The following is a 55,842-nucleotide window of genomic DNA, read 5'->3' on the forward strand; positions in this document are numbered from 1 at the left end:
CCTGCCGCACCGCGCGCTCCCAGCTGGCCATCAGCTCCTCGGCGCGCTCGCGCGGCAAGGTCGGGTGGAAGGTGCGCTCGGCCTGCCAGTTGTGGGCCACGTCGCCGGTGCCGGCGTAGAGGCCGCTGCCGATGCCGGCCAGGTAGGCGGCGCCCAGCGCGGTGGTCTCGATGACCTTGGGGCGCACGACCGGGATGCCCAGCAGGTCGGCCTGGAACTGCATCAGCAGGTTGTTGACGCAGGCGCCGCCGTCCACGCGCAGCTCATGCACCGGCGAGCCGCCGGCGGCGACCGCGTCACGGCTCATCGCCTGCAGCAGCGCGGCGCTCTGGAAGGCGATCGATTCGAGCGCGGCGCGGGCGATGTGGGCCATCGTCGTGCCGCGGGTGAGGCCGGTGATGGTGCCGCGGGCGTCGGCATTCCAGTAGGGCGCGCCGAGGCCGGTGAAGGCTGGCACGAAGACGACGCCGCCGGCATCGGGCACGCTCTCGGCGAGGCCCTGCACGTCGCTGCTGGCGGGGAATGCGCGCAGCCCGTCGCGCAGCCACTGCACGACGGCGCCGCCGATGAACACGCCGCCCTCGAAGGCGTACGCGGGCTTCGCCGATTCCTGCGCGGCGCTGGTGGTCAACAGGCCGTTGCTCGAGACCTGCGCCCGCGCGCCGGTGTGCATCAGCATGAAGCAGCCGGTGCCGTAGGTGTTCTTGGCCATGCCGGCGCTGAAGCAGGCCTGGCCGAAGAGCGCGGCCTGCTGGTCGCCGGCGATGCCGCCGATCATCAGCGCGGCGCCGAGGTGTTCGGGCGCGGCGCGGCCGAAATCGTGCGCACTGGGGTGGACGGCCGGCAGCAGTTCGCGCGGGATGTCCAGCAGGTGCAGCAGCTCGTCGTCCCAGTCGTTGGCATGGATGTCGAACAGCATCGTGCGCGAGGCGTTGCTGACGTCGGTGGCGTGGACCTCACCGTTGGTGAGCTGCCAGACCAGCCATGAATCGATCGTGCCGAAGGCCAGCTCGCCGCGCGCGGCCTGCTCGCGTGCGTCGGGCACGTGGTCGAGCAGCCACTTGAGCTTGGTGCCGGAGAAGTAGGCGTCGATGACGAGGCCGGTCTTGCGCTGCACCAGCTCGCTCAGGCCCTGCTCGCGCATCGCCGCGCAGGTGGGCTCGGCGCGGCGGTCCTGCCAGACGATGGCGTTGTGGATCGGGCGCCCGGTCTTGCGGTTCCACACCAGGGTCGTCTCGCGCTGATTGGTGATGCCCAGCGCCCTGATGTCCGCGGCCTTCAGGCCCGCCGTGTCCAGCGCCTCGCGGGCGGTGGCGAGCTGCGAGCTCCAGATCTCGTCGGCATCGTGCTCGACCCAGCCCGGCTGCGGGTAGATCTGCCGGAACTCGCGCTGCGCCATCGCGACGATGCGGCCGCGCGCATCGAACACGATCGAGCGCGAGCTGGAAGTGCCCTGGTCGAGGGCGAGCAGGAAATCGGACATGTCAGTGGAGTCTCCTTGTTATGTCCCTGCCACGACCAGTTCGACGCCGGCCTCTGTGAGCAATGCAGGGAAGGGTTCCGGCGGCGTTGCGTCGGTGAACAACAGATCCAGATGCTGCAGGCGACCCACCTCGGCCATCGCCGGGCGCTTGAACTTGCTGTGGTCGGTGGCGAGCCACACCTCGCGCGAGTGCTCGATGATCGTGCGGGCCACCATCACCTCGCGGTAGTCGAAGTCGCGCAGCGAGCCGTCTTCCTCGATGCCGGAGATGCCGATCAGGCCGATGTCCACCTTGAACTGGCGGATGAAATCGACCGCGGCCTCGCCGATCACGCCGCGATCGCGCGGGCGCACCATGCCGCCCACCATCACCAGCTCGCAGTCGGCGTTGTCGGACAGGATCATCGCCACGTTCAGGTTGTTGGTGATCACGCGCAGGCCGCGGTGGTGCAGCAGCTCGCGGGCCACGGCCTCGGTGGTGGTGCCGATGTTGAGGATCAGCGAGCAGCCGTGCGGAATGCGGGCCGCCACCGCGCGGGCGATGCGCGCCTTGCCTTCTGCGCCGATGGCCTGGCGCTGGCGGTAGGCGATGTTCTCGGTGGTGGAGGCCGGCACCCGCACGCCGCCGTGGAAGCGCGTGATCAGCCCGGCCTCGGCGAGGCGCTGCACGTCGCGCCGCACCGTCTGCAGGGTGACGCCGAAGCGCTCGGCCAGCGCCTCCACGCTGATGGAGCCGCGGGCGCGCACTTCGTTCAGCAGGTCGTTCTGGCGTGGATTCATGTGGGTTGGAATTTAAAACGAACGAAAACGAAACAACAACGGGATAACCCTGGATGAAATCGCGCCGATTGGAGATACAAAAGAAAAGAGAAGAAAACAAACGCGCACAAAAGCAAGCGCGCCCTTCGTTCCCGCAGGAGACAACAGCCGGTGAATGCTGCTGAGGTGGAGATGATGTCCATGAATGCTGACGAGGAAGCCTTCGACGTGCTCGTCGTCGGCGGCGGCATCAATGGCGCCGGCATTGCGCGCGACCTGGCCGGCCGCGGCTGGCGCGTGATGCTGGCCGAGCGGGATGACCTGGCCGCGCACACCTCCTCCTCGTCCACCAAGCTGATCCACGGCGGGCTGCGCTACCTGGAGTACTACGAGTTCTCGCTGGTGCGCAAGGCGCTGCAGGAACGCGAGGTGCTGCTGCGCAGCGCGCCGCACATCATCCGCCCACTGCGCTTTGTGATGCCGCATGACGCGGCGATGCGCCCGGCCTGGATGGTGCGCATGGGCCTGTTCCTCTACGACCATCTCGCGCGCCGCGAGGTGCTGCCCGGCTCGGCCGGCCTGGATCTGCGCCGCTCGCCCTTCGGTGCGCCGCTGAAGAGCCGCTACACGCGCGGCTTCGTCTACTCGGACGGCTGGGTGGACGATGCTCGCCTGGTCGTGCTGAATGCGCTGGACGCGCGTGACAAGGGCGCCGAGGTGCTGACCCGCAGCACCGTCACCGCCGCGCAGCGCGGGCCGGACGGCTGGACCGCCACGGTGGATACGCCGCGTGGCCCGCGCCGGGTGCGCGCCCGGGCGCTGGTCAACGCCGCAGGCCCCTGGGCCGAGGCCTTCCTGCGCGGCGTGGCTCGCCCGGCCGGGCACGAGACGTTGGCGACCAAGAGCCTGCGCCTGGTCAAGGGCAGCCACATTGTCGTGCGGCAGTGCTTCACCCACGACCACGCCTACATCTTCCAGAACCCCGACAAGCGCATCATCTTCGCCATCCCCTTCGAGGGCGAGTTCACCCTGATCGGCACGACCGACATGGAGCTGCCCGCCGCCGCGGCCATGGAGCATGCGCGGCACATCGACGAGGCGGAGGTCGACTACCTCTGCGAGCAGGCCAGCCGCTATTTCGAGAAGCCGGTGACCCGCTCCGACGTGGTGTGGAGCTATGCCGGCGTGCGGCCGCTGCTGGACGATGCGGCGGGCGACCCCTCCGCCGTCACCCGCGACTACCTGCTGGAAACCCACGCCGACGGTGGCGCGCCGCTGCTCTCGGTATGGGGCGGCAAGATCACCACCTTCCGCAAGCTGTCTGAGGACGCGGCCGACCTGATCGGCCAGATGCTCGGCGAGCAGCGCCCGGCCTGGACGGAGAAGGCCGCCATGCCCGGCGGCGACCTGCGCGAATGGATCGGCGCGCCGCGCCGGCCCGATGCGGATTTCGAGCGCCTGGTGCAGGCGATCGGCCAGCGCCACGCCTGGCTGCCCGCCGCGTTGGCACGGCGCCTGGCGCGCGCCTACGGCAGTCGGGTCGGCCGGGTGATCGGCGGCGCGGATTCACTGGCCGGGCTGGGGCAGGAAGTGGCGCCCGGCCTGCACGAGGCCGAGCTGCGCTACCTCGTGCGCGAGGAATGGGCCTGCGCCGCGGAGGACGCGCTCTGGCGCCGATCGAAGCTGGGCCTGCACTACAGCGAGGCCCAGCGGCAGGCGGTGCATGACTGGTTCACCAAGCAGGAAGAGACGACGCAATGCAGTTGACGATGGAAGGCCTCAGCTACCGGGTCGGCGCTGCCGATTACCTGTACCCGCTGGACCTGCGGCTGGTGCCGGGCGCGGTGACGGTGCTGCTGGGCGCCACGCAGGCCGGCAAGACCAGCCTGATGCGCCTGATGGCCGGCCTGGACAAGCCCAGCGGCGGCCGCGTGAGCGTGGACGGCATCGACGTCACCGGTGTGCCGGTGCGCCAGCGCAAGGTCTCGATGGTCTACCAGCAGTTCATCAACTATCCATCGATGAGCGTGTTCGACAACATCGCCTCGCCGCTGAAGCTGCGCGGCGGTTTGGATGCGGCGGCCATCCGCGCGCAGGTGCAGGCGCTGGCCGAGCGGCTGCACATCGAGATGCACCTCACCAAGCTGCCCGCCCAGCTCAGCGGCGGCCAACAGCAGCGCGTGGCGCTGGCCCGCGCGCTCGCCAAAGCGGCGCCGCTGATGCTGCTGGACGAGCCGCTGGTGAACCTGGACTACAAGCTGCGCGAGGAACTGCGCGAGGAGCTGACCCAGCTCTTCGCCGCGGGCGAGTCAACCGTGGTCTACGCCACCACCGAGCCTGCCGAGGCGCTACTGCTGGGCGGCCATACCGCCGTGCTCGATGCTGGCGAGCTGCTGCAGTACGGCCCCACGGCCGAGGTCTTCCACCGCCCCGCCTCGCTGCGTGTGGCGCGGGCCTTCAGCGATCCGCCGATGAACCTGCTGACCGGCCAATCGAGCGGCGAGCGGATCGATCTGGGGTCGGGTCTTGCGCTGGCGCTGCGTGCGCCGGCCGGCTCGGTCACCGTGGGCGTGCGAGCGAACGCGCTGCGCCTGCAGCAGCGGCCCGGCGACGTCGCGCTGGCCGGACAGGTGGAGCTGGCCGAGATCTCGGGCTCGGACACCTTCGTGCACGTGAAGAGCGCGGTCGGCCCGCTGGTGGCCCAGCTGGGCGGCGTTCACTACTTCGAGCTGGGCACGCCGCTGACGCTCTACCTGGACGGCGCACAGACCCACGTGTTCGACGCCCAAGGCCTGCTCCTGCTGGCCCCCGATCGGGGAGCACGCTGATGGCCCGCATCGACCTCGACCTGGCCCACAGCTACCGGCCGAACCCGCAGCAGGACAGCGACTACGCGCTGCTGCCGCTGAAGATGACCTTCGAGGACGGCGGCGCCTATGCGCTGCTGGGCCCCTCGGGCTGCGGCAAGACGACGATGCTGAACATCATCTCGGGGCTGGTGCAGCCCTCGCAGGGGACGGTCAGCTTCGACGGGCGCGATGTGACGGCGCTCTCGCCCCAGCAGCGCAATATCGCGCAGGTGTTCCAGTTCCCGGTCATCTACGACACGATGACGGTGGCCGAGAACCTCGCCTTCCCGCTGAAGAACCGCGGCGTGCCGGCCGATCGCATCAAGGCCCGCGTCGGCCGCATCGCCGAGATGCTGGAACTGAGCGGCCAACTGAACCAGCGCGCCGCAGGATTGGCGGCCGATGCCAAGCAGAAAATCTCGCTGGGCCGTGGCCTGGTGCGGGAGGACGTGTCGGCCGTGCTGTTCGACGAGCCGCTGACGGTGATCGACCCGCACCTGAAGTGGCAGCTGCGCCGCAAGCTCAAGCAGATCCACCACGAGCTGAAGCTCACGCTGATCTACGTGACGCACGACCAGGTGGAGGCGCTGACCTTCGCCGAACAGATCGTCGTGATGAGCCAGGGCCGCGCGGTGCAGGTGGGCTCGGCGGACCAGCTGTTCGAGCGGCCGCAGCACCAGTTCGTCGGCCACTTCATCGGCTCGCCGGGCATGAACTTCCTGCCGGCGCGCTGGCGGGCCGGCGTGCTGACGGTGGCGGGGCAGGACCTGGCGCTCGACGCGCCGGGACTGGCCGCCCATCCGACGCTGACACTGGGCGTGCGCCCCGAGTACGTCACGCTCGCCGCGCCCGGCGCCGCGAATGCACTGCGTGCCCGTGTGGCCCGCTTGCAGGACGTCGGCACCTATTGGCTTGTCACGGCTGCGCTGGGCGATCAGAGGGTGCGCCTGCGGCTGCCTGCCGAGGCCGTGCCGCCGGCAGAGGGCAGCGAGATCGGCCTGCAGCTGCTCGGCACCCACACCTGTTTCTATGGCGCGGACGAGCGCCTGATCGAGGAGGCTCGCGCATGAACGTCGCCAAGCCCGTGAACCAGAAAGCCTGGCTGATGATCCTGCCGGTGCTCATCTGCGTGGCCTTCTCGGCCATCCTGCCGCTGATGACGGTGGTGAACTACTCGGTGCAGGACATCATCTCGCCGGACCGCCGCGTCTTCGTCGGCACCGAATGGTTCGCGTCGGTGATGCGCGACCCGGAGCTGCACGAGGCGCTGCTGCGGCAGCTCGGCTTCTCGCTGGCGGTGCTGCTCGTCGAGCTGCCGCTGGGCGTGGCGCTGGCGCTGGCGATGCCGGCGCAGGGCTGGAAGGCCTCGGCCGTGCTGGTGATCGTGGCGCTGTCGTTGCTGATCCCGTGGAACGTGGTCGGCACGATCTGGCAGATCTTCGGCCGGGCCGACATTGGCCTGCTCGGCGCCGCGCTGCAGGGCATGGGCGTCAGCTACAACTACACCGGCGACGCCACCGACGCCTGGCTCACCGTGCTGGTGATGGACGTCTGGCACTGGACGCCGCTGGTGGCGCTGCTGGGCTATGCCGGCCTGCTCTCGATCCCCGATGCCTACTACCAGGCGGCGCAGATCGACGGCGCCAGCAAGTTCGCCGTGTTCCGCTACATCCAGCTGCCCAAGATGCGCGGCGTGCTGATGATCGCCGTGCTGCTGCGCTTCATGGACAGCTTCATGATCTACACCGAGCCCTTCGTGCTGACCGGCGGCGGGCCCGGCAACGCGACGACCTTCCTCAGCCAGTTCCTGACGCAGAAGGCAGTGGGCCAGTTCGACCTCGGCCCGGCCGCGGCCTTCTCGCTGATCTACTTCCTCATCATCCTGCTGCTGTGCTTCATCCTCTATAACGGGATGCAAGCGCTCGGTACCGCCGACAAGGAGCCGGGCCATGGCTGAGAACCGCTTCCACAAGCGCTCGATCTTCCTGATCCTCTACCTCGTCTTCGCCCTGCTGCCCATCTACTGGATGGTCAACATGAGCTTCAAGACGAACGAGGAGATCGTCGCTCACTTCAGCCTGCTGCCGCAGCACTTCACCTGGGCCAACTACCGCACGATCTTCACCGACGAGTCCTGGTACTCGGGCTACATCAACAGCCTGAGCTACGTGGCGATCAACGTGGTGATCTCGGTCACCGTGGCGCTGCCGGCGGCCTATGCCTTCAGCCGCTGGAGCTTCCTGGGCGACAAGCATGTGTTCTTCTGGCTGCTGACCAACCGCATGACGCCGCCGGCGGTCTTCCTGCTGCCCTTCTTCCAGCTCTACTCGACCGTCGGCCTGATGGACACCTACCTCGGCGTGGCCCTGGCCCACCTGGTGTTCAACGTGCCGCTGGCGGTGTGGATCCTGGAAGGCTTCATGAGCGGCATCCCGCGCGAGATCGACGAGACGGCCTACATCGACGGCTACTCCTTCCCGCGCTTCTTCCTGACCATCTTCCTGCCGCTGATCAAGGCCGGCGTCGGCGTGACGGCTTTCTTCTGCTTCATGTTCAGCTGGGTGGAGCTGCTGCTGGCGCGCACGCTGACCAGCGTCAATGCCAAGCCCATCGTCGCGACGATGACGCGCACCGTCAGCGCCGCCGGCATGGACTGGGCGACGCTCGCCGCCGCCGGCGTGCTGACGATCGTGCCGGGTGCCATCGTAATCTGGTTCGTGCGCCACTACATCGCAAAAGGATTTGCGATGGGGAGAGTCTGATGTTCGATTGGATGGTCTGGACCACCCCGGTGGCCGTGTTCTTCAGCTGCATCGTGCTGATGCTGGCCGTGATGACCGTGTGGGAGATGAAGTCGCCCACCACGCTGCGAAAGGGCTGGCTGCCGATGCAGACGACGCGCGGCGACCGGCTCTTCGTCGGCCTCTTGAGCGCCGCCTACATCAACCTCGCCTTCATCGGCCTCGCCGGGCAACTGCAGGAATGGCTGCACCTGGAGGAGGAGCCCAGCATCTGGTGGGGCACGGGGCTCTCGGCCCTCGTGCTGCTGCTGGTGATGCGCCGAGGCTGAGTCGAGTTTTTCGGGAATCCGGCCAGCGCTTCCCCGCGGCCGTGGTGAACCCTCAGTGAATGAGAAGCGGGGAAGCAAGCAAAGCAGTCACGCAGTCTGTTCAAGATCAACCCATCAGGAGACACGCAGATGAAGAAGATGCATGCAATCGCACTGGCCGCCGCCGCCTGCGCGATGGCCGGCCATGCCCAGGCCGGCGAGGCCGAGGCCAAGAAGTGGATCGACAGCGAGTTCCAGCCGTCCACGCTCAATAAAGACCAGCAGATGGCCGAGATGAAATGGTTCATCGAGGCGGCCCAGAAGCTGCAGGCCAAGGGCGTGAAGGAGATCACCGTCGTCTCCGAGACGCTGACCACGCACGAGTACGAGAGCAAGACGCTGGCCAAGGCCTTCACCGAGATCACCGGCATCAAGGTCAAGCACGACCTGCTGCAGGAAGGCGACGTGGTCGAGAAGCTGCAGACCTCGATGCAGTCCGGCAAGTCCATCTACGACGGCTGGATCAACGACTCCGACCACATCGGCACCCACTACCGCTACGGCACGGCGCTAGCGCTGACCGACCAGATGGCCGGCCCCTGGAAGGAGTACACCAACCCGGGCCTGGACCTGAAGGACTTCATCGGCACCAGCTTCACGACGGCGCCGGACGGCAAGATGTACCAGCTGCCCGACCAGCAGTTCGCCAACCTCTACTGGTTCCGCGCCGACCTGTTCGCGCGCAAGGACCTGCAGGACAAGTTCAAGGCCAAGTATGGCTACGAGCTGGGCGTGCCTCTGAACTGGAGCGCCTACGAGGACATCGCCGCCTTCTTCTCCGAAGACGTGAAGACGCTCGACGGCAAGCCCATCTACGGCCACATGGACTACGGCAAAAAGGACCCGTCGCTGGGTTGGCGCTTCACCGATGCGTGGCTGTCGATGGCCGGCGAGGCCGACATCGGCATCCCCAACGGCCTGCCGGTCGACGAGTGGGGCATCCGCGTGGCGGACGACAAGTGCACGCCGGTCGGTGCCTCGGTGGCCCGCGGCGGCGCCACCAATTCGCCGGCCGCCGTGTTCGCGCTGACCAAGTACATCGACTGGATGAAGAAGTACGCGCCCAAGGAAGCGATGGGCATGACCTTCGGCGAAAGCGGCCCGGTGCCGGCACAGGGTCAGATCGCGCAGCAGATCTTCTGGTACACCGCCTTCACCGCCGACATGATCAAGGCCGGCTTGCCGGTCGTGAATGCCGACGGCACGCCCAAGTGGCGCATGGCCCCGGGCCCCAACGGCCCGTACTGGAAGAACGGCATGCAGAACGGCTACCAGGACGTGGGTTCCTGGACCTTCCTGAAGTCCAACGAGGCCAATCGCACGGCCGCCGCCTGGCTCTACGCGCAGTTCGTGACGGCCAAGACCACCTCGCTGAAGAAGTCCATCACCGGCCTGACCTTCATCCGCGACAGCGACATCCGCAGCGACTACTTCACCAAGAACGCGTCCAAGTACGGCGGCCTGATCGAGTTCTACCGCAGCCCCGCGCGCGTGGCCTGGACGCCGACCGGCAACAACGTGCCCGACTATCCGAAGCTCGCGCAGCTCTGGTGGAAGAACGTGGCCGTGGCCGTGACCGGCGAGAAGACGCCGCAGCAGGCGATGGACAACCTGGCCAACGAGATGGACGACGTGATGTCCCGTCTGCAGCGCGCCGGCATGGCCCACTGCGCGCCCAAGCTCAACCCGAAGAGCGACCCGAGCAAGTGGCTCTCCGACAAGGGCGCGCCGTGGAAGAAGCTGGACAACGAGAAGCCGAAGGGCGAGACGATCAACTACGACAAGCTCGTAGGCGCGTGGAAGGAAGGCCGAGTGAGGTAACGGTGCCCCTCGCCCAGGCGCGCCTCGCTGGACGCGGGCGCGTCTGGTCGGTCCCCCAAGGGAACGGCGGCACTCGCGGCATCGAGCCGCGAGCATGCCGCCAGTGGGCCGGCTTGGGAGCGGCCCGGCGCTCGGCCCGGAATGCGACCTACGATGAGGCATGAAGATCACCTTCCGCTGCGACCCATCGTTGATCGAGCTGCTGCCGAGGCCGGTTCCGGCCAAGGCGGCGCTCCCCGCCTGGCTGCGCGAGATGGCGCCGCGCATGCCCTCGCCGGTGCACGGCCGGGCGATCCGCACCGTCAAGCAGTGCCCGCCCTTCGTCGACGCGATGACGCACGGCTTCATGATCCTGCTGCCCTGCGACGTGCGCGTGGCTCAGGGTCGCTTCGAATGGGACTGGCCGCTGCCGCCGCTGGCGCTCGACAACCATCCCCGCGCGCCGCTGAGCTTCCACGTGCCCGAACAGATCGCCGGCTCGCCGCTGGCGCAGGGCGGGCAGTCGGCGGTCAAGTTCAACAGCTTCTGGACCATCGAGCTGGAGCCCGGCTGGTCGCTGATGGCCGTGCATCCGGTCAACCGGCTGGACCTGCCGTTCCGCCTGCTCAGCGGCCTGGTCGATGCCGACCGCTTCCACGAGGTGGGCATCAACTTCCCGGCGCTGTGGACCGATGAAGGCTTCGAAGGCGTGCTGCCGCGCGGTACGCCGATCGCGCAGTGCTATCCGGTGCCGCGTGGCGGGGCGGATGAACTGATCTGCGAACCGATGTCTGATGAGCGGCAGCAGGGCTACGAGACGCTCGCCGCGAAGATCATGGCGGGGCCGGGCGTCTACCGCAAAGGCTTCCGACGCAAGTCAGGCTGAAGCGGCCGCCAGCGCCGCGCGCAGATCATCGAGCTTCAACCACATGCGCCCACTGCCGGGCGTGGCCAATGCATGGGCGATGCGGCCGAAGGTCTCTTCGGGGCGCAACCGCCAGGCGCGGCCGTAGGCCGTCATCGCTTCGTCGATGCGCCCCTGCTCCTGCATCGCGATGCCGAGGTTGACCTGGGCCTCGGCGCGCTGGGGCGCCCACTTCACCACCTGCTGCAGCGCCGCGATCTCGCCATCGCGGTCGCGTGCTTCATGGCGCTGCAGCGAGAGCTGGAAGAAGGCTTCGCCAGCGAGTTGCTGCGTGGGCGAATGGACGGGCCGCAGCGCGAGGCTGGCCTCGGCATTGCTCGCAGCCTCGGCAATCCGGCCTTCCTGCAGATCCAGCAGTGCTAGCAACTGCAGCACGGCCGGATGTGACGGAAATGAAGTCTGAGCTTGTTCGCAAAGACGCCGCGCCTGGCCGCGTTGACCGGCGTTGACCAAGGATATGGCTTGAGCCATCAGTGCTTCGGGGGTGAGAGCAGGCATAGGTCTGGACTCCAGCCGTCGGTGGGAGTTGCAAACGCGACGATGAAAACAAGCTGATTTACCCGGATCCCCCACGAACGGGCGGGCTCGAAAACGCTAGTTCGACCTGCAGTAGCAGCCGCTACATTCGGCGCCGGCTTTACGAAAGGCAACAGGTGAGTCATGAGTTCCTGGCGCATCTGGGTCGCTTGTTCGTCACTTCCGGGAGATCTATCACTATGAAACAAGCACACATCGTCGTGCGCGCCGCTATCGCGGTGACGCTCTTGTCGAGCCTAGCAGTTCCAGCGCTCGCCGTTACACAAGGAAGCCTGACGCTGTCCGGCTTCTCTTACACATTAAAGGACCTCAATGCGGCAGACGGTCTGGCGCCGACGCTGAATTGGACAGAATCGTATCTGTACGCAAGCGCTAGCGATTCGCGGCAGTCCGGCTGGACGTTGTCTGGTTCGGAGTTGAGCAGTGACTGGCAGTACAGCGGAGAAAACGTTCAGTACAGCCAGTCAGCATCCGTGAATGTGTCGTCGCCGCTGGGATTTGCTGGGGGCTCGGCTTCGGTAGATGGTCATGCGCCAAGCGTACTGTCCATCGGCACGGATTTGATGGCCGGGACCACCGGCTCTGCAGTTATCAATTCCACGCATGTATTCACGCTGACCGCCAATACCCAGGTGACACTCGGTTTCGACGTGAGCGGTGCGCTAGTAGGCAGTGGCAATACGAGCGGCTGGATGCCATCTCTATACGGCGCCTCGACGTATGAGCAGCAGTCTTCTCTGAACTACACCGCGCGACTTGGTGTGGACGGTGCTGGGGTCAACTTCATCGGCGACGCAAGTAGCTGGTGGACTGACGCCGCGAATCCATACGAAGTCATCCTTGATGGTCAGAGATTGCAGGTGACTTTCAGCAACAAAGGCACGACGACTCGGGAGTACACGCTGGACGTCAGCCTCCTCCTTTACGGGACCGACGTCGCGGCGCCCGTGCCAGAGCCAGCCACGTATGCGCTGATGATTCTTGGCCTCGTTGCTATCGGCGGCGCCGCGAAGCGACGCCGCGGCTGACGACCACCGCCTACTTCTCCAGCACGCCCAGCACCTCGTAGCACGCCCCCATCGTGTGGTAGTCCGTCTTCCCGGCCGGGCTCTTCTCGTCGCTGTACTTCGAGTTGTCGGCCCGCAGGATGCGGTACCAGGCGCCGTACTGGTGGTCGATCATGTGGGCCCAGCTGTAGCGCCACAGGCGGTCGTAGTCCTCCCAGTACTTCGGCTCGCCGGTGCGCACGGCCAGCACGCCGGCGGTGGCGAGGCTTTCGGCCTGGACCCAGAAGTACTTGTCGGCGTCGCAGATCGAGCGGTCGGGGGCGAAGCCGTAGTACAGACCGCCGTGCTCGGCGTCCCAGGCGGCTTCCATCGCCACATCGAACAGTGCGCGGGCGCGAGGCAGCAGCCAGTCTGAGCCGTGCTGCAGCTGGGCGGCGTGGCGCTCCATGATCAGCAGCAGCTTGGCCCATTCGGTCAGGTGGCCGGGCTGGTAACCCCAGGGGCGGAAGATGTTGGTCTTGTCGTCCTTGTTGTAGTCCCAGTCGACCGACCAGTCGCTCTTGTAGTGCTCCCAGATCAGGTCGCCGGCCAGCGCGGCCTGGCGCACGGTGATGTTGCGAGCCAAGGTCTCGGCGCGGTGCAGGTAGCGCGCTTCGCCGGTGGCCTCGAAGGCGGCGAGCAGGGCCTCGCAGGAATGCATGTTGGCGTTCTGGCCGCGATAGGGGTCAAGTCTTGCCCAGTCGGCGCTGGCTTCGTCGGCGTAGAGGCCGTGGGCCGGCTCCCAGAAGCGCTGCTCCATCAGCTCCCAGGTCTCGGCGATCCAGGCGCGGGCTTCTTCGACGCCGGCCATCAGCGCATGCGAGTAGGCGAGCAGCACGAAGGCCAGGCCGTAGCAGTGGTTGGTGCCGTCCAGCACCTGGGCCGAGCCGCCTTCCCACTTCAGCAGCCAGGCATAGCCGCCGGTGGCGGGATTGCGGTGCGCGCGGCGCAGGAAGTCCAGGCCGTGCAGCATCTTTTGGCGGTCATCGTCGCGGCCCCAGCGTCGCGCGGCCATCGCGAAGTTGAAGACGAAGCGGGTGCTGCTGACGAGGTGGCGGCTCGTCGCGTCGTAGATCGAGCCGTCGTCGCGGTAGAAGTGGAAGAAGCCGCCGGAGGCGTCGACGCAGCGCGGGCGATAGAAATCCATCGTGTGCTGGACATGGGCGTCCAGCGTGGCGGGCGAGCGGAAATCGGGGAAGGTGATGCTCATCGGGTCGGGCTCCTCGGGGAGCCCGAACTGTACCCGCCGACCGACGGCAAATGAGTGTCAGTCGTCCCAGCCGAAGCGCGTCGGGAACACCATGCTCTGGCTCAGCCGCAGCACCACGCCGTCCTTGAAGTGGACGTTGAAGCGCATCCGGTAGCTGCTGCCGGGATCGGGCTCGATGTTCCAGTCCCAGACCTCCTCGCCGCTGAAGCGGTAGGTCACGCGGGTACGCTCCTGGCCGAGCCGCCGGTTGACCTGCTCCGGCGTCATGCCGGGCGTGATCGAGAAGCGGCTGTCGTAGCTCAGCGTGTCCTCGACGCCGATCAAACGGCCCTGCGCGTCGAGCTTCACCATGTAGCAATGCGTGCCCAGCGGCTGGCTCGAATACTCGTAGGTGTGGCCGCCGCCGGCATCCTCCCAGATGCGGTGGGGTGCGCCGTAGTAACTCGTTATGTCAGCGGCAGTGCTGGTGCCGGGGACGAGCCGGGCATCGTGGCCGGGGTAGGCGCAGCCGCCGACGAGGACGGCGGCGAGCAGGGACAACAGCAAGATACGACTTCGCATGCGCCCGAGCTTACGCCGACGCTGTTTCCAGCGTGATGCTGAACACGGAGCCCTCGCCGACGACACTGCGCACCTCGATCCGCCCGCCCATCTGCTCCACCAGCAGTTTGACGATCGTGAGCCCCAGGCCCGTGCCGCGGCGGTGGGAGGCGCCGGGCAGGCGCTTGAAGGCCTGGAACAGCTGCTGCTGCTGCGCGTCGTCGAGCCCCGGGCCCTGGTCGTGGACCTCGATGCGTACATGGTGGCGGCCGCCTTCGTCGCTCGTGCGCCGAACCTCGACACGCACGCTGCCGCCGGGCCGGTTGTACTTGAAGCCGTTGCTGAGCAGGTTGGCCAGGACCTGGCCCAGCCGGCGGGCGTCGCTCCAGACGGCCAGGTCCGGCGGCAGATCGGGCAGTTCGAGTCGGACGCCGAATTCCTGCTGCTCGGGCGAGGTCAGCGCCGCCGCCGCGGCCAGCACCGGCGCCAGCGGGGTGGCGCTGCGCTCGACACTGAGGCGGCCGGAATCGATGCCGCTGATGTCCAGCACGTCGTCCACCAGGTGCAGCAAGTGCCGGCCGGCATCGGTGACCAACTGCACCCGCTGCAGCTGGCGCGGCGTCAGCGGTTCGCTGTTGTCCAGCACCAGCAGGTCGGCGAAGCCGAGCACGGCATTCAGCGGCGTGCGCAGCTCGTGGCTGAGGCGGGAGAGGAACTCCATCCGCGCGCCGGCCGTGCGTTCGGCGGTCGCGCGGTCCAGCTCGGCGCGCTCCTGGCGCACGCGCGCGCTGACGTCGCGGACGATGCCGATCATCCGCCGGTCGCCGGCCGCGATCGCGCCGCGCATCACCGAGGTGACCTCGACGTGGCGCGCCTCGCTTTCGGCGCCATGCGGCCGGATGCGGTAGCGGAGGTGGAAGCCGTGGCCCCGGTGGATGACGCGCTCCAGTTCGGCGCGCAGTGACGCGACGTCGGCCGGGTCGGTCAGCGCCCGCAGGCGCTCGCGCGGAACGGGTGGGGCGTTGGGGTCCGCGTCGAGGCCGTAGGCCGCGCGGGCGTTGGCATCCATGGCCACCAGGTCTTCGCGCAGGCGCCACTCGAACAGGCCGAGGCCATCGCCCTCGGCGGCCAGGTTCCAGCGCCGGTTCGCATCCTCCAGCGCGAGTTCGTAGCGGCGCTGCCGCACCAGACCCTGGCGCATGATCAGCAGGACCGCCAAGGTCAGCGCCACCCCCGCGAGCACGAGCAGCACCGACAGCACCCGGAAGGTCGAGCGCGAGGCCTCGCCCAGCGCGGCGCTGAACTGCTGCTCCAGCTTGCGCAGCTCGGGCTCCAGGGTGTCCAGCGAGCGCAGCGCCGCGTCGATCTGCGCTGTGCGCGCGGCCGCGTCGATCTGTTGTTGCGGCCCGTACAGCTGCTGCAGCTGCCGGCTCATGTCCTGCAGGACCAGCAGGCGGTCATCGGCCACCTGCCAGGCCCGCACCGCGTCGGCCATCAGCTCGCTGGTGGAGAAATTGCGGTAGAGCCGGATCATGCCGGGGATGTCGTCCGGCGAATTGCCGCCGCGCAGCAGGCCGCGAACGATTGCTTCTCGATCGGGCTCGCGCTTGTCCATCTCCAGCCGGGCTTCGTGGTCGCCCAGCGGGCCGTCGAGCGCCTGTTCGTAGGCGCGCAGCTGGGTGGCATCGCCGCTGCGAGCGTATTCGCGCAGGTGCTGGATCGCCTGCTCGCGCCCCTTGGACCACAGCGCCTGGCCGCCGACGTAGGCGCGCGTCGCCGACAGCACCTGGAAGGCCAGCAGGCACAGGATCAGCATCACCGCGTTGCCGATCAGCAGCGGCGACATCACCAGCGCCTTGTGCAGGCGCCGGCCGTCGGCATTCGCTGCTGCCGTGGCATCCGGACTCGGGCGCAGGTGCGCGTCGGCGGTGCTCATCCTTCTCCCCCGTGTTGTGCGCGCAGTATGCAGCGCGCGGGGTGCGCTCAGATAACTCGTTATGTGGCCGGATTACCGAACCAGCGCTTGAGCTGGACGCGCGGCTCCCGGAAACAGGTTCCGCATCGGCACCATAATTCCCGGATGCCCAACCGACGAGACAGCTTCCCCGCGCTCCTGGGGCTGGCGCTATTGCCGGCCTTCGGCGTGCGTGCGGCGGAACCGGGCGACCCCGCCAGTGCGCCGCTGACCGTGCTGCTGGAGCCGGTACGCCCCTACTCATTCCCCGACGCCGACGGCAAGCCGACCGGCTATGCGGTGGACCTGATGCAGGAGATGCTGCGCCGCTGCCATCTGAACGGCCAGCTCGAATTCAATTCCTGGGCGGGCATCTACCAGCGCGCGCTGGCCGATCCGCGGGTGCTCGTCGTCAGCATCGTCCGGCTCGGCGAGCGGGAACCGAACTTCTACTGGATCGGCCCCACTGCCGCGCGCCGCGCCTACCTGTACCGCCTGAAGGCCCGGGCGGACGTCCACGTCAGCTCGCTCGACAGCGCCCGCGCCTATCGCATCGGCGTGATCCGCGACGACGCCACCGAGCGCGACCTGCTCTCCAAGGGTTTCGAGCTCGGCAAGCAGCTGGACCGCAGCCCGGACCACGCCGCGCTGCTGCGCAAGCTGTTCGCTGGCCGCGATGAACTGGTCGCGCTGAACAGCGCCGTCGCCGCCGCCACCTTCGAGAGCTTCGGCTACGACTTCAACAAGGTGGAGCCGGTGCTGAAGCTCTCGGACATCAAGCTCTACATGGCGGTGAGCCGCAGTAGCGGCCCGGCGCTGTACGCGAAGCTGCTGAGCGCCTGGGATGCGATGCGGCGCGACGGCACCGTCGCCGCGATCGCGGCGCGCTACCCGAACGTCTCGCTGCTGGACTGAATTTCAGAGCTGCACGCCGGCCTCGAAGGTGTTGCAGTCTTTCAGCTGGCCGCCCTCCATGCCGCGCTTGAACCAGCGCACGCGCTGCGCGCTGCTGCCGTGGGTGAAGCTCTCCGGCATCACCGTGCCTCGCGCCTTGCGCTGCAGCGTGTCATCGCCGATCTGGCTGGCCGCGTTCAGCGCCGATTCCACATCGCCCGCTTCCAGCCAGTTCTTGCTCTGCTGCGAGAGCTTGGCCCAGATGCCGGCGTAGCAGTCAGCCTGCAGCTCCAGCTTCACGCTGATCGCATTGCCCTCGCGCTGCGAGTGCTGCTGGCGGTAGCGGTCCACCTTCTCGCTGGTACCCAGCAGGTATTGCACGTGGTGGCCGACCTCGTGAGCAATCACATAGGCCTGGGCGAACTCGCCGGGCGCGCCGAGCTGGGTGCGCATCGTGTCGTAGAAGCTCAGGTCGATGTAGACCTTCTGGTCGGCCGGGCAGTAGAAGGGGCCGGTGGCCGCCTCGCCGTTGCCGCAGGCGGTCGCCGTCTGGCCGCGGAACAGGTGCAGCCGCGGCGGCGTGTACTTCTGGTTGCTGCGGGCGAAGTAGGCGGTCCAGACGTCCTCGGTGCTGGCCAGCACCACCGAGACGAAACGGGCCGACGGGTCGGTGGGATGGGTGGCCGGCGTCGGCGCCTGTTGCTGCTGCGGCGCCGATACGTGCCCGCCCTGCATCAGCCCCAGCACCGTCAGCGGATTGACGCCGAAGGCCCAGGACGCGAGCAGCGCCACCACGATGCCGCCGATGCCGATGCGGCCACCCCCGAATCCGATGCCGCCCCCGCCGCCACTGCTGCTGCGTCCATCCTCGACGTTGTCGCTCTCGCGCTGACCTTCCCACTTCATCACCAACTCCTTGATTCCGGGTGCCGAGATTCTGCGGCAATCGAGAGGCCGCCACTGCGATGGATGCTTCAGAATCCCTCACATGACGACGCCCCGCCGCCGCTGCCTCCTGCTGCTTGCCGGCCTGGTGCCGCTGATCTCGGCGCGGGCCGATGACGACGCGGCGCACATCACCGTGATGCTGGAGGAGTTCGCACCCTACTCGTTCACCGACGAGCAGGGCCAGCCGACCGGCTACGCGGTGGAGCTGGCGCGCGAGATGCTCGCGCGGGCGCACGTGACGGCGAGCTTCGAGTTCAGCTCCTGGCCGCGCGTGATGCTGCGTGCGCGCAACGAGCCCAATGTGCTGGTGCCCGCCATCGTCCGCCTGACCGAGCGCGAGGCGATGTTCCACTGGCTTGGCCAGATCGGCGTCCGACGCGGCATGCTGTTCCGCCTGAAGAGCCGCCCCGAGGTGCAGCCGAAAAGCTTGTCCGAGGCGCGCGCCTGGCGCATCGGCGTGCTGAAGGACGATGTGGCCGAGCGCGAGCTGAGCTCGCTGGGCCTGGTGCTGGGGGAGACGCTGGACCGCGCCTCCGACTACCCCGCGCTGCTGCGCCGCTTCTTCGCCGGCCGCGACGACTTGCTGGCCCTCAGCAACCAGATCGCACCGGCGATCCTGCGCCGCCATGGCTACGACCCGCAGCTGATCGAACCGGTGCTGAAGTTCTCCGACTCCAAGCCCCACATGGCCGTGAGCCTGCAGACGCCTGAGCCGCTGCGGCAGCGGCTGATGAAGGCCTGGGAGACGATGCGGCGCGACGGCACGGTGGCGGCGATCGCCGCGAAATATCCCAGCATCGGACTGGAATAGGCGGCGGGGCGCAGCCTGTCCCCCGGAATCTGCAGCCTGTCGGCAATCGGTGGGCGGCGCGGTCGGGGCTTTTCATACTGCCGCCTTCATCCCCACGCACCGGATACAAGACCATGAAACTCCAGCGCTTCAGCGTCGTCCTCGGCGCCGCCCTGCTGGCCTCGGCCTGCGCACAGGCCGACGGCGGCAAGGAATGGAACATCCGCATCAAGCAGGACGGCGACAGCAGCTGGTCCTTCAACATCGACGGCCCGATGGAGTACGGCACCGCCGGCAACCGCATCCAGGGCTCGGGCAACCGGGTGGAGCGCAGCCGCAGCGTCGCCCCGTTCACCAAGCTGCGGCTGGAAGGCTCGCTGGACGTGCGCGTCAGCCAGGCCGCCGCCGATGCGGTGCGGATCAACGCGGACGACAACGTCGAGCCGCTGATCGAAAGCCGCGTCGAGGGCGACACGCTCATCATCCGCCTGCAGCCCGGCGCCGGCTTCCGCACCAAGCATGCGCCGACGGTGGCCGTCGATGCACGCACCCTGCGCGCCATCGCACTCAACGGTTCGGGTGACTTGAGCCTGGATCGCTTCAAGGGCGAGGCGCTGAACCTGGCGATGTCCGGTTCGGGTGACGTCCACATTGGCCAGATCGACGTGCTCGACCTGGCCGTCGACATGCGCGGCTCCGGCGACCTGCGCGTGTCCGGCAACGCACAGAAGCAGAGCTGGACGATGGCGGGCTCGGGCGACGTGGATGCCCGCCGGCTCGACGGCCGCACGGTCAGCGCGCGGCTGCGCGGCTCGGGCGACATCGACGTTGGCCAGTCGGACACCCTGGACGTGGAGATCGACGGCTCCGGCGACCTCAGCTACGCCGGCCGGCCGCAGCTCCACTCGCGGGTGAACGGCAGCGGTGACGTGAACCGCCGCTGAGCACTGCCGACCTCAGGCTTCTTCGCCGAGGAAGCCGCCGCTCTGGTGCGACCACAGGCGCGCGTAGAGACCACCGGAAGCGAGCAGCTCGGCATGCGTGCCCTGCTCGACGATCTCGCCCTCGTCCATCACGACGAGCCGGTCCATTGCCGCGATGGTGGAGAGCCGGTGCGCGATGGCGACGACGGTCTTGCCCTCCATCAGCCGGTACAGGCTGGTCTGGATCGCGGCCTCGACCTCGGAGTCCAGCGCGCTGGTGGCCTCGTCCAGCAGCAGGATCGGCGCGTCCTTCAGCATCACGCGGGCGATGGCCACGCGCTGGCGCTGGCCGCCGCTGAGCTTGACGCCGCGCTCGCCCACGTGGGCGTCGTAGCCGCTGCGGCCCTTCGGGTCGGTCAGGCCGGCGATGAAGGCCTGCGCTTCGGCGCGCTCGGCAGCGGCGGCCATCTGCGCGTCGCTGGCGTCGGGGCGGCCGTAGAGCAGGTTGTCGCGCACCGAGCGGTGCAGCAGCGAGGTGTCCTGCGTGACCATGCCGATCTGCTCGCGCAGGCTGTCCTGCGTCACGCCGGCGATGTCCTGCCCATCGATCAGGATGCGACCCGATTCAAGATCGTGGAAGCGCAGCAGCAGGTTCACCAAAGTGGACTTGCCGGCGCCCGAGCGACCCACCAGGCCGATCTTCTCGCCGGCGTGGATCGTCAGGTCCAGGTCCTTCAGCACGGTCTTCTTGCCGCCGTAGGCGAAGCCCACGTGATCGAAGCGGATCTCGCCGCGCGTGACCGCCAGTGCCGTCGCGTCGGGCCGGTCCTTCACCGTGATGCCGCGGGCCAGCGTGTTCATGCCGTCCTGCACCGTGCCGATGTTCTCGAACAGGCCGGTCATCTCCCACATGATCCAGTGCGAGATGCCGTTGAGCCGCAGCGCCATCGCCGTCGCCGCGGCCACCGCGCCCACGCCCAGCTCGCCCTGCATCCACAGCCACATCGTGGCGCCCGCGGTGCTGGCGATCAGCAGCATGCTCAGCGCATGGTTGACCACCTCGAAGCTGCTGACCAGACGCATCTGCCGGTAGGCCGTGCCCAGGAACTCCTGCATCGCCGAGCGGGCGAAGCCGGCCTCGCGGTGGCTGTGGCTGAACAGCTTGACCGTGCCGATGTTCGTGTAGGCGTCGGTCACGCGGCCGGTCATCACGCTGCGCGCGTCGGCCTGCTCGGCGCCGGCCTTGCCCAGCCGCGGTACGAAGAAGCACAGCGCGGCCACGTAGCAGGCCAGCCAGCCGAGGAAGGGCAGCAGCAGCCGCGCATCGAAATGGCCGACGACGCCCAGGATCGTCACGAAGTAGATCGTGATGAAGACCATGATGTCGGTCAGCACGAGCACCACGTCGCGCACCGCCAGCGCCGTCTGCATCAGCTTGGCGGCGACGCGGCCGGCGAACTCGTCGGCATAGAAGCTCATGCTCTGGCCGAGCAGGTGGCGGTGGAAGTTCCAGCGCAGCCGCATCGGGAAGTTGCTGGCCAGGCCCTGGTGCTTGGCGATCGTCTGCAGCGCCACCAGCAGCGGGCTGGCCAGCAGGATCACCGCCAGCAGCGCCAGGTTGCCCTTCTGCGTGGCCCACAGCTGGGAGGTCGGCACGGCGCTGAGCCAGTCCACCACCGAGCCCAGCATGCTGAACAGCAGCGCCTCGAAGGCGCCGGTGCCGGCGGTGAACAGGGTCATGCCGGCCACGAGCCCGCGCGAGCCGGCGGTGGCGGCCCAGACGAAGGGGAAGAAGCCCTTCGGCGGCTGCGGTGGCGGGGTGTCGGGGAAGGGCGGGAGCTGTCGTTCGAACCAGGAATACATCGTGTGGGGATAACTTCTTACTTGAGCGGCAGGGGCAAGGGTTGCCCTTGCGCCTGAGCGGGGGCGCGCACGTGCAGGATCTTCGCCAGCGTCGGCGCCACGTCGGACATGTCCACACGCTGGTCGACCTCGCCCTGGCCGACCCAGGTCGCGCCCCAGGCGAGCAGCGGCACGTGCGTGTCGTAGTCGTAGGGCGTGCCGTGCGAGCTGCCGACCGGGCGCGAGCCCCACAGCCAGTTGCGCTGGATCACGACCTGCACCGGCGCCGCGCGGCCCGGATGCCAGGACTTGCGCATCTGCTCCAGATAGGGCGTCGCAGTGTCGCCGCTCTCCAGTTGCGCTTTCGTGAACACGGCGGCGACGCCGGGGATCTTGACCAGCAGCGCCTTGGCCGATTCGTAGACCTCGTCGGACTTGAGCCCGCGCGCGGCGATCAGCTTCTCGTCGAACAGGATGCCGGAGGCGGACATCGCCGTGGCCCACTTGCCGGCGCCGTACTGCTGCACCAGTCCCGCGTTCAGCGTGGCCAGCATGTCGGCCGAGGCCAGGCGCGCGGCGTCGCGGCCCTGCGTCTTCGCCCACTCGGGCGTGTCGGCGAAGCCGTGGTCGGCGGTCAGCATCAGCAGGTAGTTGCCGCGGCCGACCTTCGCGTCCAGGTCGCGGAAGAAGGCCTGCAGCGCCACGTCGAGATGCAGGAAGTGGTCCTGCGACAGCCGCGACTCGGGGCCAAAGGCATGGTTCACGTAGTCGTGGCTGGACAGGCTCACCGTCAGGATGTCCGGCGTCGCGTCGGCGCCGAGCTGCTCGCCATCGATGGCGGCGCGGGCGAATTTCAAGGTCAGCTCGTCGGCGAAGGGCGAGGGCAGCAGGCTGGCGTAGAACGCCGGGCCCGGCGCGTCCTGATTGGCGCCGAGCTCGGTCGGCAGGCGGTTGCCGTTGCCGGCCGTCGACTGCCAGGGCTGGCCGTCCGGCACCGAGCGGGCGTAGGCGGCGGGGTCCGTCAGCAGCGGCGTCCAGGACTGGTGGAAGTAGACGTCGGCCGGCTTGGCCGAATTGAACGCGTCCACCCAGGCCGGATGCTGCGGCATGTAGTAGCTGGTCGACGCGAACTGGCCGGTCCCGCTCATGTACATGTAGGCGGTGCCCAGGTGGCCCGCCGGCAGGATCGCACCGCGGTCCTTGCCGGAGATGCCGATCACCTTGGAGGCCGGATCCTCCAGCCGCAGCACGTCGCCGACGGTCTCCACCAGCATCATCCGCGGGCTGGTGCCGGACAGCGTCGTGGTCTTGTTGCCGCCCAGGTAGTGGTAGGCCTCGTCCTGCGTGTTGTAGACCTCCGCGCCGGTCAGCGGGTCGCGCCATTCGTTGCTGATGATGCCGCTGCGCTGCGGGTAGGCGCCGGTCAGCATGATCGAGTGTCCGGCGGCGGTGACCGTGTGGCCGTGGCCGTAGTGCATGTTCGCGAACCAGGTGCCGTGGTCCAGGAAGCGGCGGAAACCGTCCGGCTGCAACTGGTCGCGGTAGGCCAGCACCTGGCGCATCGGCAGGCCGTCGATGACGATGAAGACGACCAGCTTCGGCGGCGCGGGTGGCGTTGCTGGCGCGCCGGGCGGGGTCGTGGAGCAGGCGGCCAGGGCCAGCAGGCCGGCCAGGGCGGGAGCGAGGAAGCGGGTGTTCATCATGGGTGCCAAGTGTCCGTGATTGCGCCCGCGGGGCCGGAAAAAGAAAAGGGTCGGGCACTCGCGCGCCCGACCCGATCAGCCGGTGAAACCAGCCGTTGGAGCCCTCCAGCTCCCCCTCCGTCGTTGTTTGCCCGCTATTCTGGAAACGGTTCCGCTAGTTTTCGCTACAGGTTTGCCCGGGGTCGGGCGATATGCGAACGATCGTGCGGAAATACTTGGCGGAGAGGTCGACCTCTTCAGGCCTGGAGGGCCTCGTCGAGCACCTCGATCCAGTGCTTCACCGGTGTACCGGTGCCGCTCTGCAGGTGCTGGATGCAGCCGATGTTGGAAGAGACGATCGCCTCGCCGTGGACCGGCGCCAGCGCCTTCAGCTTGTTGTCGCGCAGCTGCTTGGACAGCTCGGGTTGCAGCACCGAATAGGTGCCGGCGGAGCCACAGCACAGGTGGCTGTCGGTCGGCGCGGCCTGGATGTCGAAGCCCAGCGCGCGCAGGCCCGTCTCGACGCCGCCGCGCAGCTGCTGGCCGTGCTGCAAGGTACAGGGCGGGTGGTAGGCGAGCTTGGGCGCGGGCTTGTTCGAGAGCTTGCTCTTGAGAAGGGGCACCAGCGCCGGCAGCAGCTCGCTCAGGTCGCGCGTGGCGGCACTGATGCGCGCGGCCTTCTCGGCATAGGCGGCGTCGTGCGCCAGCGCCTTGCCGTACTCCTTCACCATCACGCCGCAGCCCGAGGCGTTCATCACCAGCGCCTCGACCTTGCCGTCGCCGCCCAGCCCCTCGACCAGCGGCCACCAGGCGTCGATGTTGCGGCGCATGTCGTCCAGGCCGCCGGCGTGGTCGTTCATGTGCGTGCGGATCGCGCCGCAGCAGCCGGCCTCGTCGGCCACCACGGTCTGGATGCCGGCCGCGTCGAGCACGCGGGCGGTGGCGCTGTTGATGTTGGGCATCATCGCCGGCTGCACGCAGCCCAGCAGCATCGCCACCTTGCGCGGGTGCGTGCGCGTGGGCCAGTCGTGCGCGCGCGCCGGCGCCGGGCCGGGCACCTTGTCCTTCAGCGAGGCGGGCAGCAGCGGGCGCACCATCTGGCCCAGCTTCATCGCCGGCTTGAAGGCGGGCGAGGGCAGGCCTTCCTTCAGCAACCAGCGCACGGCGCGCTCGCCCAGCGGCCGCTTCACCTTGGCCTCGACGATGTTGCGGCCGATCTCCACCAGCTGCCCGTACTCGACGCCCGAGGGGCAGGTGCTCTCGCAGTTGCGGCAGGTCAGGCAGCGGTCCAGGTGCTGCTGCGTGGCGCGCGTCGGCTCGGCGCCTTCGAGCACCTGCTTCATCAGGTAGATGCGGCCGCGCGGGCCGTCCAGCTCGTCGCCGAGCAGCTGGTAGGTCGGGCAGGTGGCGGTGCAGAAGCCGCAGTGCACGCACTTGCGCAGCACGGCCTCGGCGCGCTCGCCTTCCAGGGTGCCCTTGAATTCCGGGGAGAGGGTGGTCTGCATGCTCGGTCAGAAATCGGGGTAGAGCCGGCCGGGATTGAACACGCCCTGCGGGTCGAACGAAGCCTTCAGCTCGCGGTGGATGCGGGCCAGCGGCGGCGACAGCGGTGCGAACACGCCGGGGCTCTTGTCCAGCGCGCGGAACAGCGTGGCATGGCCGCCGACCTTGGCCGCTGTCTCGCGCACCTGCGCGGCCGGCGCCGGCGTGGCGACCCAGCGTTGCGCGCCACCCCATTCGATCAGCTGCTCGCCGTGCAGGTTCAGCGCCGGCGCGGTCTGCGGCAGCGACAGGCGCCACAGGCTGGCGCCGCCCTGCACCGCGCGCTCCGCGCCGATGAAGAACTCGTCGCCATGGTCGCGCAGCCCGGCCCAGAAGGGCTGGGCCAGGTCCTCGGGGATCTGGTCGCCGCCGAGCGCCTTGGTGGCTGCCTCCACGGCCGCGCTCGCGCCCGCCAGGCGAAGCACCAGCGCGCCGTCCCACCAGGCGCTGGCATTGATCGGCAGCGGCAGGCCGCCCCAGCGGTTGAGCTGGGTCAGCGCCTGGGGCTGGTCCAGGTCGAAGCGCAGGGTGGTGTGCGCCATCGGGAAGGGCAGCACCTTCAGCGAGACCTCGGCGATCACGCCCAGCACGCCCATCGACCCGGCCATCAGGCGCGAGAGGTCGTAGCCGGCCACGTTCTTCATCACCGTGCCGCCGAAGCTCATCGCCTCGCCGCGACCGTTGAGCATCGTCACGCCCAGCACGTGGTCGCGCACCGAGCCGACGGCGGCGCGCGCCGGGCCGCTGAGGCCCGCGGCCACCATGCCGCCGACGGTGCCCGCGCCGCCCTGGAAGCGCGGCGGCTCGAAGGCCAGGTGCTGGCCCTGCTCGGCCAGTGCCGTCTCCAGCTCGAGGATGGGCGTGCCCGCCTTCACGGTGACGACCAGCTCGCTCGGCTCGTAGCTGGTGATGCCGGCGATGCGCTGCATGTCCAGCAATTCACCAGTCGGTGCATGGCCGTAGAAGGCCTTGCTGCCGTGGCCCTGGATGTTCAGCTTCGCGCCGCGGGCGGCGGCGTCCTTGATCTGTTCCTGGATGACCTGCATGCGCTCAGAACCTCGGCAGCTCGGGATGGGCGAGCAGGCCCTTGCTGACGTGCATGCGGCCGTATTCGGCGCAGCGGTGCAGCGTCGGGATCACCTTGCCCGGGTTCAGCAGCGAGAGCGGATCGAAAGCGCGCTTCACGGCCAGCATCTGCTCGCGCTCGGCGTCGGAGAACTGCACGCACATCGAGTTCAGCTTCTCCACGCCCACGCCGTGCTCGCCGGTCACCGTGCCGCCCAGCGCGACGCTGGTCTCCAGGATCTCGGCGCCGAACAGCTCGCAGCGGTGCAACTGGTCCGGGTCCGAGGCATCGAACAGGATCAGCGGGTGCAGGTTGCCGTCGCCGGCATGGAAGACGTTGGCGCAGCGCAGCTGGTACTTCTTCTCCATCTCCTGGATCGCCAGCAGGATGGCCGCCAGGTTCTTGCGCGGGATCGTCGAATCCATGCACATGTAGTCGGGGCTGATGCGGCCGGAGGCGGGGAAGGCGTTCTTGCGGCCGCTCCAGAAGCGCAGGCGCTGCGCCTCGTCGGCGCTGACCTCGCAGCGCGTCGCGCCGCTGGCCTGCAGCACGGCTTCCATCCGCACGACCTCCTCGGCCACCTCGTCGGGCGTGCCGTCGCTCTCGCACAGCAGGATGGCCTCGGCATCGAGGTCGTAGCCGGCCTTGACGAAGTCCTCCACCGCCGCCGTCATCGGCTTGTCCATCATCTCCAGGCCGGCCGGGATGATGCCGGCGGCGATGATGTTGGCCACCGCGTCGCCGGCCTTGCGCACGTCGTCGAAGCTGGCCATGATGCAGCGCGCCAGCGTGGGCTTGGGCACCAGCTTGACGGTGACCTCGGTCGTGACGGCCAGCATGCCTTCGCTGCCGACGACGATGGACAGCAGGTCCAGCCCGGCCGCGTCCAGCGCCTCGGAGCCGAACTCGATCGGCTCGCCCTCGATCGTGAAGCCTCGTACGCGCAGCACGTTATGCAGGGTGAGGCCGTACTTCAGGCAGTGCACGCCGCCTGAGTTCTCGGCCACGTTGCCGCCGATCGTGCAGGCGATCTGGCTGCTCGGGTCCGGTGCGTAGTACAGGCCCAGTGGCGCGGCCGCTTCGGAGATCGCCAGGTTGCGCACGCCGCACTGCACGGTGGCCGTGCGGGCCACCGGGTCGATCTTCAGGATCTTCTTGAACTTGGCCAGCGCCAGGGTCACGCCCATCGCGTTGGGCATCGCGCCGCCCGACAGGCCCGTGCCCGCGCCGCGCGCCACCACCGGCACCTGCATCGCATGGCAGACGCGCAGCACGGCGGCCACCTGCTCCTCGGTCTCCGGCAGCGCGACGACCAGCGGCCGCTCGCGGTAGGCCGTCAGCCCGTCGCATTCGTAAGGGATCGTGTCTTCGTGGTGCCACAGCAGCGCATGCGCCGGCAGATGCGCCGACAGCGCCTGCACGACGCGCGCCTGGGCATGGGCGCGCTGTGCGGGGTCGGTCTTCGTGGCGGGGCTGGCGAGGGTCAAGGCGGGGTCTCCTGCAGGTGTCTGGACTGTAGCCGCTGTGTCACGTTCGTCGGCTTCAGGAACTTCGCAAACTGAAACGTTCCGCCTGCGCGGGGTGTGTCACACGCCAAGCCCGCAGCCAGCGGGCGTGCCGGCGCGGGTAGGTCCGAAAGGGCCATGCCGCCGCGTCTCGGATCCGACATTTGCCGTTCCTAGCATCGCGCGCTTGCAGGGCCTGGGCGGCATGAGCCGCGGGCCTGCATCCCCTCCCGGAACCCCGCGCATGGAGGCATGCCGACCGATCCGGGCAACCCGTGCGACCCTACCCAGAAGGCAAACCGCCATGACACAAATAGATCGTCGTTCCCTGCTGCGCGGCGCGGCCAGCGCAGGCCTGACCGCCGTGATTCCGGACAGCATCAAGCAGGCGCTGGCCGTTCCGGCCAAGAGCGTCACCGGCACCATCCAGGACGTGCAGCACATCGTCGTGCTGATGCAGGAAAACCGCTCGTTCGACCACTACTTCGGCATGCTGCGCGGTGTGCGCGGCTTCAGCGACCCGCGTGCGGTGAAGCTCTACGGCTCGGGCGACTCCGTGTTCGTGCAGCCCAACCAGAACTCCAGCGGCGTCACGCAGACGCCGGCCACGGTGCTGCCCTTCCGCCCCTCGCTGCCCAACGTCGGCTCGGCCTTCCTGCCCGACCTGTCGCACGCCTGGAAGGACGCGCAAGGCGCCTGGAACCAGGGCCTGTACGACCAGTGGACGCGCTTCAAGACCAAGAACACGATGGCCTACATGGAGCGCGAGGACATCCCGTTCTACTACGCGCTGGCCGACGCCTTCACGATTTGCGACGCATACCACTGCTCGATCATGACGTCGACCGACCCCAACCGCTACTACCTGTGGACGGGCTGGGTCGGCCAGAACGGCAGCGCCAACCCCGACACCGCCACCACCGGCAGCACGCCGGGCGTGGTGAGCCTGGCCAGCAGCGGCAACGGCGTGGCCCCCGTCGGCCCGCAGATCACCAACGCCGACTCCGGCTACAACTGGCACACCTATCCCGAGCGCCTGCAGGACGCCGGCGTAACGTGGAAGATTTACCAGGACGTCGGCCTCGGCCTCAACGCCGCCGGCTCCTGGGGCTACAGCGGCAGCAATGCCTACATCGGCAACTTCGGCGACAACCCGCTGCTGGACTTCCTGCAGTACCGCAACGCGCAGCCGGGCTCGCCGCTGTACCAGGGCGCCCGCATCGGCACCAACATCTCCAACGGCGGCGCGTTCAACAACGGCGGCCTGTTCGACCAGCTGCGCGCCGACGTCGCCGCCGGCACCCTGCCGCAGGTGTCGTGGATCGTCTCGCCCGAGGCTTACTCCGAGCACCCGAACTGGCCGGCCAACTACGGCGCCTACTACGTGAACAACGTGCTGGCCGCGCTGACGTCCAACCCCGCCGTCTGGGCCAGCACCGTCCTGATCATCTGCTACGACGAGAACGACGGTTACTTCGACCACATCGTCCCGCCGACGCCGCCGATGAGCGCCGCGCAAGGCAAGTCCACCGTCAGCACGGTCAACGAGATCTACCCGGGCACCAGCAGCACCAGCTTCCCGGCCGGCCCCTATGGCCTGGGCGCTCGCGTGCCGATGCTGGTCGTCTCGCCGTGGAGCAAGGGCGGCTTCGTCTGCTCGCAGACCTTCGACCACACCTCGGTGATCCGCTTCATCGAGCAGCGCTTCGGCGTCATGGAGCCCAACATCACGCCGTGGCGCCGCACTGTCTGCGGCGACCTGACGGCCGCGCTGGACTTCTCGACCGAGAACACCAGCCTGGCGCGCCTGCCCAGCACCACCGCCTACATGCCGCCGGCATCTGACGTCAGCAGCGGCAAGAAGTACTCCACCGCCACCCTGACCCTGCCGACCACGCAGGCGATCCCGACGCAGGAGCCGGGCCTGCGCCTGGCGCGTGCGCTGCCCTACGTGCTGCAGGCCGATCGCGTCGCCAACGGCCAGGCCGGCGGCTTCGACATCGCCTTCGCCAACACCGGTACGGCCGGCGCCCACTTCCATGTGCGCACGGGCAACAGCACGCTCGCGGGCGGCAGCACCGGCCCCTGGGGCTACACGGTCGAGGCCGGCAAGACCCTGGCCGACAGCTTCACCGCAGCGGCCGGCGGCAGCTACGACATCGCCGTGCACGGCTCCAACGGCTTCTTCCGCCACTTCGCCGGCGGCACCGACGCCGCTGCGTCCAACCTGCTGGTGAAGGCGAGCTACGACGCCATCGGCGGCGGCATCTCGCTGACCGTCACCAATGCCGGCACCGCCGCGGCCACCGTGACCATCACCGACAAGTACACCAACGCCGCCTCGCATCAGCTGCTGGCACCGGGCGCGAGCTTCCGCTCCGACTGGACCCTGTCGACCAGCTACAGCTGGTACGACCTGCTGGTCACCGCCGCCGAGGACGCCCGCTTCGTCGCCCAGTACGCCGGCCACGTCGAGACCGGCCGCGCCAGCACCAGCGATCCGCTGCTGTGAGCGCCTTCAACCCATTCAGGACAAACACATGAAGAACACCCTCATCCATCTCGCCACCGCGGCCCTGGTCGCTGCCTTCGCCGCACCCGCGGCCCAGGCCGCCACGGTCTTCGACAACCTCGGTTCGGCGCAGGCCGGCGCGGACCCGGTCATGAGCTTCGGCCCGCTCGCGATCTCCTTCAACAGCGGCGCCACCGGCGGCCTGCTGACCAGCGTGGCGGCCCTGCTGAAGAGCGACAGCGCCGACATCGTCGGCAATCTGTCGCTGACGCTGATGGCCGACCAGGGCATGCAGCCGGGCACGGCCATCGCGTCGCTCGGCACGCTGTCCAGCGCCGCCATCTCGACGGCTGACTTCGCCTCCTACAGCTTCGGCACGCTCGCGCCGGTGAAGCTCGCGGCCAACACGACCTACTGGATCGAGATCTCCGCCGCATCGCCGGTGGCCGTCGAGTGGTCCTGGTCCACCGACCAGACCGCGCTGGGCGTGGCCGGCCAGGCCTCGTACAGCCAGGAATTCGGCGTGCTGATGAACAGCGACGGCGGCCCGTACCAGGCGTCCATCAGCGTCTCGGCCGTGCCGGAGCCGGCGAGCTACCTGCTGTTTGCCTTCGGCCTGGCGGCCGTGGGCCTCGGTGCCGCGCGCCGCGGCAAGACGGTTCGCTGAAGAAGCAGGGCGATCAGCGGCTGGCGCTGGCGGCGATCGAATGCCGCCAGCGTAGCAAGCCGATCGCGTAGACCACGTAGTAGCCGGCCAGCGTGCCGAACAGCGCCAGCGTCAGCGGGCCGCTGGCGGCGAAGGTGTGTGCGTCGGGCTGGAAGCTGCCGGTGGCCATGTAGAGCTGGACCATCCGGTAGACCAGCCGCCCGATGAACAGCAGCGAGAGCGCGATGCCCAAGTGCGCGTTGGGCGTGTAGAACAGGCCCTGGGGCGTCGCCTCGAACTTCGTCAACCGGTGCCCGACCCAGCCGAGCACGCCACCCAGCACCGCGCCGCCGAGCAGGCCGGCGGCGGTGTCCGAATGCTGGCGCGCGCCGAGCAGCAGCAGCGCGACGAGCAGCGGGAAGAACACCACGGTCATCCAGGGCCGCACCGGCGCGAGCCGCTGCCGTCCGACCAGCCGGCGCACGCGCTTCACCATGCGCCAGACGATGAGCGCCGCGAAGCCGGCGGGAACGAGCAGGGTGCTGGGGTGGGAGAGGTCCACGGGTGGCGTTCGGTAGATGTGTTGGCGGGAGCGTAGCAGGCTAGTCCGTGAAGCTCCGCTCCAGCGCTTCGGCCGCCTTGCGCAGGCGCGGCACGAGCTTCAGGGCCTGCGCCAGCGGCATGCGTGCGGCGGGCGCCTGCAGCGCCACGGCGCAACGCACGGCCTGGGTCGCGCCATCGCGCACCGGCACGGCCACGCAGACGAGGCCATCGACGAACTCCTCGGCATCGACCGCATGGCCGTCGCGCCGCACGCGCTCCAGCTCGGTCTCCAGCGCGGTGCGCGAGTCCAACGTCGTCGCCGTGTGGCGGGTCAGCGCGAGCTGGTCCAGCAGCGGCTTACGCTGGCGCGCCGGCATGAAGGCCAGGAACAGCTTGCCGCTGGCCGAGGCATGCAGCGGCACGCGGGTGCCCGGGCGCAGTTCCATGCGCAGCGGGAAGGCCGCCTCCACGCGGTCCAGGTAGATCACCTCGGCACCGGACATCACGGTCAGGTTGCAGCTCTCGCCGATATCGGCCACCAGCTGGCGCAGCACCGCATGGCGCACGCCCTGCTGCGCGCTGGCCACCAGCGTGGCCTCGGCCAGGCGCACGAGGCGCGGGCCCAGCGCATAGCGCCGCCCGTCCGGCTCGCGCTGCAGCAAGCCGCCGGCCTCGAGCTGCTGCAGCATCCGGTGCAGGGTCGGCTTGGGCCAGTCGCCCAGCGCCTGCAGCTCGGCCAGGCTCAGCGGCCGCTGCTGGGCGGCGAGCAGCTCGAGCAGCTCGATCAGGCGCAGGCTGGGTGTCGTGTCTGACATGCAATATCTCGAAAAACGAGACGGATCGTATTGAGAAAACGAGATCATTGTGAACGCCGCTTAAGCTGGCCGCAATGGATTCGCGCTCGTCTTTCAGCAATGCGGTGCTCACCGGCGCCTGTGGCGGCTTCGGCCGCGCGCTGGCGCAGCGGCTGCTGGACGGCGGCGCCAAGGTGGCGCTGGTCGGGCTGGACCGGGCCGTGCTCCAGGCGATTCATGACGCTGCGTCCGAGCGCAGCCGCATCTACACGCCGGACGTGGCCGACAGCGCGGCCATGCAGGCGATGGCGGCCGACTGGATGGCCGCGCACGGCACGCCCGACCTGGTGATCGCCAACGCCGGCGTGGCCGGGGGCTACGCCACGGCCGAGGCCGACGACCTGGCTTTCTTCCGCCGCGCACTGGAGATCAACCTGCTGGGCGTGCCCACGAGCTTCCAGCCCTTCCTGAAGCCGATGCTGGCCGCTGGCCGCGGCACCCTGGTCGGCGTGGCCAGCATCGCCGGCTGGCGCGGCATGCCCGGCAATGGCGCCTACTGCGCCAGCAAGGCCGGCCTGATCGCCTACCTGCAGGCGCTGCGGGCCGAGCTGCGGCCGGCCGGGCTGCAGGTGAGCACCGTCAGCCCCGGCTACCTGCGCACGGCGCTGACGGCCGGCAACCGCTTCGCGATGCCGGGCCTGATGGAGCCCGACGAGGCGGCCGCGACGCTCTTGCGGCGTGTGGCCGCCGGAGCCGAGCAGATCGTGCTGCCGCGGCGCATCGGCTGGCTGGCCAAGGCTTTGAACCTCTTGCCCGAGCGCCTGCACGACCACCTCCTGCTGGGCCAGCCGCGCAAGCCGCGGCCCGGCGAGCCCGGCTCCACCCCCGTCCCCGGCCTGCCCGAAAAATGACCCGCACCGAAGAACAGATCGCCCTGATCGGCGCCGGCCCCTCGGGCCTCGCCGCCGCCCGCAACCTGCAGAAGGAAGGCCTGCCCTTCCAGGGCTTCGAGGCCTATGCGGACGTCGGCGGGCTGTGGAACATCGCCAACCCGCGCAGCACCGTCTACGAGTCAGCCCACCTGATCTCCAGCAAGCGCACGACCGAGTTCAGCGAATTCCCGATGGCCGACACGGTGGCCGACTATCCGAGCCATGCCGAGCTGATGCGCTACTTCAGCGCCTTCGCCGACAAGTTCGAGCTGCGCCGGCACTTCCGCTTCAACACCCGCGTGCTGCGGGTCGAGCCGGCGGGCGAGGGCGCCGCGCCGCTGTGGCGGGTGCGCTGGAGCGAAGGCGAGGGCAATGGTGAGAGTAGATGGCAGGAGGCGCTGTTCAAGGGCGTCGTCATCGCCAACGGCACCCTGGCCGAGCCCAGCATGCCGCAGTTCCAGGGCGAGTTCAGCGGCGAGCTGCTGCACACGAGCCGCTACAAGTCGGCGAAGCAGTTCACCGACAAGCGCGTGCTGCTGATCGGCGCCGGCAACTCCGGCTGCGACATCGCGGTGGACGCGGTGCACTACGCCAGGAGCATCGACATCTCGGTGCGCCGCGGCTACTACTTCGTGCCCAAGTACGTCTTCGGCAAGCCGGCCGACACGCTCGGCGGCAAGCGCCCGCTGCCGGCCTGGCTGAAGCAGAAGGTGGACAGCACGGTGCTGAAGTGGTTCACCGGCGACCCGGTGCGCTTCGGCTTCCCCAAGCCCGAGTACAAGATGTACGAAAGTCACCCGGTGGTGAATTCGCTGATCCTGCACCACCTGGGCCATGGCGACATCAAGGTGCGGCCCGACGTCGATCGCTTCGAGGGCCGTACCGTGCATTTCAAGGACGGCTCGCTGGCCGAGTACGACATGGTGCTGGCCGCCACCGGCTACAAGCTGCACTACCCCTTCATCGAGCGCGCGCTCCTGAACTGGCAGGGCATGGCACCGCGCCTGTACCTGAACATCTTTGCGCCCGCCTACGACAACCTCGCCGTCGTCGGCATGATCGAGGCCAGCGGCATCGGCTGGCAGGGCCGCTACGAGCAGGGCGAGCTGGTGGCGCGCGTGTTCAAGGCGCAGGGTGAGAAGGCCGCGCTCTTCAAGCAGGCGAAGCTGGGGCCGCCGCCGGACATGTCGGGCGGCTACAAGTACCTGCAGTTGGAGCGGATGAGCTACTACGTGCACAAGGACACCTATCGCAACGCGGTGCGCGCGGCATCGAAGGCGCTCGCATGAACGTCGACGAGGTCAGGCTCAACTTCAACCCGGCCTCGCTGCAGGCGCTGAACGCCGTGCTCGCCTTCCTGATGTTCGGCATCGCGCTGGACACCAAGCTGGCGGACTTCAAGCGCGTGCTGAAGATGCCGGTGGCAATGGGCGCCGGCATCGCCGCGCAGTTCCTGCTGCTGCCGGCCATCACCTATGCGCTGACCCTGGTGTTGCGGCCGACGCCCAGCATTGCGCTGGGCATGATCCTGGTGGCCTGCTGCCCGCCGGGCAATATCTCGAACATCATCACGCACCGTGCCGGCGGCAATGTGGCGCTGTCGGTCTCGATGACGGCGATCTCGAACGCGCTGTCGATCTTCCTGATGCCGCTGAACCTGGCCTTCTGGGGCAGCATCCATCCGACGGCCGCGCCGCTGCTGAAGACCATTGCGCTGGACCCGTTGGAGATGGGCCTGCACATCGTCGTCATCATCGGCCTGCCCTTCGTGCTGGGCATCGGCTTCGCCCGGCTGTGGCCGGCGCTGACCGAGCGGATCAAGAAGCCGGCGCGCATCCTCAGCTTCCTCGTGCTGGTGCTGTTCATCGTCGGTGCCGTCGCGGGCAACTGGCGCTACTTCCTCGACTACGTGGGCCTGGTGATGCTGGCGGTCGTCATCCACGACGCGCTGGCCTATGGCCTGGGCTACTTCAGCGCCGCCGCAGCCGGGCTCAAGGAATACGACCGGCGCGCGGTGTCGATCGAGGTCGGCATCCGCAACTCGGGGCTCGGCCTGGTGCTGATCTTCAGCTTCTTCGGTGGCTTGGGCGGCATGGCGGTGGTGGCCGGCGCCTGGGGTTTCTGGGACATCATCGCCGGCATGGCGCTGGCGCACTGGTGGGCCAGGCGGCCGGCCGAGAAAACACAGTTATGAAGAAGAGAGTCCTGATCACCGGCGCGGACGGCTTCCTCGGTCGCAGCCTGGTGGCCGCGCTGGCCGCGAGCGGCGAGTGCGAGGTGCTGGTCGCGCAGGATGTGCGCGAGGTGCCGGTGGATCGCCGCCTGCCAGGCGTGGTCTACGAGCAGCAGGACGTGCGTGATGCGAACGTCGTCGATGCGCTGCGCCGCCACGGCATCGACACGGTCGTGCACCTGGCCTCCATCGTCACGCCCGGCCGCGGATCGAACCGCGAGTTCGAGTACTCGGTCGACGTGCTGGGCACGCAGAACCTGCTGCAGGCCTGCGTCAACGCCGGCGTGGCGCACCTGCTCGTCAGCTCCAGCGGCGCGGCCTACGGCTATCACGCCGACAACCCGGACTGGCTGGTCGAGACCGATCCGCTGCGCGGCAACGAGGTGTTCGCCTATTCGCACCACAAGCGCCTGGTCGAGGAGGCGCTGGAGCTGTACCGCCAGGTGCAGCCGCAGCTGAAGCAGACGGTGTTCCGCATCGGCACCATCCTCGGCGAGACGGTCGACAACCAGATCACCGCGCTGTTCGAGAAGCCGCGCCTGATCGCGATCCAGGGCAGCGACAGCCCCTTCGTCTTCATCTGGGACCAGGACGTCACCGGCGCCTTCCTGCACGCGCTGCGCACCGGCCGCGAGGGCCAGTTCAACGTGGCCGGCGACGGCGCGCTGACGATCCACGAGATCGCCCGCCGGCTCGGCAAGAAGACGCGCAACTTCCCCGCCTCCGTGCTCGCGGGTGTGCTGTGGGTGGGTTCCAGGCTGGGCCTCAGCCGCTACGGCCCCGAGCAGCTCGACTTCCTGCGCTACCGTCCGGTGCTGGACAACCGCCGCCTGAAGGAGCAACTGGGCTACCGGCCGGCCAAGACCAGCGCCGAGGCTTTCGAGGCCTTCGTCGCGGCGCGCGCGGCCCAGGGACGGGCGCTGTGAGCGCGGCCCGCCTGAGCCGCGGCGATGTGGCGCGGCTGGCCGCCATCGTGCTGATCTGGGGCTCCAACTTCGTCGTGATGAAGCTGGGCCTGAAGGGCCTGTCGCCGTTCCTGATGGGCGCGCTGCGCTTCCTCGTCGCGGCCCTGCCGGTGCTGCTGCTGGTGAAGCGGCCGGCGGGCCTGCCCGCGCGCTATCTGCTGGGCTATGGCCTCGCCCAGGGCCTGGGCCAGTTCGGCCTGCTGTTCCTGGGCCTGCAGCTGGGCATGACGGCGGGCATGGCCTCGGTGGTGATGCAGTCGCAGGCCTTCTTCACCCTGCTGCTGGCCGTGCCGGTGCTGGGCGAGCGCACCTTGCCGCGCCAGTGGGCGGGGCTGGCGGTGGCGCTGGGCGGCTTGCTGCTGATCGCCTGCGCGCACGGTAGCGGACCCGGGGAGATGACGCTGATCGGCTTCCTGCTGACGGTGGGCGCAGCGCTGATGTGGGCGATCTCGAACCTGATCGGCCGGCTGGCCAACCAGGTGGCGGATTACGAGCCCTTCAACTTCATCGTGTGGAGCAGCCTGGTGCCGGTCCTGCCCTTCCTCGCGCTGGCGGTGTGGCAGCAGGGGCCCGACGAAGTGGTGCGAGAGCTGCGTGGCATCGACGCGGCCGGCGCGGGTGCGGTGATCTACCTCGGCCTGCTGGCCACTTCGCTGGCCTACAGCCTGTGGACCAAGCTGCTGAAGCGCCATCCGGCCGGGCAGATCGTGCCCTGGTCGCTGCTGGTGCCGGTGACCGGGCTCTGGGCCGCGGCGCTGGCCTTCGACGAGAAGCCTTCGGCCCTGCAGTGGCTGGGCACCGGCGGCGTGCTGCTAGGGCTGGTCGTCAACCAGGGGCTTCTTGCGCGGCTGCTGCCGTCGCTGCGCAAGACCTAACCCTCTCTGAACTCAGGGTGCCGGCTTGCGCTTGCGGGCGGCCGGTGCGGCCTTCTTTGCCGGGGCGGCGCGCTTGGGTTCGGGTTTGGGCTTGGGTGCCGGCGCGGTCTTGCCGGCGGCGCCGGGCAGCATCGAGGTGTCCGTCATCGCCGTCGTGGCCAGCTGCGTGAACTGCTGGGTCAGGGCGGTCCACCATTGCGTGGGGTCGATCATCGGCGCCGTGTCGGGTGCTGTGGCGGGCGCGGCGGCCGGCTCGGGCGCCACGGTCGGCACCGGGATCGTCAGCGATTCGCGCAGCGCGGAGAGCGGCACGTCCATCGACTTCAGCGTGGACAAGGTCATTCGCTGCACCTCCAGCGCCTGGATCGTCGCGCCGAGCATGCGGGCGTTCTGCTCCAGCCAGAACTGCACGGTGCGCAGCTCCTCGATGCGCTTCTCCAGCTCCTCAGGGTTCAGCGTGGGCGCCACCCACTGGCCGATGCCGGGCAGGGCGGCACCGGCGTTCTTGACCAGGCTCTGGAGAAAGTCGAAGCCGGGGACGAGCTTGCTGAAGGGATTGCTGCTGTCACTCGGACTGTCGGCCATGTCGGTTCTCCTGTGAGGGTGACGGTCGATATTACGGTGATTCCGCGGGCACCAGGCGCTCGACCGTGAAGCCCATCTTCTTCAGCAGTGCGGGCAGGCCGGTGGGGCCGATCATGTGCAGCGCACCGATAGCGACCAGCACGCGCTTGCCGGTCGCATGCAGCGCCACGAAGCGCTCGGCCATCTTCGGATTGCGCTTCTCCAGCAGGCCGTGCAGGTAGCGGCGGTCGGCTTCGTCGTGCACGCAGTCGCACCAGTCCTCGTAGTGCTGGAGCAGGGGTAGGTCGCTGTCGGCCCAGGCCTGGGCGAGCTTCAGCATCGGGGCGCGCACCTGCTCGCGTTCGAGCTGGTCGAGGCCGTCGTCGATGCCACGGCGCACGTCCTTCGGATCGCGCGGGATCAGCGCGGCGAGCTGCTCCTGCGCCGTTTCCAGCGCGACGACGCGGCGCTCCTCGGCGCGCGCCCGCGTCAGCAGCATCGCTTCCTGCGCGTAGCCGGCGTCCAGTTCGTCCCAGCGGCCGGCCAGCATCGCCAAGGTGCTGACCTGCATCAGCGGGTGCAGCGCGGCCAGAGCCTGCGGCGGCAGGCAGGCGGCGCGCAGCTGCGCGTCCAGCCGCGCCTGGGTGGCTGCGTCGAGCGGGTGGGCCAGCTTCGGGGCGTCCTGGGTCAGCGCGCGGATCGTTTGCGCATCGCTGATGTCCAGCTCGACGGCCAGCGTGTCGGTGTCCTCCCAGGCCTTGTTCAGCGCGGGGCCGGGCAAGGCCCAGTCGAGCTTGCCGACGTGGACGGTGCCGTACAGGTAGGCGCTGCGCCCGCCCTTGCTGACGCGCCAGAGCAGGCCGTGGTCGCGCGCGTTCGCCGCGGCGGCTGCGATCTGCTCGGGCGTGGGTGTCGGTGTGTTGGGCGGGCAGGCGTCGGCGGCGTAGGCGCTGAGGTTCAGCGTCAGCAGCAGTGCGGCGAGGAATTTGGGAAGGGCAGGCATCCTCGCAGGATGCCACGGCTCAGTGCGTGAACCCGATCGAGCGATGCGTGCGGACGTCGGGCTTGATGCGGTGCTCGGCTTCGAGCTGGGCCAAAAATTCGTCCGGCGTCAGTGGTTCGCCGAGGATCTCCACCTGCTGGCGCACGGCGGCGAAGTCGCCCGGCGTCAGCGCATCGAGCGCTGCCAGGCGGCTGCACTGCTCGGGCGTCGGCTCGGCCAGGCCCGCTTCGCGCGCGAACATGCGCACGCGCTGCGGCACCAGCAGCGGCTTGAAGCGGATCTTGAAGGCGAAGCGGCGCAGCGCGGCCTCATCCAGTTCCTCGAACAGATTGGTCGTGCAGATGAATACGCCGGGGAAACGCTCCATGCCGGCCAGCATCTCGTTGACCTCGCTGACCTCGTAGTTGCGCTCGGCCATGCGGCGGCTGCGCAGGAAGCTGTCGGCCTCGTCGAGCAGCAGCACGGCGCCCTCGGCAGCGGCGCTCTCGAACATGCGCGCCATGTTCTGCTCGGTCTCGCCGACGTACTTGCTGGCCAGGTCGCTGGCCTGGCGGATCATCAGCGGGCGCTGCAGCGCGGCGGCGATGTGCTCGGCCAGCGCGGTCTTGCCGCTGCCGGGCGGGCCGTAGAAGCAGAGATTGCCGGCCGAGCGGCGCTGCAGCGCGGCGACGATGCGCGGGATCTCGAAGCGCGACTCCACGTTCAGCAGATCCAGCGCGTACTGCGTGACGACCGGCCGCGCGGCGCGGTCGTGCGCCTGGTGGCCCAGCGCCTTGTCGGCATTCATCAGCTGGCGCTCGATCAGCTTCTCGCCATCCTCCGGCGCGCCGGCCAGTTGCGCGAACCGAACCGCGGTGCGGATCTGCGCCGGCGTCAGGCCGCGGCGTTCGGCCAGGCGGGCGGCGAATTCGGCGGAGACCTCCACATCGGACAGCGCGCGCGTCACCAGACCCAGCCGCGCGCCGGGTGGCGGCGACTTCAGCTCCAGGTGGTACTGGAAGCGGCGGCGGAAGGCCGGGTCGATCTGCTCGATGCGGTTGGTGATCCAGATCACCGGCACCGGATTGGTCTCCAGGATCTGGTTGACCCAGGCCTTGCCGCTGACCGAGTTCGACGCGGGAGCCTCCAGCGCCGAGTCGAGCCGTGCGATCAGCTGCGCGGTGTCGGTGGACAGCGGCGGGAACACGTCCTCGACCTCGTCGAACAGCAGCGCCACGTTCTCGCTGGCCTTCAGGAACTGCTGGCTGATCTGCAGCGAACGGTAGCGATCGCGGCCGGACAGCGAGTTGCCGTCGCGATCGGCGTACTCGACCTCGTACAGATCGAGCCCGACGGCGGCCGCGGCCACCTTGGCCAGCTCGGTCTTGCCGGTGCCGGGCGGGCCGTAGAGCAGCACGTTGACGCCAGCCGCATGGCTGCTGACGGCGCGGCGCAGCAAGGTGCCGAGCAGGGCCATGTCGTCGGCGACGAAGTGGAAATCGACCGGTGCCAGCGGGCTCTTCGTCGCCGGGCGGGTGAACACGGCCATCAGGTCGTGCGGGCCCTGGTACTCGCGCATCAGCACCGGCGGCAACTGGTCGCTGACCTTCATCAGGTCGGCCAGGTCGGTGATGTTGTGCTCGGAGATCAGGTTCTCCACCATGCCGATGCGCTCGAGCCGCGAGCCGGCGCGCAGTGCCTCGGCCACCTCTTGCTCGTTGACGCCGGCCACCGCGGCGATCGCGGCGAAGGCCTCCTGCGCGGTGTTGACCTTGAACTCCACCAGCGCGCCGCGCAGCTCGCGCTGGTAGCGGGCCAAGGTGCCGTAGAGCAGGATCGCGCGCTCTGCAGGGTTCAGCTGCAGCAGCTGGCCCAGCGCGGCGATGTTCTTCTCGACCAGCGTCGATTCGCGCTTGAGCTGGCGGTCCAGCCATTCGCTGGTGGTGGCCAGCAGCGCGAGCATGTCCTTGGGCGCGTCCTTGATGTATTCATCGAGGTAGAAGAACAGCGTGGCCTCAGCGAAGGGGCCGCTCCACACGCCGTGCCGCTCAAGGAAGGCCTGGTCGGCGAGCGACTCGTGGCCGGCCCAGAGCTCGTTGCCCTGGCAACGCTGGTTCAGGTAGGCGCGCAGTCGGGTCAGCACGCGCACCGGCCAGACCAGATGCCGGCCGGTGAACGAGAGCAGGCCGTTGAAATCGCGGCGGAGGTTGAAGCGGCCGGCGTGCTTGACGGTCAAGGTCAGCACGAACTGCGAGCACATGCGGTCGAGCACCGCCGCCTCCTCGAGGCCGGGCGATGGAATCACCTTCGCATCCGCCAAACGCTTGACCATCTCGACTTCCCGCCATCAACAACGATGATGAATTCGGGCCGATCTTGGCGCAGCGCGCCGCGCAGGACAAGCCTGCAAGCAGAATTAGTGCGACTTCGTGCTCATCCCCGGCTTAATGCATCACGACAGGCTGGTTGCCCATTCGCGCGTAGGCCTCGATGAAATCGTCCAGGTCTTCCTCGCTGGGGTCGCGTTCGATCAGGGCCTCGACGCCGTCCTGGAACTGTTGGGCGAGAGCGCCCTCGATGAAGATTTCCTTGCGGGCGAACTTGTCGACGATCTCGAAACCGCCACGACGCAGCTGCAACTCGGGGTTGGCCTTCAGAAGTTCCCCGGGGCGCGGCTCGTCCACCTGCACGTCGAACTGCACGACGATGAAACTGGAAGAGTTGTAAAGCATGTGCATGAGAGCGCTCCTTTCGGCTTCATGTACGGCCACAAGGGCCGGCTTCAAGATCCCGGGCCTTCCGCTTTTGGCAGAAGCATGGACAGATAGTGGCAGATCCCCCTGCTGATCGGGGCTTTGCGGGCCCCGCATATGTGCGGGAAGCGCCACAAGATCACATCGTGCCCCTTATCTCGGGGGCGTGTTCGGGGGCGTATCGTCAAGCAGCTCCATCGCCCAGCCGTTTTCGTCCACCGTGCTGACGGCGAGCTTCACCGGCAGGTGATCCCGCGCCGGATCGAGCCACACGTCAATCGCGCCGTCGTAAGGCCCGAGTGCCGCGCGGCGCAGGTGCAGCGCCGCGGGGACCTGCTGCTGTGGCAAGACCAGTGCCTCCTCGCCGAGGATGTCGAAAATCCATTCAATCGGCTCGCCGCGCAGGCCGGCGACGGTGATGCGGATCTCGCCGCCAGCACCGAAGCGCTGCGGCGCGCCGGCCACGCGGGCGGCCAGCTGCAGCCACCAGCTGAGCCGGTCCTGCACGCCAGACACGAGCGCGAACTGCTCGCGGCTGGCGGAGAAGCTGATCAGGCCTTCCTCGCGCCGGAAGTTCGTGGCTTGCGAATCACGACCCTGGCGTTGTGTCGCGTAGCGCCTTGGCACGAGGCCCTGCTTCGCATCGAGCCCGCCTTCGCTGCGCCAGCCGGGCAAGGGCTTGCCGTCGAGTTCACGCGTCAACAACAGGTGGTAGCCGTCGTCCTGCGGTTGCCAGCTCAGGCGTGCGATGCCTTGACGATCTCCCTGGCGGAGGTGGTAGGTCCATTCGCGTGGCGGGGCGATGTGGACGCCTTCGGCATCCGGTGCAGCTGTTGCTTCAACAAGCGGCGCTGTGGTCGGCGACGCGCGCCTCTTCGTGACGACCTTCATCGCGACGACGGGTATCGTCATGACCGGGATCGGCGGCTCGATCATGCGTGCGCTGATCGCCCTCGTCGACATGGCCTGCGGTATCCGGTCGGGCCAGCCGCCCAGGTACCAGGCATGCGCCGCCGCGCTCAGGGTCAACGCCGCTGCCCAAGGTAGGCTGCGGTGTTGCCACGAGATCGACGCACGGCGCATCGGACAATGCTGCCATCGACCCGCCGAACGACCTCTCCCCAACTCGATGAAGCTCGCCACCTACAAAGACGGCTCCCGTGACGGCCAACTGCTCGTCGTCTCGCGTGACCTGAGCCAGGCCCACTACGCCAACGGCATCGCCACGCGAATGCAGCAGGTGCTGGACGACTGGGGTTTCCTGTCGCCGCAGCTGGAGGATCTCTACACGCAGCTGAACCACGGCAAGCTGCGCCACGCGTTTCCGTTCGAGTCCAAGCTGTGTATGGCGCCGCTGCCACGCGCCTACCAGTGGGCCGATGGCTCGGCTTACATCAACCATGTGGAGCTGGTGCGCAAGGCGCGCGGCGCCGAGGTGCCGGCGAGTTTCTACACCGACCCGCTGATGTACCAGGGCGGCAGCGACGACTTCCTCGGCCCCTGCGAGCCGGCGCGTTTCGCCAGCGAGGCGATGGGCATCGATTTCGAGGCCGAGATCGCCGTGATCACCGGCGACGTGGCGATGGGCGCCACGCCCGAGCAGGCGCTGGAGGGCGTGCGCCTGCTGATGCTCGCCAACGACTGGAGCCTGCGCAATCTGATTCCCGCCGAGCTGGCCAAGGGCTTCGGCTTCTTCCAGAGCAAGCCGGCCACGGCCTTCAGCCCGGTGGCGGTGACGCCGGATGAGCTGGCCGGCGCGTGGGCCGGCGGCCGTGTCGAGCTGAACCTGCAGTCGATGTGGAACGGCCGCAAGGTCGGCAACTGCGAGGCCGGGCCGGAGATGACTTTCCACTTCGGCCAACTGATCGCCCATGTCGCCAAGACGCGCAATGTGCGGGCCGGCTCCATCGTCGGATCCGGCACCGTCAGCAACAAGGACTGGAGCCGCGGCTACAGTTGCATCGCCGAGAAGCGCGCGATCGAGACGATCGAGGACGGCGCGCCGAAGACCGAATTCATGAAGTTCGGCGACAGCATCCGCATCGAGATGAAGGGCCGCGACGGCCAGAGCGTTTTCGGCGCGATCGACCAGGACGTGGTGTCCGCTGCGGCGGAGCCGGACCAGCAGATGAAGGAGTAAGAAGCCATGATGCAGCTACGCCGCCATTTCATTCTCGCCACCGCCGCCATCGGCACCGGTGCCCATGCCGCCGGCCTCAGCGAGGGCGACGCCGCCAGCGGCATCCGCGCCGCGCTGGAGCGCGGAGCCACCACGGCGATCGGCGGCCTGGGCCGCTCCGACGGCTTCCTCGGCAACCCGGCCGTGCGCATCGAGCTGCCCGGCGCGCTGCAGAGCGCGGCCAAGCTGGCCAAGGCCACCGGCCAGGGCCGCAAGGTCGACGAGCTGGTCACCGCGATGAACCGGGCGGCCGAGCAGGCGGTGCCGGCGGCCAAGCCGCTGCTGGTCAACGCGATTCGTTCGATGAGCGTCGAAGACGGCCTGCGCCTGCTGAAGGGTGGCGACACCGCGGCCACGCAATTCTTCGAGGGCAAGACCCGCTCGCCGCTCGCGGAGCAGTTCCTGCCGATCGTGACCCAGGCGACGCAGAAGCTGTCGGTGGCCGACAAGTACAACGCGCTGGCCGGCAAGGCCGCGGGCTTCGGCCTCGTCAAGAAGGAAGACGCCAACGTCCAGCAGTATGTGACCAACAAGGCGCTGGACGGCCTGTTCCTGATGATGGCCGAGGAAGAGAAGAAGATCCGCAAGGACCCGGTCGGCACCGGCAGCGCCATTCTGAAGAAGGTGTTCGGCGGACTATGAGCGGCGACAAGCCCTGGCTCGATCGCAGCCACGATATCGAGGCGCTGGATGCGCTGGTTTCGCTCTACGGCGAGCCCGGCGAGGCCTCGATCATGAAGGAGTGCGACCACGTCCACCCGCTGTACGCGCCCTACATTGAGGCCGCGCCTTTCGCGGCGCTGGCGACCTTCGGCGCCAAGGGACTCGACGTCTCGCCGCGTGGCGACGGCCCGGGCTTCGTGCAGATCGCCGACCCCAGGCACCTGCTGCTGCCGGATCGCCGCGGCAACAAGCGCGTGGACAGCCTGCGCAACGTGCTGCACGACCCGCGCGTCGCGCTGCTGTTCCTGATTCCCGGCGTGCCGGAGGCCTTGCGCGTCAATGGCCGTGCTCGCATCAGCACGGCGCCGGCGCTGCTGGAGCGCTGCGCGCACGAGGGCATCCTGCCGAGCTCGGCGCTGGTGATCGAGGTGGCGCTGGTGTTCTTCCAGTGCGCGCGCGCCGTCAAGCGTGCCGGCCTGTGGGACGCGGCGGTGCAGATCCCGCGCGAGCGCCTGCCCTCGCCGGGCCTGATCCTGCAGACACTCAGCGCCGCGGCGATCGACGGCGCGGCCTATGACGGCGAGCTGCAGGAGCGGCAGCGCCGCACGATGTACTGAAGCCGGGCCGGTAGACGACAATAGCCGGCTGCATTTCTGCCACTGTGCCTTTGTCCATGAACGAGAACACGCCCGAGTCGACCGAGCCCACCACGCCTGCCGCCGAAGCCGCCCCCGCCGTCGAAGCGCCCGAGGCTGCTGAAGACTCGGTCACCGATGCGGTGCCGGCCGATGCGCCTGCGGTTACTGCAACCGCCACGGCCGCCGATGTCGGTGCCCAGCTCAAGGAGCTGTTTCCCGCGCTGTTCACCGGCGGCGCCAAGCCGCTGAAGCTGCGCATCCAGGCCGACATCCAGGAACGCGCACCGGGCCGCTTCACGAAGCAGCAGCTGTCCGCCTTCTTCCGCCGCTACACCGGTGGCACCGGCTACCTGATCGCGCTGACCAAGGCCAAGGAGCGTTTCGACCTCGATGGCCAACCGGCCGGCGAGATCGCCGAGGAGCACCTCGTCGCGGCGCGCGAGGAACTGGCCCGCCGCAAGGGCCTGAAGCAGGAGCGCATGGCCGCCGAGCAGGCCGAGCATCAACTGCTGGACCAGCAGCGGCACAATCGCGCCGGCCTGCTGCGCGACTTCGAGCGCACGACACTGACCTTGCCGAACTTCTGCGCACTGAAGGGCGTGACGGCGGAGGAACTGCCGGGCCTGCTGGACATCGCCCGCAAGGAGCGCGCCGAGCAGCCGCCGGCCCCGCCGCGGATGGCGATGGACCGCCGGCCGCCACAGCGCGAGCCGCGGGAAGGTCGTGAGGGCCGCGAAGGTCGCGGTGGGCGAAGTGATGCCCGCCGCCCGAACGACCGCCGGCCCAGCAAGCCGGGTGGCGGTGGCGGCAAGCCACAGCGCTGAGTTAGAACGAAGTCCAGTCGCCGTCGGCCTCGACGGTGGCCTGCGCCGGTGAAGCTGCCGGCTTAGCCGCAACGGCGGCAGGCTTGACGCGAGGCTTCGGCGCCGCTGGCTTCTTCGCTGTTACTGCTGCTGCCGCCGCGGCCGGCTTGGCCGCCGGAGCGGGCGCCGGCCGATGAGCGGCGCGCGGCGCCGGTGCTGATGCCGCAGTTGCCGGCGCGTTGGCGGACAGCTTGAAGCTCGCCACTGCGTCCAGCAGCGACTTCGCCTGCGTCTTCAGGCTCTCGCTGGCGGCAGCGCTCTGCTCGACCAGCGCGGCGTTCTGCTGGGTGGCCTGGTCGAGCTGAGTGATCGCCTCGCCGACCTGGCCGATGCCCGAGCTCTGCTCGCGGCTGGCGCTGCTGATCTCGCCGACCAGATCGGCCAGCTTCTGCACCGAGACCACCACGCCCTCGATCGTCTGGCCCGCGCGGTCGACCAGCTGGGTGCCGTTCTGCACCCGCTCGACCGAGACGCCGATCAGGCTCTTGATCTCCTTGGCCGCCTCGGCACTGCGCTGCGCGAGGCTGCGCACCTCGCCGGCCACGACCGCGAAGCCGCGGCCCTGCTCGCCGGCGCGGGCGGCCTCCACCGCCGCGTTCAGCGCCAGGATGTTGGTCTGGAAGGCGATGCCGTCGATCACCGTGATGATGTCGGCGATGCGCCGCGAGCTTTCCTCGATGCCGCGCATCGTCATGACCACTTCGCCGACGACCTGGCCGCCATCGCGCGCCACCTGCGTGGCGCTCTGGGCGAGCTGGTTGGCCTGGCCGGCGTTGTCGGCGTTCTGGCGCACGGTGGAGCTGAGTTCCTCCATCGTCGCCGAGGTTTCCTCCAGCGAGGCGGCCTGGTCCTCGGTGCGGGCGGAGAGGTCGGCATTGCCCTGCGCGATCTCGGCGCTGGCGGTGGCCACCGAATCGGCGCCGGCTCGCACGGCGGAGACGGTGTTGACGAGGCTCTGCTGCATCCGCTGCATCGATTCGAGCAGGCGGGCCGTTTCGTCGGCGCCGCTGAAATGGATCGGCTCGCTGAGGTCGCCGCCGGCAACGCGATCGGCGGCCCGCACGGCCTGGGCCAGCGGGCGCGTGATCGCGCGCACGAGCGCCAGCGACATCAGCACGCCGACGGCGATCGCCACCAGCGCCACGCCGGCCAGCCAGCCGATCGCGCCGTTGTAGATGTGGACCGAATCGTCGGCCGAATCCTGCGCGCCCTTCTCGTTGAAGTCGACCAGCGCGCCGACGCCGGTCAGTGTCTCTTCGTAGGCCTTGCGTGCATCGCCGTTCTGCAGGCGCACCGCCTCGTCGTAGGTGCTGTCGTGCATGAAGCCGACGATGGCCTTCGCATGCCCGCGGTAGCGGGCCATCGAGGTATTGGCGCGGTCGTACAGCTTCTTCTCGTCCTCGCCGGTCAGCATCGCGGCGTAGCGCTTGTCGTGGTCCTGGTAGCGCTTGTCCGCGGCGTTCATCGCGTCTTCCGCGGCCTTGCTGCGGTCCGGATTGCGCGAGGCGACCAGCGTCAGCAGCGCGGCGCGGAAGTCGGCCAGGTCGGTGGCCATGCCATTGGCGGCGGCCACGGAGGGCAGCCAGTTGCCGCTGATCCGCTCGGACTCGGCCTGCACGACCCGCAGCCGCGTGTAGGCAAACAGCGAGACACCGACCAGCAGGGCCAGCATCAGGGCGAAAGCCGCGTACAGCTTCGCGGCGATGGTCATGTTCTTCAGCGATTGCATCGAGGCTGTCTCCGCTTTCTTGTCAGCGCAATTCCGCCGTTATGTAACGGCGCGTGAATTATGGAGACGGCCCGCGGCGAACGCCGCACGTGGCGGCGTCAAGAAGCCGCGCTTCCTGCCAAATTTGTCCGCGAACGTTTGCCTGGAATCGCCGGCCCGGCGTTACATCTGCTCCCAGGGCAGGCCGTCGTGGCGCCAGCCGTTCAGGCGGCCGCGCTGGAAATTCGCGTCGGCATCGCCTTCGAAGCCGTGCAGCACGTTGATCAGGTTGTCGAAGCCGGCGGCCTCCAGTGCCGCGCCGGCGGGCAGCGTGCGCGTGCCCGATCGGCACATCAGCACCAGCGGCCGGTGCAGGTCACCGCCGGCCTCGCGCTTCACCTGCGCGACGAAGCGGTCCGCGTCGGGCTGCATCTCCGGATACTCGTACCAGGCGACGTGGACGATGCCCGGCGGGTGGCCGACGTACAGGTACTCCAGCTCCATCCGTACGTCGACGAACAGGGCTTCGGGATGGGCTTGCAGGAAGGCGTGGGATTCGGTCGGCGTCAGGTGCTTCATGGGGCTGCTTCATACAATGGCCGCATGAACGCTCCCATTCCATCGTCGTCCTACACGCGCGGCGCGGCGCTGCCCGGCATTTTGCAACAACGCATCGTCATCCTCGATGGCGCGATGGGCACGATGATCCAGCGCTACAAGCTCGGCGAGGCCGACTACCGCGGCGCGCGCTTCGCCGAATTCGGCAAGGATCTGAAGGGCAACAACGACCTGCTGGTGCTGACCAAGCCCGAGGTCATCAGCGAGATCCACGAGCAGTACCTGGCCGCCGGCGCCGACATCATCGAGACCAACACCTTCGGCACCACCTCGGTGGCGCAGGAAGACTACGGCCTCGGCGAGTACGCCTACGAGATGAACGTGGCCGCCGCCAAGCTGGCCCGCGCCGCCTGCGACAAGTATTCGACGATCGACAAGCCTCGCTTCGCCGCCGGCGCACTCGGCCCCACGCCGCGCACCGCCTCGATCAGCCCGGACGTCAACGACCCCGGCGCCCGCAACGTCGATTTCGACACGCTGCGCGCCGCGTACTACGAGCAGGCCAAGGGCCTGCTGGAAGGCGGCGTCGACCTGTTCCTGGTGGAAACCATCTTCGACACGCTGAACGCCAAGGCCGCCATCTTCGCGCTGGACGAGCTGATGGAAGACACTGGCGAGCGCCTGCCGGTGATCGTCTCCGGCACCGTCACCGACGCCTCCGGCCGCATCCTGTCGGGCCAGACGGTGACCGCCTTCTGGCACTCGGTGCGCCACGCCAAGCCGTTGGCCATCGGCCTGAACTGCGCGCTCGGCGCCACCTTGATGCGCCCCTACATCGAGGAACTGGCCAAGGTCGCCGGAGCGACGGCGATCAGCTGCTACCCGAACGCCGGCCTGCCCAACCCGATGAGCGACACCGGCTTCGACGAAACGCCGGACGTCACCGGCCGGCTGATGGAAGAGTTCGCGCACAGCGGCTTCCTGAACATCGCCGGCGGCTGCTGCGGCACCACGCCCGCGCACATCGCCGCGATCGCGCAGAAGGTCTCGGCCTACCAGCCCCGTCCCCACGGCTCGAATTTCCTCAGCGGCTTGGTCGAGACGGTCTGAGCGCTGTGCAGTAACGGCGCCCACAAGACTCTCAACAGTGTTGAGAGAAATGCTGCCGTTAGCCGAACAGTATTTCGGTTGTTTATTCCGTGTCGGCTCGGCGGGAGCCACGGGCTGCGGGTGGGGGCGTCCACTTCATGTCCCCCGGCCGCTGCGCGGCCTCCTCCTCTACTTCCGTGGCCGCCCCCACCCACATCCCGAGGCAGGCCACCAGCGATCGTTCGCGGCACAAGCGGGGTGGTGGGGTGCCCCAAAGCGCAGGTAAAGGAGGAGCCCGCGAAGCGGGCGGGGGACACGGAGCTTTGGGGTACCCCGCCACCCTGCGCTCTACACGAGTGCTGGCTTGAGGCTTTGTGATCCCCGGGAATGTCGAGACGGCGCATAAAATGCGCGCTCGGTTCAAGGAGCGTTGCGAGGGAGATCGTCTGGTTCTCCGCCAGGCTTGGACCCAGCGGGCATGCCCGGCTCAACGACGCTCACCGATCCTCTGTTTTCCAGTGGCCGCGGTGAGTTCGCGGCCCATCGAAGGCCGCCATGTCTAACGTCAATTCTCCGCTGACCGCTCCTGTTCCCCCGATGAAGCTCTCCGGCCTGGAGCCGGTGGCCATCGGCCAGGGCACGCTGTTCGTCAACGTCGGCGAGCGCACCAACGTCACCGGCTCCAAGGCCTTCGCGCGGATGATCCTGAACGGGCAGTTCGAGGAGGCGCTGGCCGTGGCGCGGCAGCAGGTCGAGAACGGCGCGCAGGTGATCGACGTCAACATGGACGAGGCCATGCTGGACAGCAAGGCCGCGATGGTCCGCTTCCTGAACCTGATCGCGTCGGAGCCCGAGATCGCGCGCGTGCCGATCATGGTCGATTCGTCGAAGTGGGAGGTGATCGAGGCGGGCCTGAAGTGCATCCAGGGCAAGGGCATCGTCAACTCGATCTCGATGAAGGAGGGCGAGGCCGAGTTCCGCCGCCAGGCGAATCTCGTGCGCCGCTACGGTGCCGCCGCCGTCGTCATGGCCTTCGACGAGAAGGGCCAGGCCGACACCTTCGCGCGCAAGATCGAGATCTGCGAACGGGCCTACAAGGTGCTGGTGAACGAGGTCGGCTTCCCGCCCGAGGACATCATCTTCGACCCGAACATCTTCGCGATCGCCACCGGCATCGAGGAGCACGACAACTACGCGGTCGACTTCATCAACGCCACACGCTGGATCAAGCAGAACCTGCCCGGCGCCAAGGTCAGCGGCGGCGTGTCGAACGTGAGCTTCAGCTTCCGCGGCAACGACCCGGTGCGCGAGGCGATCCACACGGTCTTCCTGTACCACGCGATCCAGGCCGGCATGGACATGGGCATCGTCAACGCCGGCATGGTCGGCGTCTACGACGACCTGGAGCCGACGCTGCGCGAGCGCGTCGAGGACGTGGTGCTGAACCGCCGGCCCGACGCGGGCGAACGCCTCGTCGAGATCGCCGACACGGCCAAGGGTGCGGCCAAGGATGATTCGGCGCGCCTGGCCTGGCGGGCCAACGACGTGAATGCGCGGCTGTCCCACGCGATGGTGCACGGCATCACCGACTTCATCGTCGAGGACACCGAAGAGGCCTGGCAGGCGATCAGCGCGACAGGCGGCCGGCCGCTGCACGTGATCGAAGGCCCGCTGATGGCCGGCATGAACATCGTCGGCGACCTGTTCGGCGCGGGCAAGATGTTCCTGCCGCAGGTGGTCAAGTCGGCCCGCGTGATGAAGTCCGCGGTGGCGCACCTGGTGCCCTACATCGAGGAAGAGAAGCGCCAGCTCGAAGCGGCCGGCGGCGACGTGAAGCCCAAGGGCAAGATCGTCATCGCCACCGTCAAGGGCGACGTGCATGACATCGGCAAGAACATCGTCACCGTGGTCCTGCAGTGCAACAACTACGAGGTGGTGAACATGGGCGTGATGGTGGCCTGCCAGGACATCCTGGCCAAGGCCAAGGTGGAGGGTGCCGACATCATCGGCCTCTCCGGCCTGATCACGCCGAGTCTGGAGGAGATGCAGCACGTCGCCGCCGAGATGCAGCGCGACGACTACTTCCGCATCAAGAAGATCCCGCTGCTGATCGGCGGCGCCACCACCAGCCGCGTGCACACGGCGGTCAAGATCAGCCCGCACTACGAAGGCCCGGTCGTCTACGTGCCCGACGCCTCGCGCTCGGTGGGCGTCTGCACCGAACTGCTCAGCGACGAGCGCGCCACGGCCTTCATCGACGAGCTGAAGGCCGACTACGAGAAGGTCCGCCATCTCCACGCGAACAAGAAGCAGACGCCGCTGGTGACCTTGGCCCAGGCGCGGGCCAACAAGGTGCCCGTCGATTGGCAGGCTTACCTGCCGCCGATGCCGAAGTTCATCGGCCGGCGCGTCTTCAAGAACTACGACCTGGCCGAACTGGCCCAGCACATCGACTGGGGCCCCTTCTTCCAGACCTGGGACCTGGCCGGGCCCTTCCCGCAGATCCTGAAGGACGAGATCGTCGGCAGCGAGGCGCAGCGCGTGCTCAGCGACGGCAAGCGCATGCTGCAGCGCCTGATCGAGGGCCGCTGGCTGCAGGCCTCGGGCGTGTTCGGCCTCTACCCGGCCGCGCAGGTGAACGATGACGACATCGAGATCTACGAGGACGAGTCGCGCAGCAAGGTGCTAATGACCTGGCGTGGACTGCGCATGCAGTCGGAACGCCCGGTCGTCGACGGCGTGATGCGCCCGAATCGCTGCCTGGCCGACTACATCGCGCCCAAGGGCAAGGTGCCCGACTACATCGGCCTCTTCGCCGTCACCGCCGGCCTCGGCGTGGACAAGAAGGAGCAGCAGTTCATCAAGGACCTGGACGACTACTCGGCCATCATGCTGAAGGCCCTGGCCGACCGGCTGGCCGAGGCCTTCGCCGAGCGCCTGCACCAGCGCGTGCGCACCGAGTTCTGGGCCTACGCGCCCGACGAGGGCCTCAGCAACGAGGACATGATCGCCGAGAAGTACCGCGGCATCCGCCCGGCGCCCGGCTACCCGGCCTGCCCGGACCACCTGTCCAAGCGCGACATCTTCGAGGTGCTGAACCCGGCCGAGATCGGCATGGGCCTGACCGATGCGATGGCGATGACGCCGGCGGCCAGCGTCAGCGGCTTCTACATGGCGCATCCCGACGCAAGCTACTTCAACGTCGGCCGCATCGGCGACGACCAGCTGAAGGACTGGGCCGAACGGATGGCGCTGGACGAAGTGGCGGCCGGCCGCGCGCTGGCGCCTCTGCTCGGCTGACGTGGGCTAACAGCGTCTTACAACTGCACGCGGCGGGATTCGACCGGCGGCAGCAGCGGATGGCATGCTGAATGCCCTCCGTTGACTATCGCTGTTAGAACAAGGTTACTGATATGAAGACCCTCGCCGCTCTCGCCCTGTCCATGGCCGCCATCACCGCACAGGCGGCTCCGGAGTCCCTGTGCCGCGATTGCATGCGCGTGCTGAACATCCACGTCGAGCAGCGCAAGGCCGAGTCCGGCAGCGGTGCCGGTGCCATCGGCGGCGCGGTCGTCGGCGGCCTGCTCGGCAACCGCCTCGGCGGCGGCACGGGCCGCGCGCTGATGACGGTGGGCGGCGCCGCGGCCGGCGGCTATGCCGGCAACGAGATCGAGAAGAACATGCACAAGTACAGCGTCTGGGTCGTCGACCTGAAGCGTGCCGACGGCACCAACCGCCGCCGCGAGTTGCGCAGCGATCCGCATCTGCGCCAGGGCGACGTCGTCGTCGTGCAGAAGGACGGCCGCCTGGTGCGTCGCGGCTAACGTCGCAACTGGATCGCCTCGGCCATGTGCGCGCTGCCGATCTCGCGTGCGCCTGCCAGGTCGGCGATCGTCCGCGCGACGCGCAGCACCCGGTGGTAGCTGCGGCCTGACCAGCCGAGTCGCTCGGCGGCCTTCAGCAGCAAGCTCATCGCGGCACCGCTCGGCAACGCGTGGTCGTCGAGCAGCTGCGGCTCCAGCAGTGCATTGACGCAGGCCTGGCGAGCCATCGCCCGCTCGCGTGCGGCTCGTACGCGTTCTGCCACGATGGCGGTGGACTCGCCATCCGGTGCCGCGGCCAGCGCTGCCGGCGGCATCGCGGGCACCTCGATGCGCAGGTCGATGCGGTCGAGGAAGGGGCCGCTGAGGCGGGCCTGGTAGCGGGCGATCTGTTCGGAGGTGCAGCGGCATTCGCGCAGCGGATTGCCAGCTTGCCCGCAAGGGCAGGGGTTTCTTGCCGCGATAAGTTGGAAGCGGGCAGGGAACTCGCTCTGCCGTGCGGCGCGCGAGATCGTGATGCGGCCGGTCTCCATCGGTTCGCGCAGCGCTTCCAGCGCGGCCCGGTTGAACTCGGGCAACTCATCCAAGAAGAGAACTGAGTTCAGCGCCAGCGAGATCTCGCCCGGCCGCGGCGGTGAACCACCGCCGACCAGCGCCGCGCTGGACGCGCTGTGATGCGGGCTGCGCAGGATGCGCCGGCCCCACATCGAGGGATCGAACTGGCCGGCCAGGCTCAGCACCGCGGCCGAATCCAGCGCCTCGTCGTCGTTCAGCGGCGGCAGCAGGCCGACGAGGCGTTGCGCCAGCATCGACTTGCCGGTGCCCGGCGGGCCCGTCATCAGCAGGGAATGAGAGCCCGCCGCGGCGATCTCCAGCGCCCGCTTCGCGCCGGCCTGGCCCTTGATGTCGCGCAGCTCGGGCAGCGCTGGTGGCGTGCCGCGCGGCAAGGGCTCGGCGACAGGCAGCGGCGCCTCGCTGGCGGGCACCAGTGCGGCGACGACGTCGAGCAGGTGCGTGGCGCGGCGCACGTCGACGTTGCCGACCAGCGCTGCCTCGGCCGCGCTGGCCGGGGGCAGCACCAGTGTCTTGCCACCGCCTTCGCGCCGCAGCGCCAGGCCCATCGCCAGCGCGCCACGCACCGGCCGCAATTCACCAGTCAGTGACAACTCGCCGGCGCACTCGATCCGGTCGAGCTGCGCCGCGTCGATCTGCCCGCTGGCGGCCAGGATGCCCAGCGCAATGGGGAGGTCGAAGCGGCCGCCTTCCTTGGGCAGCTCGGCCGGTGCGAGGTTGACCACGATCTTCTTGTTGTGGGGAAAACTCAGCCCACTGGTCTGGATCGCCGCCCGCACGCGCTCGCGCGATTCCTTCACCTCCGTTTCCGCGAGGCCCACCAGCGTGAACGAGGGCAGGCCGTTGGCCAGGTGGACTTCGACGCTGACGGCGGCGGCGCAGAGGCCGTCGAGGGCGCGGCTGTGAACGATGGCGAGGGACATCGGCGGAACTCCGGGGGATTGCTGGCGGAAACCGAGGGCGGGATTGTGCATGGCCCGACCGTTTTGGCGGCGCACGAAATAGGTGCGCGCTCGCCGGTCGCGTTTTCGGCCGATTGGCGCCAATTTGGTGCGTGAATGTGCGAGTTGCCCGGGTTCACCCTTGGTTATGGGTCATGGAAGGCCCGGCATGAGGCACGGATGCACCGCCACGCGCCACTCCGGCCTTGGCACGGAAGCTGCAAAGACCGGTCGAAGTCTGCCTGCCTCTCCCCAAATCCCCCTAATCAGGAGAACACGATGAAGTCGATTCTTGCCGTGCTGGCCGCCACCCTGGCCACGAGCGCCCTGCCGGCTTTTGCCGCCGACGAAGCGCCCGCCGAGCCGGCTGCGGCTCCGGCCGATCCCTTGTCGTTCAACGTCAGCGTGACCAGCGACTACCGCTACCGTGGCATCTCGCAGACGCGCCGCAAGCCGGCCCTGCAGGGCGGCGCGGACTACGCCTTCGACAGCGGCTTCTACATCGGCACCTGGCTGTCGACGATCAAGTGGATCAAGGACGCCGGCGGCGACAGCAACGTCGAGTGGGACATCTACGGCGGCTACAAGACCGAGGTCGCCAAGGGCCTGACCCTGGACGTCGGCGTGCTGCAGTACGAATACGTCAACAACAAGCTGGGTGACGTGGCCGGCTGGGCCAACGCGAACACCACCGAGATCTACGGCGCGCTGACCTTCGGCCCGGTCACCGCCAAGTACTCGCACAGCCTGACCAACCTGTTCGGCACCGTCGACTCGAAGAACAGCGGCTACCTCGACGTGTCCGCGGCGCTGGACGTCGGCGGCGGCTTCACCCTGACGCCGCACGTCGGCCACCAGACGGTCAAGAACTGGTCTGCCGGCTCGTACACCGACTACTCGCTGACCTTGAACAAGGACTTCGCGGGCTTCACCTTCGGCGCCGCCGTGATCGGCACCGACGCGACCAAGTCCTCCTATTCGGATCCGAACGGCAAGTTCAACGGCAAGACCCAGCTGGTCGTGTCGGTGAAGAAGACGTTCTGAGCAGACATCACGGACACACCAGGAGCTGAGCATGAAATTGATCACCGCCGTCATCAAGCCCTTCAAGCTTGACGAAGTGCGCGAGGCGCTGAGCGCCATCGGCGTGCAGGGCTTGACCGTCACCGAGGTGAAGGGCTTCGGCCGCCAGAAGGGCCACACCGAGCTGTACCGCGGCGCGGAGTACGTCGTCGACTTCCTGCCCAAGGTGAAGATCGAGGCGGCGGTGGCGGACGACGTGGTCGAGCGCGTCATCGAAGCGATCGAGACGGCCGCCCGCACCGGCAAGATCGGTGACGGAAAGATCTTCGTCTCGCCGCTGGACCAGGTGGTGCGCATCCGCACCGGCGAAACGGGCCAGGACGCGCTCTAAGCCATAACAACAGACAGCCAACGGAGATCTTTTCGATCATGATGAAGAAACTTCTCGCCACACTGGCCCTGGCCGCCGCGGTGTTCGCACCGGGCGCCTGGGCGCAGGATCCGGCGGCCTCCGCCCCGGCCGACGCGCCTGCCGCGGTCGCTTCCGCGCCGGCCTCCGATGCCGCCGCTGCTGCTGCGCCGG

At 68.6% G+C, this 55,842-nt stretch carries 51 protein-coding genes and 1 riboswitch (2 of these 52 cut by a window edge); of the genes, 29 read left to right on the plus strand and 22 right to left on the minus strand.

The features are described from left to right. Both glpK and SNE35_RS10470 read right to left on the minus strand, forming a co-directional pair. Positions 1-1,483: the 5' portion of a glycerol kinase GlpK gene (gene glpK / locus SNE35_RS10465; protein ID WP_320422843.1), read on the minus strand. 14 nt of this gene lie to the left of the window's left edge; 1,483 of the gene's 1,497 nt are visible here — the first part of the coding sequence; its start codon is at positions 1,481-1,483; the stop codon falls past the left edge of the window. An 18-nt stretch (positions 1,484-1,501) separates the two neighbouring features. Next, a complete protein-coding gene (locus SNE35_RS10470; protein ID WP_320422844.1) occupies positions 1,502-2,263 on the minus strand; it encodes a DeoR/GlpR family DNA-binding transcription regulator in 762 nt (253 codons plus the stop codon). 180 nt (positions 2,264-2,443) lie between these two features. Here SNE35_RS10470 and glpD point away from each other — a divergent pair, with 180 nt between their 5' ends. From glpD to SNE35_RS10510, 8 genes are all read left to right on the plus strand, one after another. Continuing rightward, positions 2,444-4,009 carry a glycerol-3-phosphate dehydrogenase gene (gene glpD, locus SNE35_RS10475; RefSeq protein WP_320422845.1) on the plus strand — a complete coding sequence of 522 codons (1,566 nt, stop codon included), beginning with the start codon at positions 2,444-2,446 and terminating at the stop codon, positions 4,007-4,009. Continuing rightward, positions 4,000-5,070 carry an ABC transporter ATP-binding protein gene (locus tag SNE35_RS10480; protein WP_320422846.1) on the plus strand — a complete coding sequence of 357 codons (1,071 nt, stop codon included), beginning with the start codon at positions 4,000-4,002 and terminating at the stop codon, positions 5,068-5,070. The genes glpD and SNE35_RS10480 overlap by 10 nt, the downstream gene beginning before the upstream one ends. Next, positions 5,070-6,161 carry an ABC transporter ATP-binding protein gene (locus SNE35_RS10485; protein ID WP_320422847.1) on the plus strand — a complete coding sequence of 364 codons (1,092 nt, stop codon included), beginning with the start codon at positions 5,070-5,072 and terminating at the stop codon, positions 6,159-6,161. The genes SNE35_RS10480 and SNE35_RS10485 overlap by 1 nt, the downstream gene beginning before the upstream one ends. Next, positions 6,158-7,048: a carbohydrate ABC transporter permease gene (locus SNE35_RS10490; RefSeq protein ID WP_320422848.1), complete on the plus strand. Its 891-nt coding sequence runs from the start codon at positions 6,158-6,160 to the stop codon at positions 7,046-7,048. The genes SNE35_RS10485 and SNE35_RS10490 overlap by 4 nt, the downstream gene beginning before the upstream one ends. Continuing rightward, positions 7,041-7,853, plus strand: a complete 813-nt coding sequence (locus SNE35_RS10495) for a carbohydrate ABC transporter permease (protein WP_320422849.1) — start codon at positions 7,041-7,043, stop codon at positions 7,851-7,853. Before SNE35_RS10490 ends, SNE35_RS10495 begins: the two co-directional genes overlap by 8 nt. Further along, positions 7,853-8,161: a DUF2160 domain-containing protein gene (locus SNE35_RS10500; RefSeq protein ID WP_320422850.1), complete on the plus strand. Its 309-nt coding sequence runs from the start codon at positions 7,853-7,855 to the stop codon at positions 8,159-8,161. Before SNE35_RS10495 ends, SNE35_RS10500 begins: the two co-directional genes overlap by 1 nt. Positions 8,162-8,290: 129 nt before the next feature. Next, positions 8,291-10,021, plus strand: coding sequence for an ABC transporter substrate-binding protein (locus SNE35_RS10505; protein WP_320422851.1), 1,731 nt, complete (start codon positions 8,291-8,293; stop codon positions 10,019-10,021). 160 nt (positions 10,022-10,181) lie between these two features. Then, positions 10,182-10,886, plus strand: coding sequence for a hypothetical protein (locus tag SNE35_RS10510; RefSeq protein WP_320422852.1), 705 nt, complete (start codon positions 10,182-10,184; stop codon positions 10,884-10,886). Here the strand turns inward: SNE35_RS10510 and SNE35_RS10515 are convergent. After that, positions 10,878-11,300, minus strand: coding sequence for a tetratricopeptide repeat protein (locus tag SNE35_RS10515; protein ID WP_320422853.1), 423 nt, complete (start codon positions 11,298-11,300; stop codon positions 10,878-10,880). The two genes, SNE35_RS10510 and SNE35_RS10515, sit on opposite strands and share 9 nt — an antisense overlap. A 341-nt stretch (positions 11,301-11,641) precedes the next feature. On the opposite strand from SNE35_RS10515, the gene SNE35_RS10520 reads away from it, so the two are divergent. Then, the gene (locus tag SNE35_RS10520) at positions 11,642-12,490 is read left to right on the plus strand and encodes a PEP-CTERM sorting domain-containing protein (protein ID WP_320422854.1); all 849 of its coding nucleotides are present in this window, start codon (positions 11,642-11,644) and stop codon (positions 12,488-12,490) included. A gap of 10 nt (positions 12,491-12,500) precedes the next feature. Here SNE35_RS10520 and SNE35_RS10525 read toward each other — a convergent pair whose 3' ends face one another. From SNE35_RS10525 to SNE35_RS10535, 3 genes are read right to left on the minus strand one after another with little or no spacing between them, the layout of a single operon-like run. After that, positions 12,501-13,718, minus strand: a complete 1,218-nt coding sequence (locus tag SNE35_RS10525) for an AGE family epimerase/isomerase (protein ID WP_320422855.1) — start codon at positions 13,716-13,718, stop codon at positions 12,501-12,503. A 57-nt stretch (positions 13,719-13,775) separates the two neighbouring features. Then, positions 13,776-14,279: a hypothetical protein gene (locus tag SNE35_RS10530; RefSeq protein ID WP_320422856.1), complete on the minus strand. Its 504-nt coding sequence runs from the start codon at positions 14,277-14,279 to the stop codon at positions 13,776-13,778. 10 nt (positions 14,280-14,289) lie between these two features. Then, entirely contained in the window at positions 14,290-16,194 is a 1,905-nt protein-coding gene (locus SNE35_RS10535) for a sensor histidine kinase (RefSeq protein ID WP_320422857.1), read from the minus strand. A gap of 144 nt (positions 16,195-16,338) precedes the next feature. Between SNE35_RS10535 and SNE35_RS10540 the strand changes: the two genes are divergently transcribed. Continuing rightward, positions 16,339-17,127, plus strand: coding sequence for a substrate-binding periplasmic protein (locus tag SNE35_RS10540; protein ID WP_320422858.1), 789 nt, complete (start codon positions 16,339-16,341; stop codon positions 17,125-17,127). Between the two features lie 3 nt (positions 17,128-17,130). Here the strand turns inward: SNE35_RS10540 and ypfJ are convergent, their stop codons facing one another. Continuing rightward, complete coding sequence (ypfJ, locus tag SNE35_RS10545; protein ID WP_320422859.1) at positions 17,131-18,012, minus strand: KPN_02809 family neutral zinc metallopeptidase; 882 nt, start codon at positions 18,010-18,012, stop codon at positions 17,131-17,133. Positions 18,013-18,094: 82 nt separating this feature from the next. Between ypfJ and SNE35_RS10550 the strand changes: the two genes are divergently transcribed. Continuing rightward, positions 18,095-18,865 carry a substrate-binding periplasmic protein gene (locus SNE35_RS10550; RefSeq protein ID WP_320422860.1) on the plus strand — a complete coding sequence of 257 codons (771 nt, stop codon included), beginning with the start codon at positions 18,095-18,097 and terminating at the stop codon, positions 18,863-18,865. Positions 18,866-18,978: 113 nt separating this feature from the next. Beyond that, positions 18,979-19,788, plus strand: coding sequence for a head GIN domain-containing protein (locus tag SNE35_RS10555; protein WP_320422861.1), 810 nt, complete (start codon positions 18,979-18,981; stop codon positions 19,786-19,788). A 12-nt stretch (positions 19,789-19,800) separates the two neighbouring features. Here the strand turns inward: SNE35_RS10555 and SNE35_RS10560 are convergent, their stop codons facing one another. The 5 genes from SNE35_RS10560 to SNE35_RS10580 all read right to left on the minus strand — a co-directional run bounded on the left by SNE35_RS10560 (position 19,801) and on the right by SNE35_RS10580 (position 27,386). Then, complete coding sequence (locus SNE35_RS10560) at positions 19,801-21,630, minus strand: ABC transporter ATP-binding protein (RefSeq protein ID WP_320422862.1); 1,830 nt, start codon at positions 21,628-21,630, stop codon at positions 19,801-19,803. A gap of 17 nt (positions 21,631-21,647) precedes the next feature. After that, the gene (locus tag SNE35_RS10565) at positions 21,648-23,312 is read right to left on the minus strand and encodes an alkaline phosphatase family protein (protein ID WP_320422863.1); all 1,665 of its coding nucleotides are present in this window, start codon (positions 23,310-23,312) and stop codon (positions 21,648-21,650) included. 236 nt (positions 23,313-23,548) lie between these two features. Then, complete coding sequence (gene glcF / locus SNE35_RS10570) at positions 23,549-24,796, minus strand: glycolate oxidase subunit GlcF (protein WP_320422864.1); 1,248 nt, start codon at positions 24,794-24,796, stop codon at positions 23,549-23,551. 6 nt (positions 24,797-24,802) lie between these two features. Next, positions 24,803-25,879 (minus strand): glycolate oxidase subunit GlcE, encoded by a 1,077-nt coding sequence (gene glcE / locus SNE35_RS10575; RefSeq protein WP_320422865.1) that lies wholly within the window; start codon positions 25,877-25,879, stop codon positions 24,803-24,805. A gap of 4 nt (positions 25,880-25,883) precedes the next feature. Continuing rightward, positions 25,884-27,386: an FAD-linked oxidase C-terminal domain-containing protein gene (locus SNE35_RS10580; protein ID WP_320422866.1), complete on the minus strand. Its 1,503-nt coding sequence runs from the start codon at positions 27,384-27,386 to the stop codon at positions 25,884-25,886. 322 nt (positions 27,387-27,708) lie between these two features. Between SNE35_RS10580 and SNE35_RS10585 the strand changes: the two genes are divergently transcribed. Then, a complete protein-coding gene (locus SNE35_RS10585; protein ID WP_320422867.1) occupies positions 27,709-29,916 on the plus strand; it encodes a phosphocholine-specific phospholipase C in 2,208 nt (735 codons plus the stop codon). A 28-nt stretch (positions 29,917-29,944) separates the two neighbouring features. Next, positions 29,945-30,583: a choice-of-anchor R domain-containing protein gene (locus SNE35_RS10590; protein WP_320422868.1), complete on the plus strand. Its 639-nt coding sequence runs from the start codon at positions 29,945-29,947 to the stop codon at positions 30,581-30,583. Between the two features lie 13 nt (positions 30,584-30,596). Here SNE35_RS10590 and SNE35_RS10595 read toward each other — a convergent pair whose 3' ends face one another. Both SNE35_RS10595 and SNE35_RS10600 read right to left on the minus strand, forming a co-directional pair. Then, the gene (locus tag SNE35_RS10595) at positions 30,597-31,124 is read right to left on the minus strand and encodes a CcdC protein domain-containing protein (RefSeq protein ID WP_320422869.1); all 528 of its coding nucleotides are present in this window, start codon (positions 31,122-31,124) and stop codon (positions 30,597-30,599) included. Between the two features lie 40 nt (positions 31,125-31,164). Beyond that, positions 31,165-31,920: an IclR family transcriptional regulator gene (locus SNE35_RS10600; protein WP_320422870.1), complete on the minus strand. Its 756-nt coding sequence runs from the start codon at positions 31,918-31,920 to the stop codon at positions 31,165-31,167. A gap of 74 nt (positions 31,921-31,994) precedes the next feature. Here SNE35_RS10600 and SNE35_RS10605 point away from each other — a divergent pair, with 74 nt between their 5' ends. The 5 genes from SNE35_RS10605 to SNE35_RS10625 are packed head-to-tail and all read left to right on the plus strand — an operon-like array spanning position 31,995 to position 36,904. After that, positions 31,995-32,810 (plus strand): SDR family oxidoreductase, encoded by an 816-nt coding sequence (locus SNE35_RS10605; RefSeq protein ID WP_320422871.1) that lies wholly within the window; start codon positions 31,995-31,997, stop codon positions 32,808-32,810. Continuing rightward, positions 32,807-34,120 (plus strand): flavin-containing monooxygenase, encoded by a 1,314-nt coding sequence (locus tag SNE35_RS10610; protein ID WP_320422872.1) that lies wholly within the window; start codon positions 32,807-32,809, stop codon positions 34,118-34,120. Before SNE35_RS10605 ends, SNE35_RS10610 begins: the two co-directional genes overlap by 4 nt. Next, complete coding sequence (locus SNE35_RS10615; protein ID WP_320422873.1) at positions 34,117-35,025, plus strand: bile acid:sodium symporter family protein; 909 nt, start codon at positions 34,117-34,119, stop codon at positions 35,023-35,025. The genes SNE35_RS10610 and SNE35_RS10615 overlap by 4 nt, the downstream gene beginning before the upstream one ends. Continuing rightward, complete coding sequence (locus tag SNE35_RS10620) at positions 35,022-35,990, plus strand: SDR family oxidoreductase (protein ID WP_320422874.1); 969 nt, start codon at positions 35,022-35,024, stop codon at positions 35,988-35,990. The genes SNE35_RS10615 and SNE35_RS10620 overlap by 4 nt, the downstream gene beginning before the upstream one ends. Further along, on the plus strand, positions 35,987-36,904 hold the full coding sequence (locus tag SNE35_RS10625; RefSeq protein ID WP_320422875.1) for an EamA family transporter: 918 nt from the start codon (positions 35,987-35,989) through the stop codon (positions 36,902-36,904). The genes SNE35_RS10620 and SNE35_RS10625 overlap by 4 nt, the downstream gene beginning before the upstream one ends. A gap of 12 nt (positions 36,905-36,916) precedes the next feature. Here the strand turns inward: SNE35_RS10625 and SNE35_RS10630 are convergent, their stop codons facing one another. The 5 genes from SNE35_RS10630 to SNE35_RS10650 all read right to left on the minus strand — a co-directional run bounded on the left by SNE35_RS10630 (position 36,917) and on the right by SNE35_RS10650 (position 42,232). After that, on the minus strand, positions 36,917-37,489 hold the full coding sequence (locus SNE35_RS10630; RefSeq protein ID WP_320422876.1) for a PhaM family polyhydroxyalkanoate granule multifunctional regulatory protein: 573 nt from the start codon (positions 37,487-37,489) through the stop codon (positions 36,917-36,919). Between the two features lie 31 nt (positions 37,490-37,520). Continuing rightward, complete coding sequence (locus SNE35_RS10635; RefSeq protein ID WP_320422877.1) at positions 37,521-38,471, minus strand: TraB/GumN family protein; 951 nt, start codon at positions 38,469-38,471, stop codon at positions 37,521-37,523. A gap of 19 nt (positions 38,472-38,490) precedes the next feature. After that, on the minus strand, positions 38,491-40,782 hold the full coding sequence (locus SNE35_RS10640; RefSeq protein WP_320422878.1) for an ATP-binding protein: 2,292 nt from the start codon (positions 40,780-40,782) through the stop codon (positions 38,491-38,493). A gap of 112 nt (positions 40,783-40,894) precedes the next feature. Continuing rightward, entirely contained in the window at positions 40,895-41,188 is a 294-nt protein-coding gene (locus SNE35_RS10645; protein WP_320422879.1) for a BTH_I0359 family protein, read from the minus strand. A 168-nt stretch (positions 41,189-41,356) separates the two neighbouring features. Next, positions 41,357-42,232, minus strand: coding sequence for a DUF3108 domain-containing protein (locus SNE35_RS10650; RefSeq protein ID WP_320422880.1), 876 nt, complete (start codon positions 42,230-42,232; stop codon positions 41,357-41,359). A gap of 100 nt (positions 42,233-42,332) precedes the next feature. Between SNE35_RS10650 and SNE35_RS10655 the strand changes: the two genes are divergently transcribed. The 4 genes from SNE35_RS10655 to SNE35_RS10670 are packed head-to-tail and all read left to right on the plus strand — an operon-like array spanning position 42,333 to position 45,507. Continuing rightward, entirely contained in the window at positions 42,333-43,343 is a 1,011-nt protein-coding gene (locus tag SNE35_RS10655) for a fumarylacetoacetate hydrolase family protein (protein ID WP_320422881.1), read from the plus strand. Positions 43,344-43,352: 9 nt separating this feature from the next. Next, on the plus strand, positions 43,353-44,024 hold the full coding sequence (locus tag SNE35_RS10660) for a DUF4197 domain-containing protein (RefSeq protein ID WP_320423152.1): 672 nt from the start codon (positions 43,353-43,355) through the stop codon (positions 44,022-44,024). Further along, positions 44,021-44,662, plus strand: a complete 642-nt coding sequence (locus SNE35_RS10665) for a pyridoxamine 5'-phosphate oxidase family protein (RefSeq protein ID WP_320422882.1) — start codon at positions 44,021-44,023, stop codon at positions 44,660-44,662. The genes SNE35_RS10660 and SNE35_RS10665 overlap by 4 nt, the downstream gene beginning before the upstream one ends. A 56-nt stretch (positions 44,663-44,718) precedes the next feature. After that, positions 44,719-45,507, plus strand: a complete 789-nt coding sequence (locus SNE35_RS10670) for a ProQ/FinO family protein (RefSeq protein WP_320422883.1) — start codon at positions 44,719-44,721, stop codon at positions 45,505-45,507. 1 nt (position 45,508) lies between these two features. Here the strand turns inward: SNE35_RS10670 and SNE35_RS10675 are convergent, their stop codons facing one another. Both SNE35_RS10675 and SNE35_RS10680 read right to left on the minus strand, forming a co-directional pair. Beyond that, the gene (locus SNE35_RS10675) at positions 45,509-47,275 is read right to left on the minus strand and encodes a methyl-accepting chemotaxis protein (protein WP_320422884.1); all 1,767 of its coding nucleotides are present in this window, start codon (positions 47,273-47,275) and stop codon (positions 45,509-45,511) included. Positions 47,276-47,437: 162 nt separating this feature from the next. Next, positions 47,438-47,833, minus strand: a complete 396-nt coding sequence (locus SNE35_RS10680) for a rhodanese-like domain-containing protein (RefSeq protein WP_320422885.1) — start codon at positions 47,831-47,833, stop codon at positions 47,438-47,440. A 24-nt stretch (positions 47,834-47,857) separates the two neighbouring features. Here SNE35_RS10680 and SNE35_RS10685 point away from each other — a divergent pair, with 24 nt between their 5' ends. The 3 genes from SNE35_RS10685 to SNE35_RS10695 all read left to right on the plus strand — a co-directional run bounded on the left by SNE35_RS10685 (position 47,858) and on the right by SNE35_RS10695 (position 52,725). Continuing rightward, positions 47,858-48,922, plus strand: coding sequence for a homocysteine S-methyltransferase family protein (locus SNE35_RS10685; RefSeq protein WP_320422886.1), 1,065 nt, complete (start codon positions 47,858-47,860; stop codon positions 48,920-48,922). A gap of 395 nt (positions 48,923-49,317) precedes the next feature. Next, positions 49,318-49,407, plus strand: a riboswitch (S-adenosyl-L-homocysteine riboswitch). Between the two features lie 91 nt (positions 49,408-49,498). Further along, positions 49,499-52,201 carry a methionine synthase gene (gene metH, locus SNE35_RS10690; protein WP_320422887.1) on the plus strand — a complete coding sequence of 901 codons (2,703 nt, stop codon included), beginning with the start codon at positions 49,499-49,501 and terminating at the stop codon, positions 52,199-52,201. A 113-nt stretch (positions 52,202-52,314) separates the two neighbouring features. Next, positions 52,315-52,725, plus strand: coding sequence for a glycine zipper 2TM domain-containing protein (locus SNE35_RS10695; protein ID WP_320422888.1), 411 nt, complete (start codon positions 52,315-52,317; stop codon positions 52,723-52,725). Here SNE35_RS10695 and SNE35_RS10700 read toward each other — a convergent pair. Further along, positions 52,722-54,218: a YifB family Mg chelatase-like AAA ATPase gene (locus tag SNE35_RS10700; RefSeq protein ID WP_320422889.1), complete on the minus strand. Its 1,497-nt coding sequence runs from the start codon at positions 54,216-54,218 to the stop codon at positions 52,722-52,724. The genes SNE35_RS10695 and SNE35_RS10700 overlap by 4 nt on opposite strands. Positions 54,219-54,515: 297 nt before the next feature. Between SNE35_RS10700 and SNE35_RS10705 the strand changes: the two genes are divergently transcribed. The 3 genes in view from SNE35_RS10705 to SNE35_RS10715 are tightly spaced (at most 41 nt apart) and all read left to right on the plus strand, a layout consistent with a single transcriptional unit that may run on beyond the window. Beyond that, a complete protein-coding gene (locus SNE35_RS10705; RefSeq protein ID WP_320422890.1) occupies positions 54,516-55,280 on the plus strand; it encodes a TorF family putative porin in 765 nt (254 codons plus the stop codon). A 31-nt stretch (positions 55,281-55,311) separates the two neighbouring features. After that, positions 55,312-55,650: a P-II family nitrogen regulator gene (gene glnK, locus SNE35_RS10710; protein WP_320422891.1), complete on the plus strand. Its 339-nt coding sequence runs from the start codon at positions 55,312-55,314 to the stop codon at positions 55,648-55,650. 41 nt (positions 55,651-55,691) lie between these two features. Further along, positions 55,692-55,842, plus strand: the 5' end (the start) of a protein-coding gene (locus tag SNE35_RS10715; RefSeq protein WP_320423153.1) for an ammonium transporter. The gene runs 1,391 nt beyond the window's last position; the window shows 151 of its 1,542 coding nt (coding positions 1-151); the start codon lies at positions 55,692-55,694; its stop codon lies beyond the right edge, outside the window.

Source organism: Roseateles agri (genome assembly GCF_034043675.1).
Taxonomy (GTDB): domain Bacteria; phylum Pseudomonadota; class Gammaproteobacteria; order Burkholderiales; family Burkholderiaceae_C; genus KK5.

Bases quoted from the DNA above. Each gene is read 5' to 3' on its own strand.
- SNE35_RS10470 (WP_320422844.1), bottom strand. From the start codon at position 2,263: ATGAATCCACGCCAGAACGACCTGCTGAACGAAGTGCGCGCCCGCGGC.
- glpD (WP_320422845.1), top strand. From the start codon at position 2,444: ATGAATGCTGACGAGGAAGCCTTCGACGTGCTCGTCGTCGGCGGCGGC.
- SNE35_RS10480 (WP_320422846.1), top strand. From the start codon at position 4,000: ATGCAGTTGACGATGGAAGGCCTCAGCTACCGGGTCGGCGCTGCCGAT.
- SNE35_RS10485 (WP_320422847.1), top strand. From the start codon at position 5,070: ATGGCCCGCATCGACCTCGACCTGGCCCACAGCTACCGGCCGAACCCG.
- SNE35_RS10490 (WP_320422848.1), top strand. From the start codon at position 6,158: ATGAACGTCGCCAAGCCCGTGAACCAGAAAGCCTGGCTGATGATCCTG.
- SNE35_RS10495 (WP_320422849.1), top strand. From the start codon at position 7,041: ATGGCTGAGAACCGCTTCCACAAGCGCTCGATCTTCCTGATCCTCTAC.
- SNE35_RS10500 (WP_320422850.1), top strand. From the start codon at position 7,853: ATGTTCGATTGGATGGTCTGGACCACCCCGGTGGCCGTGTTCTTCAGC.
- SNE35_RS10505 (WP_320422851.1), top strand. From the start codon at position 8,291: ATGAAGAAGATGCATGCAATCGCACTGGCCGCCGCCGCCTGCGCGATG.
- SNE35_RS10510 (WP_320422852.1), top strand. From the start codon at position 10,182: ATGAAGATCACCTTCCGCTGCGACCCATCGTTGATCGAGCTGCTGCCG.
- SNE35_RS10520 (WP_320422854.1), top strand. From the start codon at position 11,642: ATGAAACAAGCACACATCGTCGTGCGCGCCGCTATCGCGGTGACGCTC.
- SNE35_RS10525 (WP_320422855.1), bottom strand. From the start codon at position 13,718: ATGAGCATCACCTTCCCCGATTTCCGCTCGCCCGCCACGCTGGACGCC.
- SNE35_RS10530 (WP_320422856.1), bottom strand. From the start codon at position 14,279: ATGCGAAGTCGTATCTTGCTGTTGTCCCTGCTCGCCGCCGTCCTCGTC.
- SNE35_RS10535 (WP_320422857.1), bottom strand. From the start codon at position 16,194: ATGAGCACCGCCGACGCGCACCTGCGCCCGAGTCCGGATGCCACGGCA.
- SNE35_RS10540 (WP_320422858.1), top strand. From the start codon at position 16,339: ATGCCCAACCGACGAGACAGCTTCCCCGCGCTCCTGGGGCTGGCGCTA.
- ypfJ (WP_320422859.1), bottom strand. From the start codon at position 18,012: ATGAAGTGGGAAGGTCAGCGCGAGAGCGACAACGTCGAGGATGGACGC.
- SNE35_RS10550 (WP_320422860.1), top strand. From the start codon at position 18,095: ATGACGACGCCCCGCCGCCGCTGCCTCCTGCTGCTTGCCGGCCTGGTG.
- SNE35_RS10555 (WP_320422861.1), top strand. From the start codon at position 18,979: ATGAAACTCCAGCGCTTCAGCGTCGTCCTCGGCGCCGCCCTGCTGGCC.
- SNE35_RS10560 (WP_320422862.1), bottom strand. From the start codon at position 21,630: ATGTATTCCTGGTTCGAACGACAGCTCCCGCCCTTCCCCGACACCCCG.
- SNE35_RS10565 (WP_320422863.1), bottom strand. From the start codon at position 23,312: ATGATGAACACCCGCTTCCTCGCTCCCGCCCTGGCCGGCCTGCTGGCC.
- glcF (WP_320422864.1), bottom strand. From the start codon at position 24,796: ATGCAGACCACCCTCTCCCCGGAATTCAAGGGCACCCTGGAAGGCGAG.
- glcE (WP_320422865.1), bottom strand. From the start codon at position 25,879: ATGCAGGTCATCCAGGAACAGATCAAGGACGCCGCCGCCCGCGGCGCG.
- SNE35_RS10585 (WP_320422867.1), top strand. From the start codon at position 27,709: ATGACACAAATAGATCGTCGTTCCCTGCTGCGCGGCGCGGCCAGCGCA.
- SNE35_RS10590 (WP_320422868.1), top strand. From the start codon at position 29,945: ATGAAGAACACCCTCATCCATCTCGCCACCGCGGCCCTGGTCGCTGCC.
- SNE35_RS10600 (WP_320422870.1), bottom strand. From the start codon at position 31,920: ATGTCAGACACGACACCCAGCCTGCGCCTGATCGAGCTGCTCGAGCTG.
- SNE35_RS10605 (WP_320422871.1), top strand. From the start codon at position 31,995: ATGGATTCGCGCTCGTCTTTCAGCAATGCGGTGCTCACCGGCGCCTGT.
- SNE35_RS10610 (WP_320422872.1), top strand. From the start codon at position 32,807: ATGACCCGCACCGAAGAACAGATCGCCCTGATCGGCGCCGGCCCCTCG.
- SNE35_RS10615 (WP_320422873.1), top strand. From the start codon at position 34,117: ATGAACGTCGACGAGGTCAGGCTCAACTTCAACCCGGCCTCGCTGCAG.
- SNE35_RS10620 (WP_320422874.1), top strand. From the start codon at position 35,022: ATGAAGAAGAGAGTCCTGATCACCGGCGCGGACGGCTTCCTCGGTCGC.
- SNE35_RS10630 (WP_320422876.1), bottom strand. From the start codon at position 37,489: ATGGCCGACAGTCCGAGTGACAGCAGCAATCCCTTCAGCAAGCTCGTC.
- SNE35_RS10635 (WP_320422877.1), bottom strand. From the start codon at position 38,471: ATGCCTGCCCTTCCCAAATTCCTCGCCGCACTGCTGCTGACGCTGAAC.
- SNE35_RS10640 (WP_320422878.1), bottom strand. From the start codon at position 40,782: ATGGTCAAGCGTTTGGCGGATGCGAAGGTGATTCCATCGCCCGGCCTC.
- SNE35_RS10645 (WP_320422879.1), bottom strand. From the start codon at position 41,188: ATGCACATGCTTTACAACTCTTCCAGTTTCATCGTCGTGCAGTTCGAC.
- SNE35_RS10655 (WP_320422881.1), top strand. From the start codon at position 42,333: ATGAAGCTCGCCACCTACAAAGACGGCTCCCGTGACGGCCAACTGCTC.
- SNE35_RS10660 (WP_320423152.1), top strand. From the start codon at position 43,353: ATGCAGCTACGCCGCCATTTCATTCTCGCCACCGCCGCCATCGGCACC.
- SNE35_RS10665 (WP_320422882.1), top strand. From the start codon at position 44,021: ATGAGCGGCGACAAGCCCTGGCTCGATCGCAGCCACGATATCGAGGCG.
- SNE35_RS10670 (WP_320422883.1), top strand. From the start codon at position 44,719: ATGAACGAGAACACGCCCGAGTCGACCGAGCCCACCACGCCTGCCGCC.
- SNE35_RS10675 (WP_320422884.1), bottom strand. From the start codon at position 47,275: ATGCAATCGCTGAAGAACATGACCATCGCCGCGAAGCTGTACGCGGCT.
- SNE35_RS10680 (WP_320422885.1), bottom strand. From the start codon at position 47,833: ATGAAGCACCTGACGCCGACCGAATCCCACGCCTTCCTGCAAGCCCAT.
- SNE35_RS10685 (WP_320422886.1), top strand. From the start codon at position 47,858: ATGAACGCTCCCATTCCATCGTCGTCCTACACGCGCGGCGCGGCGCTG.
- metH (WP_320422887.1), top strand. From the start codon at position 49,499: ATGAAGCTCTCCGGCCTGGAGCCGGTGGCCATCGGCCAGGGCACGCTG.
- SNE35_RS10695 (WP_320422888.1), top strand. From the start codon at position 52,315: ATGAAGACCCTCGCCGCTCTCGCCCTGTCCATGGCCGCCATCACCGCA.
- SNE35_RS10700 (WP_320422889.1), bottom strand. From the start codon at position 54,218: ATGTCCCTCGCCATCGTTCACAGCCGCGCCCTCGACGGCCTCTGCGCC.
- SNE35_RS10705 (WP_320422890.1), top strand. From the start codon at position 54,516: ATGAAGTCGATTCTTGCCGTGCTGGCCGCCACCCTGGCCACGAGCGCC.
- glnK (WP_320422891.1), top strand. From the start codon at position 55,312: ATGAAATTGATCACCGCCGTCATCAAGCCCTTCAAGCTTGACGAAGTG.